The following is a 56,473-nucleotide window of genomic DNA, read 5'->3' as shown; positions in this document are numbered from 1 at the left end:
TCATCGTCACCAACATCGACGACATCATCGTGCTCTCGCTGTTCTTCGCCCGCGGCGCGGGCCAGCGGGGCACAACGGCCCGGATCTTAGCCGGCCAGTATCTCGGGTTCGGCGGCATCCTGGCCGCCGCCGTGCTCGTCACGCTGGGGGCGGATGCTTTCCTGCCCCCGCAAGCCATCCCGTACTTCGGGCTCGTCCCATTGTTCCTCGGCATCTGGGCTGCCTGGCAGGCGTGGCGCGGAGACAACGACGATGATGATGAGGCAAAGGTCAGTGGCAAGAACGTCGGCGTGTTGACCGTCGCCGCTGTCACCTTCGCCAACGGCGGGGACAACATCGGCGTGTATGTTCCGGTCTTCCTCAGCGTGGGGCCGGCCGCCGTCATCGCCTATTGCGTCGTGTTCCTCGCGCTCGTCGCGGTCCTCGTCGTGATGGCCAAGTTCGTTGCGACTCGCCGGCCGATTGCTGAGGTGCTCGAACGATGGGAGCACGTCCTGTTCCCGATCGTCTTGATCGGTCTCGGGGTGTTCATCCTCGTCGAGGGTGGCGCGTTCGGCTTCTAGACAGCGAAGGCGGCGCGTGGAGGCGACGCAAGCTGTTCCTGAGCTCTCTCATCGCCGTTTGGTGTTATCATCTCCGTATGGCGATTACTCGTTCGGCTGAAACCGTTTGGTTCGAGGACCGCAGTGCCTATGCGGCGCTGTTCCATGCGCTGGCCGAGCCGACGCGACTGGCACTGCTTGAGCACTTAGCCAGTGGCGAGCACCGGGTGCGTGATCTGGTCCACCACATGCATCTGGCGCAGTCGACAGTGAGCAAGCACCTGGCCTGTCTGCGTGACTGCGGGCTGGTGACGGTGCGCGCTGAGGGCCGGTCCTCGTGGTTCTCGCTGGCCGATCCGACCCGCCTGGAAGATCTCGTCGAGAGTGCAGGTGAGCTGCTGCGGGGGTCCGGGGTGTCGCTGTCGTTGCGTGACCACGACCATCACGCGCCGATCGTTGAGGAGGATGAGGGGTATGACAGAAGCTGACCGGGGTGGGCACGTGCACAGTCACGTCCCCGAGCAGGCGGATCGGGGGACGCGCCGTCGCTTGTTGATCGCGTTCTGCATCATCGCCGTCATTGTCGTGGCGCAAGCAGTGGGCAGCGTGATCACCGGCAGCCTGGCGCTGCTGACGGATACCGCCCATGCGCTGGCTGATGCATCGGGGCTGTTGGTGGCGGTCATCGCGGCGACGATGATGCTGCGCCCGCCGAGCAGTGAGCGGACGTGGGGTTTCGCCCGGATCGAGGTCATCGCCGCCCTGGGGCAGGCTGTTCTGCTGCTCGTGGTCGGCACCTATGCCGCCGTCGAGGGCATACGCAGATTGTTCGAGCCCACGGAGGTGCCCGGCACGGAGCTGCTGGTGTTCGGTGTGATCGGCTTGGTCGCCAACATCGCAGCGATCGCTGTGCTGGCATCCAGTCGCGATGCGAACTTCAATATGCGCGCGGCGTTTCTCGAAGTGCTCAACGACGCCCTGGGATCGCTGGGCGTGATCATCGCAGCGATCGTGATCACGACCACCGGGTTCCAGCGCGCCGACACCATCGCCGGATTGTTCATCGCGGCTTTGATCGTTCCGCGCGCGTTCCGACTGCTGCGGGAGACGGTGCGGGTGCTGATGGAGTTCACTCCCAAGGGCGTCGACCTCGAAGACGTCCGCGCCCACATCTTGGAGCTCGAGCATGTCCGTGATGTGCACGATCTGCACGCCTCGATGATCGGCACTGGCCTGCCGGTCATCTCCGCGCACGTCGTCGTCGACGACGACTGCTTCGAATCCGGTCACGCCCCGCAGATCCTGGAGGCGATCCTCGCCTGCGTCAAGGAGCATTTCCCCGTCGCCTTCGATCACGCCACGATCCAGGTGGAAACTGCCGCCCTGCGCGACCGGGAACTGCCCGCAGTCCAGCACGCCTGACGAACCGGGTGTTCGGCATCGCCTCCAGCCGGCGAACCCGACTGCGATGGGCCGCAGTCGATGCTGTCTGTCTGGTGTTAGGTCCGCGGTACCGCCGTGGTTGATGGCGGGGCGATCTGGTGCCGGAAGTGGTCATGATCGCCGGGGGATGGGACCGGCCGCTGCTCCCATGGGGGACGGGGCAGCGGCCGGTCGGTCTGTTCAGTTGAAGGAGACGTGGACGTGGTCCATGTGGTTGGCGGTGGCCGAGCCACGGTCCTCCATGGCCCGTCCCTCCCAGCCGGTGTAGGGAGCGTAGATCTTCTGCTTGTAGATCACGTATTTCACTCCGAGCTCGGACGCGTGCTTGATCGCGAACTCTGTGATCTGCTGACCCGTGGGATCGGTGATCATGATGTCGAGGGCCTGGCCGGTATGGTGGTCGGATCCCGGATCGTTGCGCGGTCCGCCGAAGGTTTTCACCTCGGGGAACTCGGCGCAGACCGCCCGGTAGCCCTTCTTAGCGTTCGCGGTGAGCTTGGGTTCAATCTCGTTGGACACCGAGCAGGGTTCGGTGGAGATGCTCGAGGATCCGCGGCTGTCGGAGCGCGAGGACTTCGAACCCCGGTCCGAGGATTCCCCGCCGGAGGTCTCCGACGACGCGCTCTCCTTCGGGGGCTCAGGGGCCGGCAGCGCGGCCTTCACCTCTGGCTTCTGGTTGTACTTCGGATCGTCTTCGAGGGACTTCCGATACTCCTCGGCGGCCGCCTCCCGCTCCTTCTCACGTTCCTCGGCATCCTTCGTGGGAACGTCTTGGGCGCCGGGATCCGCGCTGGCGGTGGCTGCCTGATCCTCGGCCGTGACGACGCTGGCGGTGTCCGTGGGTGCGAAGGCGAACGAGGAGGCCACGATCGCGGTCGTGGCAGCTGCCGGCAGTGCGATGGCGGCGACCATCGGGCGGCGCCTGACGGACTTGAGAACCCCGGTGGCGGTGCTCGGCTCCTGACCATGGCGACCAGCGTGCTTGCGGCCGCCCGCGGCGACGTTCCGGATCAGGGTGCGCGCGTTCGCGCTCCAGGACGGCTTCGGATCCGAGTGCTTACCCATTTCGACTAACCCTTAATACAGTGGTGACCATTTCGTTATCTTCGAGTGTACTGACGCACGAGGAGATGACAAAACGGTAACGAACGAGATAAGGGTGACGAGTGTCACGTGGTGTTGCGCGGGCGACATACCGCCACCGCGCCGGCTGGGTCGTCTCAGAGGGGGGAGGTGAAAGCGGGGAAGAACCGGAGGTAGACCGAGGCGGCTACCGCGATGTAGATGAGGGCCACCAGCGTCCATGCCCAGTCTGCGGTGAACCGGACCAGCACGGCCGGTGCGGGGATGATGCCGTGGACGAGGTTGCGGATCGTCAGGAGGAGGAAGAGGGGGATCATCGCGGCCCACACGACCATGCAGTACAGGCACAGGAGGTAGAGGCTGAAGAGGGCTTGGGACCACAGCCAGATGACGAAGACGGTGCCCAGGCTCACAGCGACCTGCAGACCGATCCAGTACCAGCGTCCCAGCTGTGCTCCGGCGAGGACGGCCATGGCGGTGGTGATGATCACGGCGAAGGCGACGATCCCGATCAGCGGATTGGGAAACCCGAACAGCTCGGATTGCCAGCTGCCCATGACCTTGCCGCAGGAGACCCACGGATTGATGTCGCAGCTCGTGACGTGCTCCGGGTCCCGGAAGAGCGCCAGCCGTTCAGCGACGAGTACTGCCGAAGCCACCCACCCGATGATGCCCGTGACCAGCAGCAGGACCGCGAAAGGGCGCGGTCGGGCGAACCGGGGACTACTGGCTTCAGCGGGGCGATGATCGAGCGTGGCGGTAGCGTCCGGCATGGCCTGTCACTCCGCAACGGCTGCGTCGAGCGCAGCGCGGAGCTCGTCGAGACTGCTCGGAGCGAGGAGTTGCCCGTCGAGGAAGAACGTCGGCGTTCCGCTCACGTTCAGGGCGATGCCGTCGGCCAAGTCGAGTTCGACCCGATCCTGGGTGGCCGGATCTTTGACTGCCGCGTCGTAGGCTTCCATGTCCAGGCCCAGGTCTTCGGCGAAGGAGCGAAAGACCGCGCTCTTGTCGTCGGCGGATTCGCCCCATTCGGGCTGGGTTTCGAACATCTGCTGGTACATCGGTTCGTAGGCGCCTTGCTGGGCGGCGGCCTCCACGGCCAGGGCTGCGTTCATCGCGTTGCGGTGGCCGGGCAGCGGGAAGTAGCGGTGGACGAAGGTGACGGAGTCGGCGTACTCCGTGCGCAGCTCCTCGACGAGGGGATAGGCGGCCCGGCAGCCCTCGCATTCAAAGTCGAGGAACTCCACCAGTACCGCTTTCTCGTTCGGTGCCTGCGACAGGACTCGGCTGTTCTCGCGGACGAGCTGCCCGGTCTCCGCCGGCGTCTCGGACCCAGCGGTGGTGTCAGGAGTGTTGCCGCGCACGATGACGACCACGACGATGGCGGCGATCACGGCGACGGCCATCAGGATCCAGACGAGAGCCTTGCTCTTCGAGAGGGTGCTTCGGCCTTTGGTGGGGTTCATGGTCCGTTCCTATCCGGTCAGTGAGAGTTAGCGGAGGAGGGTTGAGGGGCACGTACAGTGCTGGTGGAGGTGGGCCGGTGCAGGAGCAGCATGGTGAGCAGAACCGCGAGCGGGGCGACTCCGGCCAGCAGCACCGAGGTGCCGGCGCGTTGCTGATCGGCGGTGATGGACGGCCCCCAGGTGCGGGCGAGGTTGCCGAACCAGTCCACCTGGAGAACCAGGGTGGCTCCGGACGCCAGCACGGTGGCCCAGATCAGGAGTGCCCCGGCAAGCCCGGCCACGGCGATGACTCGGGCGGAACGGGGTGCAGTCCCGGGGCGGGTCAGCGACGTCATGAACCAGAATCCGATGAGCAGGAAGTACAGGTTCGTCACCTGGTGGACGATCCAGAAATCCAGGGCCAGCCGCAGCACCGGGGTGTAATAGAGCAGACCGAGTGAGACCGCGAGCACCGTGCCGCTGAGCACCGGGCTCCTCACGGCTGGGCCGACCGTCGAGGCTGCGGCGTGGAGCCATTCACGGGGTCCCCGGCTGCCGTCGGTGCGTCGCTTGACGGTCAGGGCCAACAGGTCCAGGGGAGATCCGAGCGCCAAGAGCAGCGGAATGATCACCGCGAGGGCGAGCAGCATGATGGTGTGCGCGCTGATGAGCACCATGCCGTAGATCGTCGGGGCCGCGCAGGTGACATAGCCGAGTAATCCCAGTCCGGTCAGCCAGCTTCCGGTCCGCTGCCACCCCCACCGGTGGCCGGCGGCGTGGGCCTTGCGCACACCGAGAAGATAGACGGCGGCTGCGGTGACGGCAAAGGCCACCCACAGCCAGTCCCACCGCCACTCGGTGAACCACCGGAACCAGGCCAGGGCCGGTGGCAAGGGGTAGCCGGTGAGGATTTCGGCCGGCGTGATCGCCGGCTCCGGCTCCCGGGGGACCGGGGGTGCGGTCCGGCCGAGGGCCCCGGTGACGCCGATGACTGCGGCCATGATGAGCACTTCGGCGATGACCAGCCGCCAGGCCGTCCGCCCCCCGGACTTCCGCCCGAGCTGGGCGATGGCCCAGCTGCGATGGGCCAGGCCGATGGCGCCCAGCAGCAGTGTTGCAGCGAGCTTGATGAGGATCAGCTGACCGTACCGGCTCAGCAGCCCCTCCCACCCGCCGAGGCGGAGCACGGAATTGAGCACGCCGGAGGCCAGCACGACGAAGAACGCCACCCCGGCCAGCGCCGAGAAGCGGGAGAGAATCGTCTTCGCCAAGGACGAATCATCGGTTCCCCGAGCGGTGGAGAGCATCGGCGCCACGACGGCCAGGGCTGCCACGCCGCCGACCCACACCAGCACTCCGAGCCAGTGCACGGCCAGCGCACCGACGCCGGCGAAGTGATCGTCGCTGCCGGCCGCGTGCCCGATCAGCGAGATCGGGACGATGGCGGCCAGGGCGAGCAGCGCCGTGAGGGCCAGGCCGGTGGTGGTGCGGGCGAGGAAGGTCAGGTTGCACACGAGGAAGGCGATCAGGGTGATCGCCGCCCACGCCTGCCCGACGAGCAGATCGGTGACGAAGTAGACCAGCTGGCTGGCGAACTCCGCACTGTCCGTCACCGGCTGGCCGGCGAGATTGGCATAGGTCAGCACCAGCACGATCACCGCTGACCCCACCCATACCAGGGACACGCCGGCTGCGGTGGCCCGGACCCGGGCAAATGCAGGATGCGGGCGGGACGGCCCGGGGGCCGACTCGCTGCCGGGAGGCAGGATCGCGGCCGCGAAGATCAAGCAGCCAACAACGACGGCCAGCGCCAGGTGATGCACGGTCAGGGCGACCGGCAGCGCCCAGCGCACAAAGCCTCCCGGGTCCATCGCCTCGCGTTCTGTCGCAGCTCCGGAGAAGGCCGCGCTTGCAACGACGGCGGCGATCGCGACGGTAAAGGCGGTAACAAGCCAGATGACGGATCGCCAGCGCCCGGGCGAGGCGGCCCGCTCTTCGCGGACGCCGGTCGGCGTTGCGCTATCCATCGGATCGTATTCGCTGTTCGAGATTGCAGGTCATGCGTCGTCGTTCTCTAACCGGCGGCGGGCCATCACGGCGACCACAACGATGACGAGCGCGGTGACGAGGATGGCCAGGATGATCACGAAACTCATCGGCAGTCCCTCGTCCGCTTCGCCGGTGGCAGGCTGCTGAGCTTCCTCCGTCTGCGGCTGCTCTGGCTCGGCCGGCCCGGCCTCGGTCTGCTCAGGGCTGGGGGTGGAGGCCGGGGACTCGGCAGACGCTGTTTCGGTCACCGTGAAGGCGAATGAGCCCTCGATGGGATGAGAGTCCGAGGACACGACCCGCCAGGTGACCGTGTACTCACCGGCGGGTGCTTCGGGGCTGATCGGTTGCACAGCCATGTTGTCGACGATCTCGACGTCGCCTGCGGCCCAGTCCTTCCCCTCAGCATTTGCGATGAGAACCTCGGAACCCATCGCCAACGGAGTGTTGGTGAACGAGATCTCGATGGCTTCGGGGACGGCATCGAGGGTCTGGCCGTCCTCGGGGTTCGTCCCGGTCACGGCATCATGGGCTGAAACCGAGGAGACCGGAACCAGCAGTGCCAGCAGCACGAGAACGGCAACACCAAGGGCGCGACCGACTGACATCACTCTATTTCGCGGAAACACGTTCTACCTTCTGTAGAGAACACTTCGAGGGTATAGGGGCATCGGCCGGCGGAGCAACCGTCAGATTCCGGAGTAGGAGTGCAAGCCGGAGAAGTAGACGTTGACGACGGCGAAATTGAAGATCACAGTTGCGAATCCGATCAGGTTCAGGGCCGCGACTCTGGTCGGTCCCCACCCGCGGGTGGCACGAGCATGCAGGTACGCCGCATAGACGACCCAGACGACGAAGGTCCAGATTTCCTTGGTGTCCCAGCCCCAGTAGCGGCCCCAGGCGACCTCTGCCCAGATGGCGCCGGCAATGAGTGTGAAGGTCCAGGTGATGAACCCGACCGCGGCGAGGTGATAGGACGTCTGCTCAATCTCGGAACTGGCGGGCAGCCGCTTCATGAAGGCCAGGAGCCGGCCGGGGGAGCGCTGCTCGGTGCGGGCCCTGATGATCTGGAACGCTGCCAGCAGCGCGGAGATCGCCAGCAGCGCGGTCGACAGGATGGCAATCGGGACGTGGATGACGATCCAGTACGAATCAAGTGCCGGGATCAGCTGGGCGGCGGGAGTGTAGAACACGGTGATCGCCAGGCCGAGTGCGACGAGCACGAAACCGGCGACGAAGGTGCCCAGATACCGCACGTCCCGCCACCGCAGCACCAGGAGGTACACGAGGGTGACCAGGGCGGAGGCGGTCAGGGCATATTCCATCATGTTGCCCCACGGCACCCGCATCACCGACAGGGTGCGGGTGAGGACCGCGGCGAGGTGGAGTGCGAGGGCCAGGACGCTGAGACCTGTCCCGATCCGCGCCATCCGCCGCCGAGCCGTGCCGCTGGGTATCTCGGTCGGGCCGGCTGGGGCAGCGGCCTCGTCTGCCGGGGGAGCGGGGGCGTCGAGCACAGCGGTCGAACCGCGCCGTGAGGTGCGCCTGGCCACAGGCGTCGCCCGCCGTGCCGGGCGGACGGTGGCAGTCTTGTGAGCGGTGTGGCGGGTCGCCAGGCGGCGGCCGCCGAACAGGTCGAAGCTGTAGATGATGAAGGCCAGGGCGTAGACCGCCATGGCCGAGTAGATCAGCAGGTTTGACCAGGCGGCAAGGTTTTCGTTGACGTCCATGCAGTCATCACTCCGTTTCCGAGTTGTTCAGGGCTGTGGCAAGTTCGTCTGCTGCGGGGCCCACCCGCGGGTCCTCGCCGCGGGCCAGGGCGGCGACTTCGACGGTGTCGTCGGTGGTTCTGACCCACATGCGACGGCGGGGTACGAACAGTGACAAACCGAGCCCGGCCATCAGGGCGAGGGAGATCACGAGCATCCACCCCTGGGTGGGGTCGTGGCGGATGTCGAAGGCGATGAACCGGTCGACGCGATCGAAGGTCACTGAGCCGAGACCGTCGGGCAGCTGCTGGGTCTGGCCCGGGCTGAGCTGGATCACCAGCGGGTCACCGGCGGCGTCGGTCAGCTCGGTCATGTTGTCGGCGTCGAGTTCGTACACCGATTGCGGGATCCCCTCGTCGAGGCCGAGGTTGCCGCGGTAGGCGCTCATCACCAGGTAGGGGTTGCGCAGGTCGGCGAAGGTGGAAACCAGCTCGCCGCTGTCGTTCTGCCCGACCGTCGGCAGCAGGATGCCGACGAAGCCGAGCTGGTCCGGGGTGGCATCGGGGATCTTCAGCACCCCGCGCGAGGTGTACACCCCGTCCTGGGGGAGGAACACGACGGGACCGGAATGGATCACGGTGCCGGTGGAATCGCGGACCGTGATCACCGGAGCATATCCATTGCCCAACAGGTAGACCCCTGCCCCACCGACCCGGATCGGCTCGTTGACCCGCAGCAGATGCTGGGACTCCTGCCCGCCGGAGAATTCGGTCACCTCGGCTTCGAAGGTGCGTGGCTGGCCGAACTGGTTGCCGGCCGCCTGATCGTCGAAGGTTGCCTCGAAGCTGTCCAGGCGCAACCGGAAATCCTGCATGCGATCCGGGTGGAAGAAGGGCCCGGGCTCGAACGAGTCGTAGGCCACCAGCGAGTTGGTGAAAGTATCGCCTTCGACGAGCACGCGTTGGCCGGAGTATCCGAACAATGATCCAACGCCCATCGTGATGACCACGCCGAGCAGAGCGATGTGGAACACCAGGTTCCCGGTCTCCCGGAGATAGCCCCGTTCGGCCGCGATGTGATCCGAGTGCCTCATGGTGCGATAGCCGTTCTTCTTCAACAGCTGCTCAGACTGGGTCAGCAGTTCTTCCGGCGAGGTGCTGACCGGTAGGGCAAAGCGTGCATATCCCGGCATCCGGGCAAGGCGGCGCGGCGCTTTGGGCGGGTCCTGGCGCATTGCCCTTAAGTGCTGCCGGGTGCGGGGCAGGACGCAGCCGACCAGTGAGACCATCAGCAGGATGTAGATGCTGGCGAACCACACCGAGGAGTGAACGTCGAACAGCTGGAAGGTGTCGAGGACTTCGCCCCATTGCCCGTTGTCCTCGATGAAGCTTGCCACCCGGGTCGGATCCTGGATGCGCTGGGGCAGCAGGGAGGCCGGGATGATCGCCAGCGCCAGCATGAGCAGCAGGATCAGCGCCGTCCGCATGGTGGTCAGCTGCCGCCATGCCCACCGCAACAGCCCCACGAATCCGATGCCTGCCGGTGCCGTCTGCTGTGTCGCCGCCTCCGGTGAGGAGGAGGGGTCTCTGGTGGGTTCGGGTATGTCCGGGCCGTGGGGGCGGGACTGCGTGGTCATGGGGTCCTTGGGTGGGAGGGAATGGGTCATCAGATGATGGTTTGGAAGCCGCCGATCATGCCTTGCAGGCTGTTGACCCACTGGGTCCACACCCCGGTGACCAGCAGCAGCCCGATGATGATGAGCATTCCGCCGCCGATCCGGCTGATCAGAATCTGGTGGTCTCTGGCCCATTGCAGCCTGCCGGTGCCCTTGACGATGAGTACGGCCACGATGATGAACGGCACCCCCAGCCCGAGGCAGTACATCAACGTCAGCGCCGCGCCGCGCCAGATGCCGTCGGTGCCGGTGGCGCCGAAGCTGGTCGACAGTGCCAGCACCGCCGCCAAGGTCGGTCCCATGCACGGGGCCCAGCTGAACGCGAAGGTGGCACCCAGGGCGGGGGCTCCCCACAGCCCGGCCTTCGGTCGCTTGCTGATCTGGGCGCTGCGCTGGAACATGCCGATGCCGCCCATGAAGACGATGCCGGCGATGATGACGACCACGCCCATCACCCGGTTGAGCGTGTCGGCCCACTGGCTGAGCAGCACACCGGCCACGCTGAACGCCAGGCCCATGGCGACGAAGACGACCGCGAAGCCGGTGATGAACAGCGTCACCCCGATGATGACCTTGCTGGTCTTCCGGTCGGTCAACGCACCGGCACCCAGCCCGGTGACGTAGCCGACGTAGCCGGGGACCAGCGGCAGAACGCAGGGGGACAGGAAGGACACCGCCCCGGCCAGGATGGCCACCGGAATCGCTAGCAGCATGGGCCCGGTCAGCACGGTCTGCGAGAACACCTCACCGATGGGGGCGGTCAGGGTCATGTCGACTCGTCCAGCACGTCAGCGATCAGCACCTTGAGCGTGGACTCATCGACCGCCCCGACCACGCGGGCGGCCGGCCGCCCCTGAGCATCCAGGACGACCGTGGAGGGCACTGCCTGCGGCGGCAGCACCGTGCTGAGTGCGGCCACGCCGACACCGTCCTGGTCGAGCATGGAGGGAAAGGTCAGGTCGAAGGTATCGGCGAACGCGTCGGCGGCCGGTGCCTGATCGCGAACGTTGATGCCCAGGAACTTGACCCCGTCGGCCTGGTAACGCTCGTAGTTGGCCTGCAGGGCGGGAGCCTCCTTGCGGCACGGGGGACACGCGGCGTACCAGAGGTTGAGCACCACCGGGGCACCGCGCCAGTCGGCGAGATCGAAGGCTGTGCCGTCGGTGTACTCGGCGGCCAACTCGATCGGCTCACCCCGGTCCTCAACGGCAAGCTGGGTGATGACGCCGGACCCGGCGACGTAACCCTGGTCGCTGCCCGCCTAACTGGCCAGCTCCTCCTCGGCACCACCGCACCCGGCCAGCCCGAGCGCGATGATGGCTGTGAGACCACCCGACCGGCGGATCAATGACCGGCGTGACACGTGAGATGACAACATTCCTCTTCTTCAAACTCCTGACGATGAACACGCGGACTCCAGACAAAACCCCCGCAGGGCCGGCCCGACCGCATGAAGCGCCACGGGTTTCGTGGAGGCTCGGTCATCTGGAACCGGCTCCGACGGGAACCTGTTCTTCACCGTAGCTGATGGGCTCGTGGGATGCCCAGTGGGCGGCTTCGAACTCGGCGGGAGGGAGGTGTTTGATCTCACCGTGCAGGCGACGGTAGTTGTACCAGTCGACGTATTCGGCGACCGCGATCTCGACGTCGCGGATCGACGCCCACCCGCCCTTGGGGCGCATCATCGGGTTGCGGATGCACTCGGCCTTGAACAACGAGTTCAGCGCCTCGGCCATCGCGTTGTCGTAGCTGTCACCGACCGTTCCGACGGACGCGACGGCGTCGGCATCGGCGAGGCGCTCGGTGTAGCGAATGGCTCGATACTGCACTCCGGCATCGCTGTGATGGATCAGCCCGGTGATGTCCTGCCCCGCTCTGCGGCGCTCCCAGAGGGCCATGTCGAGCGCGTCGAGGGCGAGATCGGTGCGCAGCGACGTGGACACCTGCCAGCCGACGATGCGGCGAGAGAACACGTCGAGGACGAACGCTGCGTAGGTCCACCCGGCGTGGGCACGGATGTAGGTCAGGTCCGCAACCCAGAGCTGGTTCGGTGCCGTCGCGGTGAACGCGCGCTTCACGAGGTCGGCGGGCCGGTCGGTCTCCGCACCGTCCCCAAAGGTGGTCTTGCGGGTCTTGTCTCGCCGGATGCCCTGGATCCCCGCGGCGCGCATCAGCCGCTCGACGGTGCAGCGGGCGACCTCAACGCCCTCCCTGTTCAGAGCCGCATGGATCTTCCGGGCGCCGTAGACACCGAGGTTTGCCGTGTGGACCACCCGGATGTCCTCGGTCAGCTCCGCGTCCCTGACAGCCCGGGCAGACGGCGGCCGGCCCTTTGCGGCGTAGTAGGTGCTCGGGGCGATCTGGACGTCCGCGTCACGCAAGACCTGGCAGATCGGCTCGACCCCGAACCGGTCACGGTGCTCGTCGACGTACTCGACCAGCACCGCGGTCGGCACCTCGGCTACTTCAGCTTGCGGTCGAGCTCCGCCGCGGCGAAAAACGCTGATGCCGTCTTCAGGATCTCGTTCGCCCGCCGCAACTCCCGCACCTCGGCCTCAAGCTCCTTGATCCGCTGCGCCTCCGCGGTCGTCACCCCGGGCGCCTGCCCGGCGTCGATCTCGGCCTGCTTCACCCAGCCTCGCAGCGTCTCCGGATTGATCCCGAGCTGCTCGCCGATGCGCTGGAGCGCACCGGCCTTCCGCGCGGGGTCCTGTCGTGCCTCGACCGCGAGCCGCGTCGCGCGCTCACGCAATTCGTCCGGGTACTTCTTCGGTGCTGCCATGACTCTCATCCTCCGTGAGTTGAGAGCCTCCACCGAACCCGGGGCGCTTCAGCAACCCGCACAGACCACACAGCACTGAGGCTCCGACAGGTCTTACTCAGGCCGCAAACGGTGTCCCGGGGACGACGACGCTCTTCCTGCCGGAGGGGCAGCAGGTTCCGCCGGCCCACCGCGCGCGTCACTCATCACCGCTACCCTGCAGGGGCTGCTGCTCGGTGCTGCGGACGTAGTTGCAGCACAAGCTGCCCGCCTCACCGGTGACAGCGAGCAGCGCTTCGGCCTGCGTGACAAGGTCGAGCACCTCGGGCCGGCTCAGCGAGTAGTGCACGCTGCGCCCCTGCGTCCGGCCGTTCACAAGACCGCAATCGCGCAGGCAGGCCATGTGCGCCGACACCGTCGATTGGGCCAGTTCCAGCTCGTCCACCAGATCCCGCACACGTGCCTCCGCCACAGCCACACGTTTGACGATGGCCACCCGCGTGGGGTCGCTGAGAGAATGGAACAGGGCCGCCACAGGAGCAAGCTCTCTGATCCGGTCCGACCGGGCCTCGCGGGTGATCGTCATGCGACGATGATATCCGGAATGTTGATCTCCTCGTCCCGGGCGCCGGCGGTGAGCGTGTAGGGAGTCGATATGTCAGTGTTGAGTGTATAGTCACTGTATGCTGACTATTGCTTCGCGTGTGGACGTGATGAACCGTCTGGGACGGGCGATGGCCGATTCCACGCGGTCTCGGATCCTGTTGTCCCTGCTTGAGCGCCCCGGATATCCGGCAGAGCTCGCCCGAGAGCTGGGGCTTTCCCGGACCAACGTGTCGAATCACCTGGCGTGCCTGCGGGACTGCGGGATCGTGGTCGCCGAGGCGGAGGGGCGCCGGACCCGCTACGAGATCGTCGACGCCCACCTGGCCCGCGCCTTGACCGCTCTGCTGGAGACCACGCTGGCCGTCGACGAGAGCGCGGTATGTCTGGACCCGCAGTGCCCGGGGCAGGGATGCTGCAATATGGAGGGGAAGGCATGATCCTGTCTTCGGCACTGCAGGCGATCGGCCTGTTCATGGCCACGAACATCGACGACATCATCGTGCTCTCGCTGTTCTTCGCCCGCGGCGCGGGCCAGCGCGGGACCACGGCCCGCATCCTGGCCGGCCAGTATCTGGGGTTCGCGGGCATCCTCGGCGCGGCCGTGCTCGTCACACTGGGCGCCGAAGCGTTCCTGCCCCCGGAAGTCATCCCATACTTCGGGTTCATCCCGCTGGCGCTGGGGCTGTGGGCCGCCTGGGAGGCCTGGCGCGGGGGAGGTGACGATGACGACGACGCCAAGGTCGCCGGCAAGAACGTCGCCGTGTGGACCGTCGCCGGGGTCACCTTCGCCAACGGCGGGGACAACATCGGCGTCTACGTCCCGGTCTTCCTCAGCGTGGGGCCGGCGGCCACGGTGGCCTACTGCATCGTCTTCCTCGTGCTCGTCGCGGTCCTCGTCCTGCTGGCCAAGTTCGTGGCCACCCGCCCACCGATCGCTGAAGTCCTCGAGCGGTGGGAGCACATCCTGTTCCCGATCGTCCTGATCGGTCTGGGTATCGCCATTCTGGTCGGGGGCGGAGCCTTCGGCCTCTAAGGCCATCCGGGACCTCGGCAAGCTTTCGAAGGAGCATCCGTGAACCGTTCGCACGCGCGCCCCATCTGCCGGAAAGGGCTGGCCGTCGCATTTGTGATCACCGTCGCCGTCCTGCTTGCCGAGGTCATCGGCGATGACGCCGCGGTGTTATTGCCGGCTGCGGCAGTCGAGGTCGACGCGATCACTGAGGTAGAGGGAGTGTCCTCGTGACCACACGCGAACCCGCGAAAACGATCGGGGCGGTTCGGGCTCGGGCTGTCGTGATCGGCCTTGCCATGTTGCTGGCCGCGGTGGACCTCGGTCTGAAGGTGTGGGTGAGTGGGGCGTTGGCAGGCGGTGAAACGATTGACCTGGGGCCCGTCCAGCTGCGCCTTGGCTTCAATTCTGGGGTGGCTTTCGGCCTCGGCGCCGACCTGCCCGCCGGTGTCGTGCTCAGCGTCACTGGCCTGATCATCGTGGCGCTGGCGGTCTTCGCCTGGCGGGTTACCCCAACCGCAACGCTGCCCGCGCGGCTGGCGCTGGCCGCGCTCCTGGCCGGTGCGGGGGCCAATCTGGTCGACCGGACCGCCGATGGGATGGTGATCGACTACCTGCGCACCGGCTGGTTCCCCACCTTCAACATGGCCGACGTCTTCATCACCATCGGCGCCGCGGCACTGGTCCTGGTCAGCCTCGGCAAGCGACAAGGCGAGGACCCGGCGTGACCAGGTCCGGCGTCGAGGGTAATGCCCCGTCGCGGGTCCACCGGACTCGTCACGCAGCCGCACCGGTTCGTCGGTGGCGAGCACGAGCTGCACCGCGGCATGGCGGAGCCTGTGCGCGATGCCCAACCGGCTGGCATCGATCAAGCGGCCGGACCGGGAAGCCGCTTTTCCCTGCCCCATCGTCAATTCCCGTGAGGGCGGTCGGCCCGCAGCCGTCCAATGCCGGGGAGGAAGCGGCCGACGCGCGAGGCATAGTCGCTGTATGAGTCGCCGTGGATACCTCGTAGATAGGGCTCTTCGATCAGCCGCACCTGGATCTCGATCCCAATGAGGATGACCGCCAAGCCGACGATCGCCAGAAGGTTGGGCACCATCAACGTCAAGCCCAGGAACGCACTGAAGGCGGCGGTGAAGACCGGGTTGCGCACCAGCCGGAAAGGGCCCGTGGTGACCAGCGCGGTGCGTTCGGTCTGGTCGATTCCAATCCGCCAGGAGGCTCCCAATGTCATCTGGGCGCCGAAGGTCGAGAGGATGCCGACTATCGCGAGCACCGCACCCAGACCGCGCGCAACCGGGTGGCCCACGCTGGCAGGCGGCGGCATCCCAGCCAGGGCGGCGACCGGCGCGCCGAGCCCGACCATCAGGTAACCGAGGTCGGCTACGGCAAGCCCCCACCACTCCAGCGAGCCACGCGCCGCCCAGGTGCGACGATTGCCGGTGTCGCCGGTGCGACGGCGCTGGATCAGCGTGCGCACTCCGCCAGCGAGCAGCATGAAGAAGACGAACAGGGCCAGCGCGGCGACGGCCATCACCCGTCACTCCTTGCCGGCACCGGTTTTGCGGCCACGCCGAGTAGGTAGTCGCCGCGAATCCGAGTGACCGAGCCGAGGGCCATGAGCCCGTGGTGGGCCAGTTCGTCGAGGAACTGCTCGGCAGTGAACCGGTCCTCCGTGGGGTGGTCGAACAGCCGCTTGTAAATGGGGCGGGCCAGCGCGTGAGCGGTGACCTCCTCGAAGTAGAACCGCCCGCCCGGTGTCAGGACCCGAGCGACCTCGGCGAGGGCCGCACGCCAGTCGGGGATGTGGTGGACAATCCCGAAGTCGAACACCGCCTCATAACTGTGGTCATCAGCGTCCAGCGCCGCGCGCAGGTCGGTCGCGCTGCCCTGCGCGAGCCTGACGCGATCTTCATAGCCCGTGAGGCGCCGACCAGCGCGCTCGATCATTACCGGGTCCAGGTCCACGGCGTCCACGCTGGCGGCGCCGAACTGCTCCAGCACCAACTGCGCCCCGTACCCGGAGCCGCACCCGATCTCCAGGGCCCGCGCACCAGGCAACAGCCGACCGCCGAGCCGCAATAGCACCTGGGTCTCGTAGAAGCGCTGCAGCCAGCGCCGGGGTGGGGAGTTCACCAGCGCCGTCTCGACCTTGTTCATCAACATCGCTCCAGCTTCGAATTCCCTCTCCTACGCTAAGGTCAGTGCTCAGTGTATAGTCACTGTATGCTGACTATTGCTTCGCGTGTGGACGTGATGAACCGTCTGGGACGGGCGATGGCCGATCCCACGCGGTCTCGGATCCTGTTGTCCCTGCTTGACGCTCCCGGGTATCCGGCAGGCCTCGCCCGTGAGTTGGGGCTCTCCCGGACCAACGTGTCGAACCACCTGGCGTGCCTGCGGGACTGCGGGACTGCGGGATCGTGGTCGCCGAGGCGGAGGGGCGCCGGACCCGCTACGAGATCGTCGACGCCCACCTGGCCCGCGCCCTGAACGCTCTGCTGGAGACCACGCTGGCCGTCGACGAGAGCGCGGCATGCCTGGATCCGCAGTGCCCGGTCGCAGGTTGCTGCGACACCGAGGAGACACGCGCGTGACCGCGTCCGCCTGCGGCTGCGAAGCGCCAGAACCGGCCGCCGCACACGAGGAGCACACACCCTGGTGGCGCAACCGCGCCATCCTCATCCCGGCAACATCCGGCCTGACACTGGGCCTCGGCCTGATCCTCGAATGGTCCACTCCCGGGGCAGAGATCGTCGCGCTGGTGCTGTTCTGGGCGTCCCTGCTGCTGGGCGCCTCCCAGTTCGCCCCCGGTGCGCTGAGGAACCTGTTCACCCGGGGCAAGCTGGGCATCGGTTTGCTGATGACGATCAGCGCCACCGGTGCCGTCATCCTCGGCTTCATCGAGGAGGCGGCCGCCCTGGCCTTCCTGTACTCCATCGTGGAGGCGCTGGAGGATCTGGCCATGGACAAGGCCCGCTCGGGCCTGCGCTCCCTGCTGGCTCTGATCCCGTCGAGCGCCACCGTCCTCACATCCGGCGGCACGACCCGCACCGTCCCGGTCGAGCGTCTCGTCTCCGGTGACTTGCTCCGGCTGGTCGCCGGGGAGCGCCTGGCCACCGACGGTATCGTCCGCTCTGGGCACAGCAGCCTGGACGTCTCGGCGATCACCGGCGAATCCATTCCCGTCGAGGTCGGCCCCGGGGACACGGTGCTGGCCGGGTCGATCAACACTTCCGGTGTCCTCGAGATCGAGGCCACCGCCTCCGGAACCGACAACTCCCTGACCACGGTGGTCGAACTGGTCGAACAGGCCCAGTCCGAGAAGGGTGACCGCGCGCGGATCGCCGACCGGATCGCCCGCCCGCTGGTGCCCGGGGTGCTCATTCTGGCGGCACTGGTCGCCCTGATCGGCGCGCTCCTCGGTGATCCCGGCCTGTGGATCGAACGGGCCCTAGTCGTGCTCGTCGCGGCCTCGCCGTGCGCCCTGGCGATCTCGGTGCCGATCACCGTCGTCGCAGCGATCGGCGCGGCCACGAAGTTCGGAGTGATCGTCAAGTCCGGGGCCACCTTCGAACGCCTCGGCGGCATCCGCCACCTGGCACTGGACAAGACCGGCACCCTGACCCGCAACACGCCCACCGTCGCCCGCGTCCTCACCGCTGACGGAGTCACGGACAGCGACGTGCTCGGCTGGGCGGCCGCCCTCGAAGCCCACAGCACCCACCCGCTTGCCGCGGCGATCACCGCCGCAACCCCCGAGACCCCGGACGCCCAGAAGGTCACCGAGACCGCCGGACAGGGGATCACCGGGCTCATCGACGGAGCCCGCATCGCCGTCGGCAGCCCCCGCTGGCTCGACCCCGGCCCGTTCGCGGAGCAGGTCGCCGACCTGGAAAGCGAAGGCATGACCGTAGTCATCGTCCACCGCGACGACCAGCCGGCCGGCGCCATCGGGGTGCGCGACGAGCTGCGCCCCGAGACCGCCGAGGTCATCACCGCACTCCACCGCCGCCGGTTGGGGGTGACGATGCTGACTGGAGACAACACCCGCACCGCCGAGGCCCTGGCCGCGGGGGCCGGGATCACGGACGTGCGTTCCCAGCTGCGCCCCGAGGACAAGGCATACGCCGTGGCCGAACTGCGCGACCGCGGAGCCGGGCCGGTGGCGATGATCGGTGACGGCATCAACGACGCTCCCGCCCTGGCCTCCGCGGACATCGGCATCGCGATGGGAGCCACGGGCTCGGACGCGGCGGTCGAATCAGCGGACGTGGCCTTCACCGGCGACGACCTGCGCCTGATTCCCCGCAGCGTGGACCATGCGCGGCGGGGGCGGCGCATCATCAACCAGAACATCGTCCTGTCGCTGGCCATCATCATCGTCCTGCTGCCGCTGGCGATCACCGGAGTCCTCGGCTTGGCTGCCGTCGTCCTCGTCCACGAGATCGCCGAAGTCATCGTCATCCTCAACGGACTGCGCGCCGCCCGCACTCCCCAACTCGACCGCCCCGCCGAGGCAGCGATCGAGACATCCCTAAGCGACAGAACTGAAAGCACTGCAAGAACCGGGAGCTAGGCATTACCTGACCTCGCCCGCAGGGCACAAGATGGTGTCCGGACAGGCTATCGGTCCGGGCACTGTGACTGTGGGTGCTGCCGTCGCATATGGAGCGCCCAATGAAGCGGATGGCCCCAAAAGGAGGATTAGCGGATGGATATGGCATGTGCGGATTGTGGATGTGTGGTCAACCGAGGCGTGGTCGTACGCGCCTGTGACCGGTATCCCGATTGCTGCTGCCGAGACTTGTCTCTCGCGGAGAACAGCAGCGCTCCGCGAGACGAGTAGTACCGATTCACGGGACTGGGCACGCCGCAGGAGCCTCCGAGGTCGGTGGAGCAGACTCCGGTCTTGGGCAGTTCGAGGTAGACCGCGTCGGTGGCCGGCGATGGGCGGACCTGTTCGTAGCCGGTAGCCACGAAGCCGGCGCTTCACGCCTGCTACGGCACCACCATCACCGACCGCCATTCGGAGCCAACCGCCACGCCCGGGGCATGCACCAGAGGCGTGTCAAATCAGGTATAGGCGGCCGGACCCTCGGACAGCGGGAGCCGGTGCGTGATGACGACCTCGGGATCGAGGCGGCCCGCCCGGGTGAGCTCGAGGAGCGTGGGCAGCTCGAACTGGACCGAGCACAGGCCGATGGCGAACTCGAGCTCCTTCACCTGGGCCCGCTCCATGTGGAAGGAGTACCGCTTGTTCTGATTGACGCCGACGACGCTCACCCGACCCGTGCGCCGCACGAGGCGCTGGGCCATTTCGATCGTCGCGTCGGCGCCGACCGCCTCGATCGCGGCGTGGGCACCCTGCCCGCCGGTCCACTCCCGGACCTGGGCGACCGGGTCCTCGGCGTCGACGACCCGAGCCCCCTGGACGGCGGCCATCCGGCGGCGCTCGGGAACGGGGTCGATGCCGAACACCTCCGCCGCACCCATGAGGCGCGCGTGCTGGACGGCCATCTGGCCGATCGGGCCGAGGCCGATGACCGCCACCGATTCGCCGGGGGCGATGCGGGCGCGTCGCGCTCCGTACCAGGCGGTGGCGGTGGCATCGGTCATGACGACTGCGGCGTCGTCGGAGATCCCCTCGGGGATGATCACGGTGTTGCGGTCGGCGTCGGGGACGGCGACGAGCTCCGCCTGCGACCCCTGGAGGGCAGTGCTCAGGCCGTAGCACTTCTCGGTCGCACCGCTGCGCGAGGTGCACTGGCTGGTCCGGCCCTCATCGCACGCCTGGCAGCGCGGACATCCCATGGACGCGGGAATGAGGACGCGGTCGCCCACCGAACGGCGGTCGACAGCGGCGCCGACCTCGGTGATGACCCCGACGGCCTCGTGACCGACGCAGAAACCGAGGTCGTCGCTGAAGCCCTCGTCGTGGTAGATGTGCAGGTCGCTGCCGCAGATGCTCGCACGCGTAACCCGGACGACGGCCGCCCGTTCGTCGATGAGCTGCGGGTCGGGCACCTCGGAGTACCGGATGTCGCGCGGGCCGTGGAAGGTCAGAGCTTTCATGGGTGCGGGTTCTCCTCGGTGCGGCTGCTGTCGGGGTCCGGGGCACGCGGCGCGGGTGCTGGACCCGATGCGCCGGTGCTGAAAATGTTTCGAACGATTGTTTGGGACGTTGACAGGGGGACGTCTCCGGGGCAAGGGAGCGCCGCAGTGCATCTCGGCCGGCCGGAGGCCCCGCGGCTTGATCCGCCCCCAGGGCCGAGTGCCGCGCGGAGCGCCGTAGCACGCGGCAGGCCCGTGTGCGACAATTCACGCGAACCGAACGCTTGATCGTCAGACTTGAGGGCAGTGCGACCGACGGTGCCCTGCCGTCCCGTCGGCCCAGGTCTGCCCGTGACGAACAGGACACCTGCCATGCCCTCCAACCCGCTCGATCGCTTCCGGCTCGACGACAGGGTCGTCGTCATCACCGGAGCCAGCTCCGGCCTCGGCGTCGGCTTCGCCCGTGCCACGGCTGCCGTCGGTGCGACGCTCGTCCTCGCCGCGCGTCGCGAGGACCGCCTCGAGGCCCACGCCGAAGAGCTGCGTGTTGCGGGGACGTCCGTGCTCACCCGGCGCACGGACGTGTCGGTGCAGTCCGAGTGCGAGGCGCTGGCCGCCGCGGCCGTCGAGGAGTTCGGCCGGATCGACGTGCTCATCAACAATGCGGGGATGGGTCCGGCCGGTGTCGCCCTCCATGAGGACCCCGAGGTCTTCCGGAACGTCGTCGACGTCAATCTCAACGGAACCTACTGGATGGCCCGGGCGTGTGCGCCGCACATGCCACGGGGGTCCGCGATCGTCAACCTGTCGAGCGTCCACGGGCACGCCTCCTCGCGCTATCCCCAGGCGCACTACGCGGCGAGCAAAGCCGGCGTCCTCGGGCTCACCCGCGATCTCGCGCAGCAGTGGTCGGGGCGCAAGGGTATCCGGGTCAATGCGCTGTGCCCGGGGTACTTCGCGAGCGAGATGACCGAGGCCGAGGGCGGCGACCTGCTCCAGGAGATGGTCGCCGACAATGCGATCCTCGGGCGGTTCGGCGAACAGGAGGAGCTCGACTCCGCGCTCCTCTTCCTCGCGAGCCCGGCCTCGTCCTATATGACCGGCGGCTCGCTCATCGTCGACGGCGGACTGAGCGCGACGGTGTAGGCGGGGCGGTGATGCGCCCGAGGCCGGTAGGGAAGGGGCGGGTCGCTCCGTCGCGCTCGATGTCCGTGCAGCCGGGTCGCGTATGCCTCCGTGGTAATATTTCCTAAGTTGAACGAACGATCACTAGGAGTCAATGATGACGATCCGTGGTGCGGCGCTCATCGCGGGTGCCTACGAGCACCCGCTGCGCAAGATCCCCGACAAGTCGGTGGCGCAGGTCCACGCCGAGGTGGCCGCCGGTGCGCTCGCGGACGCCGGCCTGACCTTCGGCGACGTCGACGGGTACTTCTGCGCCGGCGACGCACCCGGCTTCGGTGCGCTGTCGATGGCGGACTACATGGGACTGAGCCTGAGCTACCTCGATTCGACCGAGACCGGCGGCTCGTCCTATCTGGCGCACGTCGGGCACGCCGCGGCCGCGATCGCCGCCGGCAAGTGCGAGATCGCGCTCGTGACGATGGCGGGCCTGCCCGTGTCCGCCCCGAGCCCGGGCGCCGTGACCCCGAGCGCTCCGGAGTACGCGTTCGAGAACGTGTTCGGCACGTCCACCCCGTCGATGTACGCGCTGGCCGCTCGCCGCCACATGCACGAGTTCGGGACGACGAGCGAGCAGCTCGCCGAGGTCAAGGTCGCCGCCTCGCTCCATGCCCAGCACAACCCGAACGCGCTCCTGCAGAAGGTCGTCACCGTCGAGGACGTCGTCAACTCCCCGCTCATCGCGGATCCGCTCCATCGCCTCGACTGCTGCGTCGTCACCGATGGCGGCGGGGCCGTCGTCGTCGTCAGCCCCGAGGTCGCCAAGCGCCTCGATCGCCATTCGGTGGCGGTACTCGGCCACGGCGAGGCGCCCAAGACCGCGAACCGCGGACGCATCGACCTCACGCACACCGGTGCGGTGTGGTCGGGGCCGCGCGCCTTCGCCGAGGCCGGGGTGACGCACGCCGACATCGATTACGCCTCGATCTACGACTCCTTCACGATCACCGTGGTGGAGACCATCGAGGACCTCGGCTTCTGCCCCAAGGGGCAGGGCGGCGCCTTCGTCGCCTCGGGCGCGCTGCGAGCACCGGACGGCGGGCTGCCGTTCAACACCGACGGCGGCGGACTGTGCAACAACCACCCCGCCAACCGCGGCGGAATGACGAAGATCCTCGAGGCCGTGCGCCAGCTGCGCGGCGAGGCGCACCCGGCCGTGCAGGTGCCCGACTGCGAGATCGCGCTCGCCCACGGTACCGGAGGATCGCTGGGGACCCGGATGGGCAGCGCGACGCTCATCCTCGGACGGGAGGCATGATGGACTACACATCGACCGACAACAGCACCCCTGCGCGCATCGGGAGCGATCTCCCGGCGCCCACCCCGCCGATCTCCGCGGAGACCCGGGGCTTCTGGGAGGCGACGACGCGCAGCGAGCTCCAGGTGACCCGGTGCCGCTCCTGTGAGGAGTACACGTGGTACCCGCGCGGCTTCTGCCCGCACTGCGGCGGGCTCGAGGTCGAATGGGTGCAGGTGAGCGGGCAGGGCGAGGTCTACAGCTGGACCGTCGTGCGCCGCGGCGGCCTGGGGGAGTACCGCGGTGCGGAGCCGTACGTGCTCGCCTACGTCGAGCTCGACGAGGGCGTGCGGATGATGACGAACATCGTCGACGTCGACGAGGGTGAGCTGGCCGTCGGCCTGCGGGTGACGGTGGTCTTCCACCCGACCGAGGGCGAGGCGGCGCTGCCCCGGTTCACCCCCGCGCGGGGGTGAGGAAGAACCTGAAGAACGGGCGGGGAGTGGAATCCACTCCCCGCCCGTTCGGGTTCACGGTCGGTGCTCCTTCTGCGGATCAGCTCGGCCGGTGGTCGATCATGACGTCCTCGAAGAACCGCTCGGAGAACGATGTGAAGTCGTGCTCCTCAGCCGAGGACCACTCATCCATGTCTTCGAGTCCTCCCCCGTCCTCGTCATCGAGTTCCTCGACCACCTGGGGCGGCGTATCCGGGGTCGACAGATCCGCACCCGCACCTACAATGAATTCAACCGAACGAATGTTCGCTGGATGAAAACTGCAACATAGGAGTTGCCGTGGATCTCGAATTCGAACTGTCCCGTACCCATCTGCCGACGGCGTCTCTGTTCCGTCACGCTCATGAGATCCCCGACCGGATCGCACTGCTCGACGGCGAGGAGACCGTGACATACGGGGACCTGCTGACCCGTGTGCGGACCGCAGCCGCGCGACTGCGCGACGCCGGGGTCTCCGAAGGCGATCGGGTCGCGCTCGTGGCCGGGAACTCCACGCTGTTCCCCATCGTCGTGTTCGCCGTCAACTATCTCGGTGCGATCATCGTGCCGGTGAACTTCCGACTTGCAGAGGATGAGATCGCCTACATCCTGAGCAGCTGTGAGCCGAAGGCGGCTGTCGCCGATGCGGAGCGGGCCGAGGTCACGCGGGCGGCAACGGGCGGCTCCGACACGAGGTTCCTCGATCTCGCGGAAGTTGCGTCACCGGTGGCTGTGGACCGCGCACCCGATCCGGTCGTCCGTGCTCTCAGCGACGACCAGGCGATCATGTACACCTCGGACACCACCGGCCGCCCCAAGGGCGCTGTGCTTCCGTACTCGGGGATCCTCTCGGCCGCGATGCGCGGCTCGGCGTCGTCACCGTTCCGCATCGGCGAGGAGGTCATGCTCATCGGCTCGCCGATGTTCCACATCGCGGCGTTCATCGCGATCGATACCTGCCTGGCGAATGCGGCCAAGGCGGTGATCACGCCGTCGGCCGGATTCGACGCGTCCCTGCTGCTCGACCGCCTCGAAGAGCACCGGGTCACGCGGACGTATCTCGTTCCGGCGCAGTGGCAGCTCGTCCTCGACGAGCAGCGGAGGAGGCCGCGGGACCTGAGTCTCGGGTTCTACGGTTGGGGTGCGTCGCCGGCCACCGAGGCGCTGCTCACCGCGTTGCGTGAGACCTTCCCCGGGGCCGGGTCGCAGGCGACGTTCGGACAGACCGAGACCTCCGGGGCCGGGGTGTCGCTGCGCCACGAGGATTCGCTGCGCAAGCTCGGCTCGGTGGGTCTGCCGGATCGCAACTTCTCGATCCGGGTGGTGGATACGGAGGTGAATGACGTGCCGCGCGGGGAGGTCGGCGAGATCGTCTACCGGGGTCCGGGCGTGATGAGCCGGTACTGGAACAACGAGGCGGCCACGGCCGAGGCGTTCGCCGGCGGCTGGTTCCATTCCGGGGATCTCGTGCGGCAGGACGAGGAGGGGTTCCTCTATGTCGTCGACCGGGTCAAGGACATGATCATCTCCGGCGGGGAGAACATCTACTGTGCGGAGCTCGAGAACGTCATCGCCTGGCATCCGAAGGTCGCCGAGGTCGCGGTCGTCGGGCGGGCCGACGAGAAGTGGGGCGAGGTGCCGGTGGCGATGATCGTGCCGCGATCCGATGACGATGCGCCGACGCTCGAGGAGATCCGGGAGTTCTGCGACGGGAAGCTCGCCCGCTACAAGCTGCCCAAGGACATCGTCGTCAAAGACGCCTTCCCCCGCTCCGGCATGGGCAAGATCCAGAAGACCGTCCTTCGGCAACAAGTCTGAAGTCGCCCGAGCGAGACGCCCTCAGAGACTTTGCTCCACGCCTCTTGACCGGGCCCGGCGTCGTGCCTAAAGTACTCATACAAACGATCGCTCGTTTTAGTTTTATCTCTGGAGCCTCCTCTCCGAGACACCAGAGAAGGTACCTGCAATGATGCCGGTACCTCCACCGCCACGCCTCTCGGGCGCCGCCTCGGGAACCGCCGATGAGCTTCGATCGGGCCACCATCCCGCTCCTCATCGTCAGCTGCATCGGCAGCCGGTTCCTGTGTACGCGGAATCCCGCCCATGCGGTCGTCGGCGATCAGAGAGCCGCCCAACGCGCGGCCGGAAGGATGAGCAATGGATTTCCGACTTCCAGAGAAGCTCCAGAATCTCCTCACCGACCTCGATGCCTTCGTCGAGAAGGAGATCCGTCCCCTCGAGAACGAGAACGACAACATCCGGTTCTTCGACCATCGCCGTGAGCACTCGCGCACCGACTGGGACAACGGCGGGGTGCCCACGCAGGAGTGGGAGGATCTCCTCGGCGAGGCCAAGCGCAGGGCCGACAAGGCCGGCTACTACCGCGCGCAGCTGCCCGAGAGCCTCGGCGGCATGGGCCTGACGAACCTCGACATGGCGGTCATCCGCGACCACTTCGCATCGCAGGGCCTCGGGCTCCACTGCGACCTGCAGAACGAGCACTGCATCGTCGGCAACAACGTGGGCCTCATGCTGCTGACGAACTACGGCTCCGAGGCGCAGAACGCCGAGTGGAAGGAGAAGATCGGTGCCGGCGAGGCCCACTTCGCCTTCGGCATCACCGAACCGAACCACGGTTCCGACGCCACCCACATGGAGACCACCGCGAAGAAGACCGACTCCGGATGGGTGATCAACGGCGAGAAGATGTGGAACTCGGGCGTGCACAGCGCGGACCGCGACATCGTGTTCGCCCGCACCCACGGTGAGGCAGGGGATGCCGAGGGCATCACCGCGTTCCTCGTGCCCCTCGACGCACCGGGTGTCGAGATCGTCGAGTACGTGTGGACCTTCAACATGCCCACCGACCACGCCCACGTGCGCTTCACGGACGTCGAGGTCGACGAGGCGCAGATCTTCGGCGAGTTCGGCCGGGGCCTCCAGATCGTCCAGCACTTCTTCAACGAGAACCGCATCCGCCAGGCGGCATCGAGCCTGGGCGCCGCGCAGTACTGCATCGACGAGTCGGTGAAGTACGCCAAGGAGCGCAAGCCCTTCGGCAAGCCGCTCGCGACGAACCAGGCGATCCAGTTCCCGCTCGTCGACCTCCAGGCCCGCGCGTCGATGCTGCGCTCCTTCGTCCGCGAGACCGCATGGCTCATGGATCAGGACGGGGCGTTCTCCGTCTCCGACCGGGTCTCGATGGCGAACTACCAGGGCAACCGGCTCGCCTGCGACGCCGCCGATCAGGCGATGCAGACGCACGGCGGCATGGGTTACTCGCGCAAGAAGCCCTTCGAGCACATCTACCGGCACCATCGTCGATACCGCATCACCGAGGGTTCGGACGAGATCCAGATGCGCCGCGTGGCCGGCTATATGTTCGGCTTCATGTCCCAGCGGGCGCCGAAGGGCGTCAACACCGATCGCTACGCGACGCAGGGGAAGTGACGACGATGAGGATTCCCAGGACACGCCTGCTCGCGGTCGGAGCTGCTGCCGCCGCGACCTCGTTGGCCCTCTCCGCGTGCGCGGGGAGTGCGGGCAGCGGCGGCGGATCGAACGGGGGAGGGGGAGACGGCTTCGACTACGGAGCATCGCAGGATGAGATCGATTCCGCGATCGAAGGACTGGAGCCGGTGGAACTCGTCTTCCAGGCTTCCGCGACGTCCCCGAACTCGGATACTGCCATCTCCAACGTCGCATTCGCGGAGGAGGTCGAGAAGCGATCGAACGGTCAGATCACCGTCGAGGTCCTCTACGGCCACCCGGTCGCCGGTTATGCGGAGATCTACGATGCGCTCGTCGACGGCCGTGTCGACATCTCCTACACGAACCCCGCCTACAACCCCGACATGTTCGACGGTTTCGATGCACTCGTCTCCCTGACGAGCTCGCTGCCCGAATCCCCGATGGCGGGCGAACTCGTCGCGATAGCGGCTCTGACCGAGATCGCGTGGAACTCCGAGGAGATCCAGGAGGACTTCGCGGCAGAGGGGCTGGTCCCGCTCGTGCCGGTGAATCCGCCCGGCGCGTACTTCTCGCTGTGCAACGAACCGGGCAACTCGCTCGACGATTGGCAGGGACGTCAGGTGAGGATCGGCAGCACGACCCACTCCGACCTCGTCACCTCCATGGGGGCCACCCCGGTATCCCTCGAGTACGTCGAGACCTACGAAGCACTCCAGCGCAAGACGATCGACTGCACCATGATCGTGATGAGCGCCGCGCGCGAGGCGGGATACTTCGAGATCGCCCCGAACATGCAGTACACCGGCGGTATGGCGATGCCGCGCATCTTCGGGTCGATGCTCGCCGGCAGCAAGTACGATCAGATGCCCACCGCCTACAAGCAGATCGTCTTCGATTCGTGGCAGACGGCGCACAACGAGACGATGGGCCTCGTCGCGCTCGACAACATGCGGGCAGTGGAGTACGCGACCGAGAACGGCGGCGAGATCGAAACCTTCAGCGACGACGTGCTCGACCTCATCGACGAGAATCGTCAGGCCTCCATGGACAAGGCGATGGAGAACGGCCTTCTCGGTGAGGACATCGAGACCGAGATGGCCGAGACGGTCGAGAAGTGGGAAGGGATCGTGTCCGAACTCGGATACGAGGACGGGGGATCCTTCCCTGAGATGCCGGAATGGTACGACCCCGAGGAGTTCGACGCGGAGCCGTACGTCGACCGCCTCTACGAGGAAGTCGTCTCCCAGCATCGCCCGAGCTGATCCCGTGGAGCCGCGCCCGGGACCCGGGCGCGGCTCCCGCACCATCGAGGAGGAACCATGACAGTCGAGCTGCAGGATCGGGTCGAGTCCCGGATGCGCGACCTCGGGATCACCGGCGCGGAGGTCACGTCGCTCACCGCGCTCACCGGCGGCGCGAGCCGCCAGATGTGGAAGGTCACGACGCGCGCGCCGGGGGAATGGGGGATGGTCATCCTCCGGATGGACCATCCGAGCGATCCCGACCCCGACTCCAATGCGCAGGAGGCGCAGGTGCTCGGCGCGGCACATGCCGCCGGAGTCCCGAGCCCCGCCGTGCTCGATCACTCGTCCGACCCGGATGTGCTCGGCACCCCGTACGTCATCCTGTCGTTCGTCGACGGCGAGACGATCGCGCGGAAGATCCTCCGCGACGACCGGTTCGCCACCGCGCGCACCCGGCTCGGCGCGGACCTCGGTCGCGCTGCCGGACTCATCACCCGGGTCGACGTCGAGGGACTCGATCTGCCGGTCGTCGACGACGCGATCGCCAAGCTCATGGAGAACTACCGCGACTCCGGCATCCACCGGCCGGCTCTCCTCCTCGGCCTCACCGAGCTCGCTCGCAGACGGCCGGACCCCGCTCCGCGCCGGACGCTCGTGCACGGCGACATGCGGATGGGCAATCTCATGGTCGACGAGGACGGGCTCGCCGCCGTCCTCGACTGGGAGATCACCCACCTCGGCGACCCGTATGAGGACCTCGGCTACGTGTGCATGCGGGCCTGGCGGTTCGGCGGACCCGGCCGGGTGGCCGGTGCCGGCGACGTCGAGGAGTTCCTCGCCGCCTATGAGGAGGTCACCGGTTTCCGCCCCACGGAGGAGCAGCTCACCTGGTGGGAGGCGCGGGCCACCGCATGGTGGGGGATCGGATGCCTGCGCCAGATGCAGCGCTCGGTCCCCGGCCACCCCAACGAGCTCGAGCTGCTCGCCATCGGCAGGCGCACGGCCGAGCAGGAGTACGACCTCCTCGAACTCCTCTACCCGGACGTCGAGCCCGCGGAGTTCGTTCCCACCGGCCATCCGCAGTCCCCGGCGTCCGGGGCGACGCTGTTCACCGACCCGACCGCGGCCACCCTCGTCGCGGGCCTCGAGAGCTACCTCGACGTCGATCTCGTCCGCGGAACCGGAGAGCCCAACCGCTTCAAGGCCCGCATCGCGAAGAACGTCGTGAGCCTCATCGGACGCGAGATCGACCAGGGCCCCGCCGCTGACGCGTGGTACGCCGGGCGCCTGAGCGAGCTCGGCGTCGAGGACGAGGACGGCCTGGCCGGGCTCGTCGCCGGGCTGTCCGACACCTCCCCGAACGCACCCGAGACGCGCTCCCTCGTCGCCGTGCTCAAGACTGCGGCGCGACTGCGTCTGGCCGTTTCCAACCCGCGCTACGTGCTCGCGCCGGTGCCCCGGAGCACCGCCGGAGCCGCCGTCGCACAGTGAGGATCGATCATGCTCCTGGGACACGTCATCGAGAACACCGCGCTCCGCCACCCCGAGCGCGATGCGATCGTCTTCGGCGACTCGCGCACGACCTTCGGTGAGCTCGCCGACCGCGTCGGTCGGCTCGCCGCAGGACTGCGCGCGCTCGCGCCACCGGGCTCGCGCATCGCCGTGCTGTCGCAGAACCGCCCCGAGGTCATCGAGCTCCAGCATGCGATCCCGATGGCCGGAATGGGCTGCGTGTTCGTCAACCACCGGCTCAGTCCGAGGGAGATTGCCTATATCCTCCAGAACTCCGGAGCTGCGGCGATCGCAGTGTCCAGCAACTTCGAGGAGACGATCGCGGGGATCCGCGGTGAGCTCCCGGATCTGGAGTTGGTGATCGCGTTCGACGCCCCGGTCGGTCCCGATGAGGCCACGGGCGGAACGGCCGGGCGAGTTCCCTACGCCGATCTGCTCGCCTCGGACCCGCACGACTACCGTGAGGTGGATGTCAGCCCCCACGATCTCGCGTGGCTCGTCTACACCTCGGGAACGACCGGCCGGCCGAAGGGTGCGATGCTCAGCCACGCGAACATCCTCGCCGCGGTTGCGAACTCGCTCAGCGGTGCGCCCTCCGAACCGTTCGGGCGCTACATCAATCCGTTCCCCCTCTGCCACATCGCCGCCTACGCCGTGCCCACGCAGTTCGCGAACAAGTCGACCGTGGTGCTGCACCGGGCGTTCGAGGCCGAGGACTACCTGCATACGGTGCAGGAGAAGGAGATCACCGGCTCGTCGATCGCGCCGGCCATGCTCGGGCTCATCCTCAATCGACCCGAGCTCGAGGACTACGACGTCAGCAGTCTGAGCTACATCGCCTACGGTGCTTCGAGCATCTCCCCGGCCCTGCTCCGGCGTTCGATGCAGCGATTCTCGAACGCCCGGTTCGTCCAGGCCTTCGGGCAGACGGAGCTCGCGGGCAACGTCGCGTGGCTGAGTCACGAGATGCACCTCCGGGGTCTCGACGAACCGGAGATCCTGTCCGCCGCCGGAGTGGCGGCGCCGTTCGCCGGCATCAGGATCTGCGATCCGTTGGGAGAGTCGGTGGCCAACGGCGAGGTCGGGGAGATCCTCGTCCGGGCCGACCAGGCGATGCTCGGGTACTGGCAGAACGAGGAGGCCACACGCGATGCTTTCGTGGGCGAATGGCTGCGGACCGGTGACCTGGGCCGGATGAGCGATGAGGGTCTGCTCTACGTCGTCGATCGCAAGAAGGACATGATCCTCACCGGTGGACTCAACGTCTACAGCCGGGAGGTCGAGGACGTGCTCGCCGAGCACCCGGAGATCGCCGACGTGGCCGTGATCGGGGTGCCCGAGGAGATCTGGGGCGAGTCCGTGTGCGCCGTCGTGGTGCGCACCCCCGGCAGCTCACTGTCCGCGCCCGATGTCATCGCCTACGTCAAGGGCAATCTGGCGTCGTTCAAGAAGCCCAAGTACGTGGAGTTCGTCGACGAGCTCCCGCGCAATCCCACCGGCAAGGTGCTCAAGCGCTCGCTGCGCGACGCCTACGAGAACGTCAGCGGCACCCGTGGAGAGGAGAAGGCATGACCGGCGTCGAGCTCGAGAGGACCGGGGCGGGAGTCGCTGTCATCCGGTTCCTGCGACCGGAGAAGCGGAACGCCCTGCGATTCGTCGACCTCGACGCGTTCGAGGCGTCGATGGTCGAAGCCGCTGCGGACGGCGACATCCGTGCGCTCGTCATCACCGGCAGCGGCGGGTCGTTCTGCGCCGGGATCGATCTGTCCGACCTGGCAGGTCGGAGTCCGGAGGAGCGCGGCAGGCCGGAGAGCCGCGCGGAGTCTCTCGATCGATGGAAGCTCATCTCGTTCCCCAAGCCGGTGGTCGTCGCGGTCGACGGCCCTGCCGTGGGCATGGGAGTGGAGATCACCTGCCAGGCCGACATCCGCATCGGCTCGCCCGATGCGGTCTTCGCGTGGAACTTCGGTGCGCGCGGCCTCGTGCCGGACATGGGAGTGAGTCCGGTGGTGCTGCCGGCGATCGTCGGGCTCCCCACCGCACTCGATCTCCTGTTCTCCGGCCGCAGACTTCCGGCCGACGAAGCTCTCCGCTGCGGCTACCTCTCCGAGATCGCGGACGATCCGGTCGTGCGCGCGGTCGAGCTGGCGGGCCGGCTCTCCCAGCTGTCCCCGTTCGCGCTCAAGCACACCAAGGACCTCGTCTACCGGGCGCTGCTCGGATCCGACGACCACTTCGGTCGGCACGATGCCGCGCTGCAGGCGTGCTTCGACTCGGACGACCACCACGAGGGCGTGGCATCGTTCCTCGAGAAGCGGGCGCCGCAGTTCGCCCCTGCCGCGTTCCCGACGCAGAAGAAGGAGGGGATCTGATGTACACCGACATCGTCTACGAGGAGTCCGACCACATCGGGGTCGTCACCATCAACAGGCCCGAGAAGCACAATGCGCTGCGCTTCACGACCTATGACGAGATCGAGGAGGTCGTGAGCACCACCCGGGCGAGAGCGCTGATCATCACCGGGGAGGGACGATCGTTCTGTTCGGGGGACGACCTCCAGGAGGTCATGCTCGGCGGAGACGCCCGGCCGCGGAAGTACGACGGGATCACCCCGCTGGGCGCCGCGCTGCTGGAGACCGACGTGCCGACGATCGCCGCTGTCAACGGTGCCGCTGTGGGCTGGGGCATGGAGCTCTGCCTCCTGTGCGACCTCCGCATCGCCTCCGACCGCGCGAAGTTCGGGGAGATCTTCGTCAAGCGCGGTCTCGTCCCCGATGCCGGCGGGATGACGCGGCTCGAGAGCATCGTCGGTCGGCAGGAGGCGCTGCGGCTGCTCCTCACCGGCGACATCATCGACGCGCAGGAGGCGCTCCGGCTCGGTCTCGTGCTCGATGTCGTCGAGGGCGGCAGCCTCCTCGATCGCGCGCGGGAGCTCGCGGGGGCGATCGCGGCCAACCCGCCGCTCGCCGTGCGCCGGACGAAGGAGGGTCTGCGTCTCGCCGCCGAACGCCGGGAGTACGAGAAGTTCGGGACCTGGTTTTCCCAGGCGATCGCGGATCTCAAGACCACGAGCGACCACAAGGAGTCGGTAGCCGCGTTCCTCGAGAAGCGCACCCCCCGCTACACAGGGGAGTAGGGCCCGGCGCCCAAGGGGACCGGGTCCCGCGCCTCACCCCTCCTGCCCTGCAACGCCCTTCTGCAGCTCGGCGCCCATCGCCGCGATCACGGCCTGGAGTCCCTTGAGCGGGCGGACCATGACGGTGAAGTCGGTGATCCGACCGTCGCCGTCCCATTCGATGATGTCCACCCCGCTGACGTCGAAGCCGTCGACCTGCGCGGAGAACTGGAGGACCGCCGAGGACTCGTCGTACCACTCGTGGACGTACTCGAGGGTGGGTCGGAGCACCTGCGTGGCAGCCCAGAGATAGGCGAAGGTGATCTCCGGGCCCTCCTGCGGGGTGTGCACGGCGGGGGACCGGAAGGTCACCTCGGGAGCGAGGAGCGCGCGCAGCTTCTCCGGTTCGGGCGAGCGGACGAGATCGTGCCAGGCGGTGATCGTTGCGGGTGCTGCGGCGGTCATCGGGTTCTCCTCGGTGTTCGTCGACTCTGACGCTGTGTACGAGTGTATTGGCTCTCCGCGATACTCGGGGAGACGCGGCGAGACTTTCGCCTAGGCTGATCGCAGGAGGACACGCCATGACCGCACCGCTCCGCCCGCACTTCGGCCAGCGTCCTCATCCTCGGCGGAGGTCGGCGACGTGACAGCGGACCGGGCGGCGGTCGGTCCGGTCAGGGCACCGCGACTGCACGTCATGACCTTCAACATCCGAAGGCGGATGCCTCACCTGCTGCGGCGCAGTCCGGATGCGTGGTCGCGGCGCAGGTCGCTGGTCCGCCGGCTGGTCGCAGCGGAGAGACCCACCGTGCTGTGCCTGCAGGAGGCGCTGTCCGACCAGACCGCGTGGGCGCTCGCGAGCCTCGGGGCCGACTATCGCGGCGTCGGCAGCGGGCGGGGCGCGGACGGCGGCGGCGAAGGCACCCCGATCGTTTACGACGAGCGGCGGCTCCGGCTCCTCACCTGGACGCAGCAGGCCCTCTCGGACACTCCGGAGGTGCCCGGTTCCCGCAGCTGGGGCAACGTGTTCCCGCGCATCGTCGTCAGCGCGGGATTCGCCGACCGCGAGACAGGGCGGCGATTCACCGTCCTCAACACCCACCTCGATCCCCTGTCGCCGCGCTCACGGCTGATGGCGGCCCGCGTCCTCCGGAGGGCGGTCGAATCGCGTGGCGAGCCCGTCGTGCTCACCGCCGATGCCAACGCGCACGTCGGTTCTCCTCCCTACCGGGAGCTCACCCGCGGAGGTCTGCTGCGCGACGCGTGGACCACAGCGGACCGGCGCCTCACCGAGAACTGGGGCACGTATTCGAACTACCGATCGCCGAGGAGGGGCGGCCGCCGCATCGATTGGCTGCTCGTCAGCGGAGGGATCACCGTGGAGGCCGCAGCGGTCAACGCCGCACGCTTCGGGGGAGCAGCGGCCTCCGACCACGAACCGGTGCAGGCCGTCATCCGCCTCGGCGCCGGCAGCGAATGACCGCAGCGACCTCGGGGCCCTGGGCGTGGCCTCAGCCCGCCTCGGGCTCCGCCGGCCGCCGGGCCGGGTCGTCGTCGAAGAAGCGGGCGAGGGTCGCCTCCGACGCCGGCTTCGTCATGAACGAGACGATGACGAGGATCGGGACGTTGACCGCGAGTCCCCAGATGCCCGCGTGCACACCGAGCGGGTGGACGAACACGAAGGAGAAGAGCACGGTGACGAGGAACCCGGCGACGAGTCCCGCGATCGCGCCGGCGGCGGTGGCGCGCGGCCAGAAGAAGATCCCCATGAGCGTGGGGAACAGCTGGCTGATGAACCCGTAGCCGATGAGCAGGATGTAGACGAGGCTCGCCGGTTCCATGATCGAGATCGGCGCGATGACGAGGGCCATGATCGGGAAGATCAGCCACCGGGAGATCCTCCCCGTCCGCGTGTCCGAGAGCTTGAACAGCGGCTGCAGCACGTCCTTGCTGTAGGTCAGCGCGGTGGCATGGATGTTCGGTTCGCTCGAGGACATCGACGCCGCGAGCGTTCCCGCGCCGAGCAGGCCGGCGACGACGATCGGCATGTTGTCGACGGCCAGCTGGATGGCCACCTGATCCGACTTCGCGATGTCCGGGTACTCGAAGATGCCGATGAAGCCCACGATGATCATCGGGATGAGGACCAGGTAGTAGAGCGGCAGGTAGGTCGTGGCCTGGCGCAGACCGCGCGCCGAGCTGGCCCCCATCCACGAGATCCAGTGCGCCTGCCAGATCGAGAAGAACGAGATGAGGATCGAGCTCGTCCAGAACGCGTAACCCATGTCGCCGAGCGCACCGGGGAGGGTGAGGAACTCCGGTGCCTCGGTCTGGAGGCGCTCGAAGATCGGGCGGGCGTCGAATCCGCCGGTGAACCAGTTGACCGCCCACAGCCCGACGAGCCAGGCCACGACGAACATCAGCGCGCCCTGGAAGGCGTTCGTCAGGCCGATGGCGCGCAGTCCGCTGCGGAACAGGTAGATCGAGATCACCGCGAGGGTGACGATGACGCCGAGCCAGATCGGGACGAGGCCGAAGCTCATGACATTGAGGATGTAGGCCGATCCGATCGTCTGGAGGACCGCGTACGCGATTCCGCCGATCGAGCCGATGATCGCGGTCAGCCCGCCGAGGAGCTTGCTCTCGTAGCGATCCGCGATCGCCGAGGACTGCGTCGTGTGACCGTGCCTGCGGCCGAGCTCCCAGACGCGCGGACCGAAGTACCACGCGATCATCGACATGTACGCGAGGTAGACGACGACGTAGAGCGCCGGGACGCCCTTGTCGTGCGCCCAGCCGGGCGATCCCATGAAGGTGTAGGCGCTCACGCCGCCGGCGGCGACGAGGAGGTAGACGACGATCGGCCCCATGCTGCGGCTGCCGACGCCCCAGCCCTCGGTGGTGTTCATGTCGTGGCCGCGCCCGGCGCGGAAGCCGATGACGACGGCGATGACGAGATACGCGGCGGTGATGGCGAACGGGATGTACTGCGTCATGACCGATCACCGAGGAGGAGATTGACGGCGACCATCGCGGCGGTCGTGAGGAACAGGATGACGATCGACCAGAACAGCAGGACCGGGACCCCGAGGATCAGGGCCGGGCTGTTGAAGAGGGCGATGATCGGCCAGATGCCGACGATCACCACTGCGATGACGATGGCGAGGCTGAGCCAGCCGCGGCCGCTCCTGGGCCACCGGACTCTCATGTTCATGGTCGTGCTCCTTCTCGACGTCGGTGCTGGGTGGTCACTGGTGATTCAGGGGGCGAGCCGTGCGGGTTCACGGGTGAGCGCGGCGAGCTGTGCGGCGGCACGCTCCGCGACGGCCGCGGCATCCGGGCCGGCTGCGATGAGGACGATGGCCGAGGTGGTACCGGCGGCTTCCCGGGCGGCGTGCGGGCGGACCTCGACGCGTCCGCCGGCGAGCTGGACCGCGTATCGGATCCCGTCCGCGGCGAGCACCGTGCCCTTGGCGCGCACGAGGTCCCCGGACAGCACCGCGAGGTGGGCGGCGAGGCGCTCCGGGTCGACCGGCTCCCGGTACTCGACGGTGGTCGAGGAGTGCAGGCCCGCGTGGTCGGCCGCTGCGGCGGGGCCTCCGGGGGCCTGCGGCGCAGGCGCGATGTCGGGCACTTCTGCGGCGAAGATCTCCCGCAGGGTCGTCGACGGGTCGGCGGCGTCGCCGAGGTGGATCGGGGTCGACGGTGCTGTCTCCAGGCAGGCAGCGACCGCATCTGCGACCTCCGCCTCGGTGGCGAGGTCGACCTTGGTCGCGAGGAGGACCTCGGCGGCGGCGACCTGGGCGCGCACGACGTCGCCGACGTACTCGTCGTGGAGGAGGCGGCGCGCGGACGTCCCGTCGACGCAGACGACGAGGGGACCGGCCGTGAGACCGGGGAAGCTGCGCCACCGGGCCATCCGCCCCGGGTCGCCGACGCCGCTGACCTCGCAGACGATGTGCTCGAGGTCGCCGCGAGCGGCCAGCGCGGTGAGCGTGTCGACCATCTCGGTGCTGATCTGACAGCAGATGCAGCCGTTCGTCAGGCTGATGGTGTCGCCGTCGGCGGAGGCGATGAGGTCGGCGTCGATGTTCACCGCTCCGAAGTCGTTGACGACGACTGCGGTCCGCCCGGGCAGCGCGCCGCGTAGCAGGGCGTTGATCAGGGTCGTCTTCCCGGCCCCGAGGTAGCCTCCGATGATGCTCAGCGACGCGGTCACGACACCGGGGGTTCCTGGGTGATCGCGCTCGCGTAGTGCCGTCCGCCGACCACCGTGCCGTACACGTGGATCCGCTCGAACTCCTCGGGAGCGAGGTCGAACGGGTCGTCGGACAGCACCGCGAGGTCGGCGTACTTGCCGGGCTCGATCGAGCCGACCTCGTGGTCCATCTTGAGCATGTAGGCCGCGCCGATGGTGATCGCCTCGAGAGCGGCGGCCGCGCTGATCCGCTCGTGCTCGCCCATGACGCGTCCCGACTGGGTGAGGCGCGTGATCGCGTGCTTCGCAGTGCGGAGCGGACCCAGCGGGGTGACCGGGGTGTCGGAGTGGATGCTCAGCGGCACGCCGAGGCGCGCGGCCGTCGCGGCGGCGTTGTTGCGGCGGGCCTTGTCGGGACCCATGGTGATGTCGAGGTGCTGGTCGCCCCAGGCCCAGATGTGGTTGGCGAAGATGTTGGCGCACGCGCCGAGGGCCGCTAGCCGCCGGTACTGGGCCGGCCGGGTCATCTGCGAATGGGTGCAGGTGTGCCGGTGGTCCCGTCGCGGGTGGGCATCGAGGACGGTCTGCAGGGTGTCGATGAAGAGCTGCACCGCCTGGTCGCCGTTGCAGTGGACGTGGATGAGCAGCCCGGCGGCGTGGAACGCCTCGAATGCAGCCCGGTACTCCTCCGGGGTGACGTTCCACATGCCGTTGGGCTGGTCCCCGTAGTAGCCGGGTTCGAGCACGCGGGCGGTGAATCCCTGGAGGGTGCCATCGAGCATGAGCTTGACGTTGCCGAACCGGAGGCGGTCCGTCGAGGTCTCCCTGAGCCGGACGATCCGCTCGACCGCCTCGGGCAGGGACTTCGACACCGGGCCGGCGCCGGCGCCGAAGTGGAAGACGTTGAGCCGGACCGGGCTGTCGGCGGGGACGCTGCTGCGGTACAGCTCGACGCCCTCGTCGTCCATGAGGATCATCGACCCGAGGTCGGTGAGAGTCGTGGTGCCGGTGTTGACCCCGTCCTGGGCGTACCGGCCGATGGAGTTCTCGTCGATCTGCAGGATGCTGCCGCCCTGCACGAGGTGGGCAACCAGGCCCATCGCCGCGAACTCGTGGAGCTCGCCGGTGGGTCGCCCGTCCGCATCCTTGACGACGCCCTCGACCTCCGTGGTCTCGTCGATCCCGCTCGCGCGCATGGCGGCGGAATTCACCGCGCACGCGTGCCCGCTCGTATGGGTGATGTAGATCGGGCGGGTGTCGGTCGCGCGGTCGAGCTCGGCGGCGGTGAGGGTCTCGCCGGGGAAGTAGATGGGGTCGAGGCCCCAGGCCATGAGGGTGCGGTCCGGGTCGGTGAGCTCGGCGGCGCCCTCGCGCAGGCGCTCGACGACGTCCTCGATCGACCGGCAGCCGGGCCAGAAGCGGCCGTCGGGATCGGTCCGGTCGACGTACCCGACATAGGTCCCCTCCCACACGGACCCGGTCCCGGCATGGCCGTGGGCCTCGACGAATCCGGGAAGCAGCACGCGGTCCGCGTAGCGGTCGTCGAGGGTGGCGTTCGGGTAGGCCATGAGCTCCTCGACCGTGCCGACGGCGCGGAACCGGTCGCCGCGGACGGCGACGGCCTCGGCAGTGGGGCAGGCTGGGTCCATCGTGCGGACCATGCGGGCGGGGAAGACGATCGTCGGTTCCATGTGTCACCTCGAGGAGAGCAGTCATCATTGCGGTCGGCCAGGGCTGTTGGGGTCCGTGATGCCGTTCACACTAGGCAGGGCCGTTGTGGGTTTCAAGGGTTGTCCGCATGACGGTGACGTGTCCGTGCCTCAGTGCATACTGGAATCAGGTGTTGCGCAATGCGAACTTTCAACGATGACTGAGGCAGGAACTCATGACCGTCGACTCCTTGGATAAGCCCGCCGAACTCGCGTCGGAGCAGAGGTATTTCGATGACGCTATGCGTCGCTATTCCGAGGTCCAACGCCAGAGTTCTCGTTCACTCCAGTCAGTGAGCGGCAACGCCGCAGACGTCAGAGCGGCGCGGAAGGCACTCAAGTCCGGGGATAAGCTGGGCGCTGAGGATGCAGTTGCGATCGGGCGTGTCGACTTTGAATCAGGGCCTCAGTTCTATGTCGGCAAGTCGGCTATTCGATCCGAGACGGGCGACATGCTCGTCGCGAGCTGGAAGTCCAAGATCGGTGGGCAGTTCTACTCCGCGACCCCTGAGGACCCGAGAGCGCTGAGTCGAAAGCGCACGTTTCGGACCCGGCGGAACGTCATCGAGGACTTCTCCGATCTCGTGTTCGCTCAGCTCGCCGAAGAGATCGCGGCTCTAGACAGCGGTGCGATCCGGATCGATGACGAACTCCTCAACAGTCTCGAAGCAGGTCGAACGGACACGATGAACGACATCGTGCGGACGATCCAGGCAGCGCAGTATGACGTCATCGCTCAGGAGCCGAGATCTCTCCTCGTGATCCAGGGCGGTCCCGGCACCGGAAAGACCGCTGTCGCTCTGCACCGTGTCTCGTGGTTGCTGTACAACCAGCCGGGTCTGCGACCGGAGGACGTGCTGGTCGTCGGGCCGAACCTCACCTTGATGAAATACATCGAGCAGGTCGTGCCGTCATTGGGCGACGAAGGAGTGCGCCATGCGGCTCTCGAACACCTGGTTCGTGATCTCGTCGTTCCTCGCAATGTCGAGCTGCCGCATGTTGCTCAGCTCAAGGGAGATGCTCGAATGCAGCACGTGCTGGCCGAAGGCCTCCGGTCTCGCATACGTGTAGCGGGCACTGCGCTGCGGGTAAAGCGGGCTGCCTCAACCGGCTATGTCGAGATCTCATCCGAGATGGTTCATGACCTGATCAAGCCCCTCTCGTACTTGCCATACGGGGAAGGGCGAGAACGATTCATCGAGGGACTCCGAGGTGAATGCCTCAGGGCTTCATCAGTCGTCAGTGGGGCGAGTTTCGAGCGGGAGTTCGACGCGGTCTCCTTCAATCAGCAAGTTGATCGAGTATGGCCGAGACTCTCGCCCCATCAGTTCCTCCGTGAACTGTTCGGTTCTCGAAATCGTCTCGCAGCCGCCGGTGGCCATGAGCTGAGCGAGGAAGAACTCGGCCTCTTGTACCGGCCGTCACGCCAGTACATCTCCGACGAGCCGTGGTCGATGGAAGACGCCTTTCTCCTGCATGAGGCGGAGGCGATGCTGTCCCCTGGCGAGCAACCGCAGTTCTCTCACATCGTGGTCGATGAAGCGCAGGATCTCAGCGGGATGCAGCTGAAGGCGTTGGCTCGGCGCTCTCGTGGAGGAGCGATGACGCTCGCCGGTGATATCGCGCAATCCACTGGGCCGTTCGCACGCAACTCATGGGCTGAGATCATGACCATCCTTGAGAAGGAGGGAGTCCCTGCATCGCGCCAGACACTGAGGCACGTCTATAGGGTACCCAGCGAAATCCTCCGCATTGCGGTGGCGCTTCAGAACGAGATCGCCCCGCAGCTGGATCCTGCAGAATCAGTGCGGTCGACTGGACGGGAACCTCGAGCGCTGAGCACATCGAGCAAAAACGTCTCGCGCATCGTCCTGGAGTGTGCTCGTGAGCATTCTGCAGACGGCTTGATGGTCGGGGTGATTGCAGCGGAGTCGATGTTCGATGCCATCGCCGACCATATGGACAGCCAAGACGTGCGTTACTCGATCGCGGAGAACGGTGCGCTGGGGGCGAGCATCAATCTCGTCCGGCCGGAGGCCGCAAAGGGCTTGGAGTTCGATGCCGTGGTGATTGCGGATCCCGATGGAATACATCGGCTGAATGAGTCTGGCAGCCGTTTGCTGTACATCGCGCTGACCCGTGCAACTGCTCGTCTCGATCTGGTCCTGCCCGAATCGCGGATTCCAGACCTTCTTCTACCGGTGATTCCCGAGATCGAACTGATCACGAGCCCCGGTGAGGGGGACGGAGATGAGGATTGGGAGCAACTCGGGGACGGAACCAGAGAACAGGACTTGGAAGCCGCCACGGTTGTGGATGCCCCCGCAGACAGCGCCGCGGGTGTGACTGAGATGATCGACGAGGAATCTGCGGCGAATGCAGTGAATGTCGATGGTGACAATTCGGTGGGGCTCAGCTCTGCGATCGGGATGGAGTCTGCAAAGGCCGACACAGCTATCGGATCGGTGCCCTTGTCCCTAACCGACCGGATGGTTGACGCAATTGCCGAGGTCATCGTGGGTGAACTGCACGGCATCGTAGCCCCGACCGAGGTCCTTCGAGTGGCGCAGCGGGTTGTCGCCAAGCTCGACCAGGACAGCCGAGGAGACTTCTCGTAGGGGAGCGGCGGAGGTGATCGGCCGATGCGAGCAGGTCCAGTCCGCGGTGAGGGCTGAATGTGGGGCGAACGGGCTCAGCACTCACCGGATCGAACGAGTCAGAGGCGCGTCAAGTACTGCGGTGCCCTGAAGAGGGTCGGCGGTGTTGAGGTCGATGGACTCGACGTTGATCGTCGCGCCCGAGCGGTCGATCTGATAGTGCAGTGGGGGCGCGCCGGTCCCGGCGTAAATCAGTGTTCCGACGTCGAGACCTGTAGCCGTGAGATAGGCGAGCATCTGGTAGATGTCATTCCGCTGGGCCGACCCGTCGTCTCCGCTCGACTTGTACTTGACGTCCCCAACGAACTGCCATTCACCGTGGCGGTAGACGCCGAGGTCGGGAATGAGTTGAACCTTGCGTCCGCTATCGAGCCAGAGCCGGCCCTTCCACGAGTCGGGGAACTCGGTGCTGCTCAGACGCCAGTGCTGCCGGAGTTTCGCCCGGACGTAATGCTCGACCACTGAGGGCATGTCGATGACGAATCCGGGGATGCTCGAGTTCCCTGATTCCGCTGAAAGTGACGATGCCGTGAGGACCAGCCGCGCGAGCTCGACAGCCTGTCGGTAGTGACAGTTCAAACGGGTCCAATCAATCCTCTCGGCTGTTTCGAGTGCATCGGGGCGCGGGGTGACATGCCGGAGACTGCGCCACGCTGCCGCGACCATCGATCGGGTGCTCGAAGAGAGCGTCGATGAGTGCTGCACACTGCGCAGAGCCGCTCTGAGAACTTGGTTCTCGGGAATGTCCTCGTCCCGCACTTGGATGGTCGACGGAATCGGCAGCGGAAGAGGCGAGCGAATGTACCGCGCTACATCGAGGCGACCCTTGACGTACGGCAGATTCCTATCGGCCGACCGATACGACTGGTGGATTCCGCGCTCCAAGGTTCGCAAGCATGAACGCGCAAAGAGAGCCGCGAGCGCATCGACGATAGAGGTGCTGCTCAGCCCGTGTGCGTCATTCTCCTGCCAACCAAGAGACCGGGTCGCGAACTCGATCATCTCCAGAACGCGCACGACCGGCAATTTGGGCGAGACGATGACATCCGTCGAAGGAAGGTGAAGGACTCCGATCCGGGATCCCGGCCTGATCCGTACCCGTCCGTCCTGAGCCGATTCGACGGTTGCGCCGAGTACCCGGGCCAGGACCTGCTGCTCCTCCCAGGGGAGGAGCACAGCTTCGCTGAGCTGGTGCTCAGTCAGCCTCAGCATCGCTCTCCGTGTCTGTCACGACCGCTTTGAGCGCGTCGAACGTCAGTGGTGCCAGACGGTCGGGTTCGCCGTAGAAATGCTCTTTCAGCGTCGGCATCACCGTGAACTCCCATGCCTGTCGCGCAGACTCCTCACTGAGGTTCGAGTGCAGGAAGTGGCTCGGACCGATCGCCTGGTCCGGGTCTGCGATCCTCGAGTTGGCGAGGTCCAGGAGCTCCGGGAGCCATTTCAGGTCGGGAGCATGCTGTTCGGTCCACGATATGAGCACCTCATCCATCGGCGGTTCCCCGGGTCGGAGATCGCGAATGGCGAATCGGCGACGCAGCGCCGAGTCGACGAGCGTGATGGAGCGATCCGCGGTGTTCATGGTTCCGATGAAGAAGAGGTTCTCGGGAATCGAGAATGAATCGCCGTAAGTCATCGTGACGCTCCGGTTGCGATACTCGAGGAGGAAGTACAGCTCGCCGAACACCGCGGGGATGTTCGCTCGGTTGAACTCATCGATGACCAAGGCGTACGAGTGCGCAGGATCGCTGGCCGCGCGCTTGGCAAGTCTGAGTAGAGGCCCATCGGTGAGCGCGAAGCTCGTCGGCTCATCGGGGATCGGCCTCAGCCCCTGCACGAAATCCTCGTACGACGTGCCGGGATGGAACTGGACGAGTGTCACGCGTTCGGCGCTGCCGGTGAGGAACTCTGCGATCTCCTGCGCCATATACGTCTTGCCGGTGCCCGGTGGGCCCTGAAGGATCATCTGCCGCTTGCTTTGGAGCAGGTCCCTGGTGAGCTCCAGCCACGCGTGCCCGGCCTCGGAAGCAATGTGGAGAGCTTCAGCCAGTTCCGTAAGAGTCCGAGGTCGGTCGGGTGGGCTGGAGGGTGGCCCTGGAGGGCGGTTCTGGTCATCTGCATTCTCAGTCGGGGATTCGTAGTCGTTGTTCGGCGGGTGCACGATCATCCGACCGGATCGCCAGTCGACGAACCGAGTGCGTGTTTCGGCACTCCAGTCGGTTTCCACCGGGTCGAGTTCGATGAGCCGATGCGCCAGGAGTGCGGTGGTACCGCGATCGAGGTCCGAACCGCCGGTGTGCTGTATCGCCGCACGCATGACATCGACCTGCTGGCAATAGAGGTTGTAGATCTCTCCGAGAGTGGCCGATTCGGCAGGAGAGGTGTGGCCGATGAGCGCATCGACGGCGCGGGTGCTCGACTCGAATCGCACCGGCAGCTCGGGGTTGAGTCCTGATAGGACGAGCGAGACTTCTTCGAGGAACTGGTCCTTCTTGGCGGCGGGAGGTTCGATAGCTTGCTCGAGACGATCGATCCAGCGTGCCGGACCGTCGGTCCGGGCTTCTGCGAACACCGCGCGGGCCTCGTCCGGGTGCGAGTCGACCCAGTCGGTCAGGAGCGGACTGGACTGGCCGGTCTCCTCGAAGGTGCGGGCGAGGAGGTCGGGCAACGTCTCGTCCGATTTCGACTGATCGAACAGTTTCGCCGTCCAACTGAGATGCGCGACATCCTGACTCGAAATGAACCCTGGAGTCTCCGCACAGAGGAACGCCCACGAACCCCAGGCTTCCTGTGCAGCGTTCAGATCGCGCCAGAGGTAGCGGTATGGGTATCGGTAGAGGTTGATCTCATACCGGTCGCCGTACCGGACATTCGGTTCGAGGCTGCTCAGGGCGTTCTCGCCGGTGTCGTCATCGGCTACATCAAAGCTCTTCGCGATCTGTTCGCGATCATCGCGACTCGAGCTCGCCAGGGCATGGTGCGGGAAGAACATGTGCTCGAGCAGGAATCGGAGCGACCATGCCGTCGTGTCATCGATGGTCCCGAGCACCGTTTGAAAGGTGCGCCAATCGTTGAGAGCTCCACGGCGCTGGGTCTCCGGCAGAGCGCTGATCGCCTCGACGAATCTGATCAGGTAGCGGAACATCACCCACCTGTAGGTGTGGTACCCGGTACCCACTCGTGCGATTCCGGACTCCAGGGCGGACTGGAGCGCATCTGGGACGCTCACTGCGTCCTGCCGCCAGCTGCTGATCTCGTCCACCGCGGTTCGCTTGGTCCTCGACTTGATCGACGAGGTGTGTACCGGGAGGAAATAGATGAACAGGAGCTCGGCCGCGAGCTGGACGCTGCTAGTCGGTTGATCTGCGACCTGGGAGGCCAGTTTTCCGAGGAAGGTCCCCGGACCGATGTCGGGCTGCTCAATGAATCCGCGAACGAGTCCTCGCACTGCCTCCGTGTAATCCAGAGGTGCGTCGGTGAAAAGAGAAGTCCCCTCAGTGAGTGCGCGCTTCCATCGATCGGCGGCCGCGTAAACCGGTTGGGCAGATGGTGCCGACAGGCGGAAGGATCCGGTCGGTTCGACTTCGGGTTCCGGCGCCGGGGGCTGAGGGAGCGAGTAGCGGGCATAGTACGGGTCGCTCAGGAACAGATCGATGTCCTGTGCCTCGTCGTCGAAGATGAAGTGTTCGAGTTCGCGCGCGTATCGCCTATCCGTGCGCAGCTTCCACACGCTCGATTGGTGGGTGTAGAAGTACCAGTCCCGCGGAGCGAAATCCCGGTCCCAATCGACGACCGCATGCTCTGCACGAGTTTCGCGAATCAACCCTCGTGCTTTGATGCGCATGACCGAGACGGGTATCCCATGGTTCTCGAACGGTAAGCCGTTCGACTGCGTGAAGCTCGCCTTGATGGCGATCCTGTCGCCGGAGCGCATGTCGGCCGCCGCCCCGGTGAGGCCGTTGTGGAGCGACCACGTTCCGGCCTCGATGAAATCCGCAGTGCGGTCCTCGCCATTGATCGTTGCACCCACGACCCAGGTCCTACCTGCCGACGGGTCGGGCACGGGGTGTGGATCCGTCACGAATCCGATGTGCCCCTGGGCAAGCTTCTCGAAATACGGTACCTCCTGATGGATCTCAGACAGAGTCCCAATCGATCTAATCGCATTCCGGACTCCCGGAGGAAGTTGCCTGCGGGGGATGTCCACCTGCATCCATCGAACGGGCCGGCGGTGCTGATGGTCGGTCGCGTGTGAATCGAAGTAGTAGTCACCCTTGATCTCACCGATCCGTAGAATCGGCCGCGAGCCGCTGGGAGCGACGACATAGTCGCCTACCTTGACCTCATGGGCGAATCGATCGAGAGTCGAAGCCCAAGCCGAGATGGTTCGGGGGCGTGCGTCAGGGTACAGCTGGTCAAGCCGTTCCGATATCGATTGCCGTTCCAGATCGCGGAGATCGGGCGTTCCGGCCCAGCCGACCGATACGAATCCTTCGTCGACGAGTTCCTCATCGAAGTGATCGTTGCGCAGGAGCCAGAAGCGTTCCATTGAGACCCTCTCGAAATCGGATGCGTCTACGCCATCCTAAGCGGCTGAGGTGCGTCGCCGGGTGAGCTCACCCCACCCCTCACCCCGCCTGCAGGACGAAGAAGATGTACGAGTAGTACTCGCCGAACCGGTCGTACATCGCCGCCTCGTCGAGGCCCGAGTCGAGGAAGGCGTCGACTTCCGGATCCCGCCCGTACTCCGTGCTGAACGCCTCGGTGCGTTCCCGAATCGGGGTGTAGTATCCCTCCGTCCATCCCTCGGGCGGGAGGACGAAGTGCTCGATGCAGGTGTAGCCGGCCTGATCGATCGCGGCGAGCTTCTCCTCCACGGTGCCGATCCCGGGGTATCCCTCGGTCCAGTAGTCCTCGATCTCCTCCGGCCGTTCGTCGGTGAGCCAGCACAGCTCGGACACGACGAGGGTCCCTTCCGGTGCGAGGAACTGCTTCCAGTACTGCAGACCGTTCTCGAACCCGACGGTGTACGCGCTGTCCTCCGACCACAGGAGGTCGTAATGCTCCCGAGGCAGATCGAGATCGATCATCGACGCCTCGAGCGTGGCGATCCGGCCGGCGATCCCGAGCTCCCGCGCCCGCGACTCCAGCTCCTCGAGGAACTCCGGCAGGATGTCCACGGCGGTCACCCGCGCTCCGGTCTCCTGAGCGAGGACGAGCGACTGCGCCCCGGTCCCGCACCCGAGGTCGAGGATGCGCCGGACCTCGGTGCTCCCGGGCACCGCCGCGAGGGCGCGCCGGGTGCTGGCATCGGTGCCCGGCCCCTGACGCCGAGCCCGCCGGTGGAACTCGATCATGTAGTCGGGGATGCTCATGGCGTCCATGCTTGCACGCACCGCGGACGCGGCGGTGCCGGCGTGCACCGAAATCGACACATTCGCGTACCGGGATCGGCACTGCGCCTCGGGAGCCGCCGCCGGCGCTCCCCGACCTGCTGACACCGCTCCTGCAGCGCCGGCTGCGATCAGTTGCCGATGGGCGGGGGCGCGACGTCGCGACGCCCTCGGGGGCGTCCTTCGCCCCCTCGGCGGTATCGACCTTCTTCTGCGAGGGCACGGTGAGGATGATCGAGGCGAGGGCGATCACCACCATCGCCACGTTGAACAGCAGTCCGATCGCACCCCGAACCGCAGCGCGATGTTGTCCTGGCGGCCGATGAACAGACCCCACGACTGCACGAACTCCGGGCTCACCGTCTGGCCGGCGACGTAGAGCGCGGCGGACACGGCGACACCGATCGCACTGCCGACCGACGAGGCCATCTTGTAGATGCCGGCGGCGGCGCCGACCTGCGCTTCGGGAACGTTCGACAGGGCGGCGTCGGTCGACGGCGTCGCATAGAAGCCCAGCCCGATGCCGAACAGGGTGAACCCGATGACGGCGAGGACGATGTACTGCTCGATGAGGAGGAACGTCGCCGAGCACAGGAGGACGCCGGAGCCGGTGATCATCGCGCCCCACATCATCGGCTTCTTGGGGCCGAACCGCTGGAGCAGCTTCTCGCCCACGCGGATCGTCGCGAGGATCGCGATGAGGTAGCCCAGGGTGAGCAGACCGGATTGCAGCGCGTTCATGCCTGCGGCCACCTGGACGAGGCCGAGCGACACGATGAGCGTGCCGGCTGCGCCGTTGAGCAGGAAGTTCGACAGCGTGGCCCCGGTGAAGGTGCCGTTGCGGAAGAGGCTGAGATCGATGAAGGCGCTCATCCGGTGGGTCTCGATCTGGAGGAATCACAGGCCGCAGACGATCGTCACGACGATGAGCCCAAGACCGAGAGGGCTCATCCAGCCGATGTTCGGTCCCTGCGAGATGTAGATGTTGAGCGCGAGGATCGTGACGATGAAGGTGATGAGGCCGAGCCAGTCGAAGCCCCCCGCATTCGCCGAGGCCGGCGCCTTGGACACCGGGGTGTCGCGGACGAGGAACAGGGCGAGGACCGACAGGGCGATCGAGATCCAGAAGATCGAGCGCCAGCCCAGGGGCGAGGTCGCCATGAGACCGCCGAACAGGGCGCAGAAGCCGGAACCGCCCCAGGAGCCGATCGACCAGAAGGACAGCGCCCGCTGGCGCTTCTAGCCGTCGTAGAACGATTTCACGAGCGCCATCGAGGACGGCATGATGCATGCGGCGGACAGCCCCTGGACGATGCGCCCGGCGAGCAGCATGCCCGCGGTGAGACCGCCCATGCCCTCGGGCGTGAGTGCGATGAGCAGGGACCCGACGATGCTCAGGCCGATGCCGATCATGAGGATCCGGCCGCGGCCCACCCGGTCGGCGAGCCCGCCTGCGACGACGATGAAGATGCCGGAGAACAGGGAGGTGATCGAGACGGCGAGGTTGGCGATCGTCGGCGCGATGCCGAGCTCGCCCTGGATGCCGGGGATGACGTTGAGCAGGGTCTGGGCGAACAGGCAGAAGGTGATGACCGAGAGGAGAATTCCCGCCAGCCACCGGTCAGTGGGCTTCCAGGCGGTCGCTGCAGACGCGGGTGCGGAGGTGGTCATGAGCGCTTCCTCTCACTTCCGGAGGTAGGCGAGGGCGGCCACGGCGTGGGCGCGGATGCCGGTCTCGAGGGTGGGGTCGATCGCCGGAGCGAAGAACGGCGAGTGGTTGGCGGGGATGTCCGCGGCGACGGTGCCCTTCTCGACTGCGGCGCGGTACTTCTCCGACGGCACGGACCCGACGGTCCAGTACGTGTACGGGATGCCGAACGCGTCGGGGATCCGGCTGAAGTCCTCCGAAGCCGTGTAGGGGTCCGTCTCGTAGACCCGGTCCTCGCCGAACTCGTCGACGAACGCCCGGGTGACCTTCTCATTGACCTCGGCGTCGTTGTCGGTGAGCGGGAACTGGTCGTAGTACTCGAACTCGGGTTCGCGCGGCGACCCCGCGGCCTCGCACTCGCCGCGGACGATCCGCTCGATCGTGGCCATGATGCGCTCGCGGAGCTCGGTGTCGTAGGTGCGGAGATTGAGGAGCAGCTCCGCGCGGTCGGGGATGATGTTCGACTTGAAGCCGGCATTGAGCGCACCGACCGTCACGACGGCGAACTGCCCCGGCCGCGCCTCCCGCGACACGATCGTCTGCAGCCGGAGGACGATCGAGGACGCGAGGACGACCGGGTCGATAGAATTGTGCGGCATCGACCCGTGCGCGCCGCGTCCGTGCACGGTGACCTTGAGGGAGTCGCCCGCGGACAGGACGGGGCCGGCGGTGGTGCCGATCGTGCCGACCTCGGTGGGCATGACGTGCTGGGCGAGAGCGACATCGGGGACCGGGATCACCGCGGAGAGGCCCGCGTCGAGCATCGCCTTCGCACCGGCGGCCGTCTCCTCCGCGGGCTGGAAGAGGGCGATGTAGGTGCCCGACCACGCATCCCGCGCCTGCGCGAGCTGCTCCGCGGCGCCGAGGAGGCAGACGATGTGCATGTCGTGGCCGCACGCGTGCATGACGCCCGGGACCTCAGACGCGTACTCGAGGCCGGTGTCCTCGGCGACCGGCAGGGCGTCGATGTCGGCGCGGGCGAGCACCGTGGGACCGGTGCCGTTCTCGATCACCCCGACGACGCCGGTGTCGCCGACCCGGTGCACTGTGCAACCGATGCGCTCGAGCTCCTCGGCGATGCGTCCGGCCGTCGCGTGCTCCTCGGAGCTGAGTTCGGGATGTCGATGGAGCTCGGTGTAGAGCTCCCGCAGGTGCGCGAGGCCCTAGGACAGGGTGTCGAACGCGAACGATAATGACATCGGGCCTCCTCCGTGCCGGCGCCGGGACCGCCGACGCAGCGTGGCCGCTCCGGCGCGCCTCATCACCGACGATAGGCGCTCGCATCGGGTTCGGACAGAGCCGATGGCATGGGATCTCGACAGCCGGGACCGGGCTCGTCGGAATGCGGGAGATACCGCTGGTGCGCCGCCGTCCGGGGAGGGGCCGCTGACCGGGGAGGGGCCGAGGCGGAGGACGGTCCTGTCCCCACGCCCCGCTGCCGGGTGAGCCGGGTGCTGGCCCCTAGTCCGCGCTGAGGAACTCCGCCTCCGCGACGCTCGGTCCGGGCGGTCCGAAGGTCTCGATGAGGACGTCGGCGTCGCGGTAGGAGGCGTGGCGCACCCACCCCGCCTGTGCGGCTAGCGCGGCGTGGATCGCCTCGGCCTCGCGGTAGGCGCCGGGGATCGGGTGGCGCCAGTGGGCGGCGACGAGCACGCCGTCGTCCGCGAGCGAGCGGGCCGCCCGGTCGCTCGCTGTCGCGAACTCCTCGTCCCCGAGGTAGTAGGCGAGCTCGCTGAGCACGATGAGGTCGAACTCGCCCTCGGGCCAGTCGCCGATCCCGCCGACCCGGAACTCGACCGCCGGATGCTCGACCCGGGCACGGGCGGTCTCGATCGCCTGCGGGATGATGTCGGCGGCGATGAGCTCCTCGCAGCGCGGGGCGAGCTGTGCGGTGAGGACGCCGATCGAGCATCCCGGCTCGTACCCGCGGCGGAACCGGCGCTTGGGCAGCAGAGCGAGCGTGAGGGCGTACTTCCGCTCCTCGTACCACCGGTCGGCCAGATTCCACGGATCCTCACCCGAGCGGTAGAGCGCCGCGAAGGCGCCGGCCGGATGCGGGAACACGACTTGCCGGCGGCGCAGCATGCGCGCGCGGACGCGGGGCGGCAGCACGACCGAGGTCTCCGGGTCCTCTCCGGACCGGTCGACGGGCACCCCGTGGTCGAGGCTGATCTGGGACCGGAACCGGCTCATCGCGCGGTACCGCGCCTCGATCAGCTCCTCGTCGACGTCGATCGCCCGGGCTGCGTCCCACTCCACCTCCGGATGCTCGCCCGGTGTCGAGTGCTGCCACAGCCAGACCGGGAAGTCGACGGTGCGCACGCTCGGGTAGCGGGCGGCGGCGCGGTGGGCCGCCCGTCCGCTCGCATCATGATCCGGGTGGCCGTCCACCCGCACCGGCGCGGCGACCCAGGTGCCGGGGGGAGCGACGTCGAGCACCGCAGCGATGCCGTCCGCCGCCCGGTCCTCCGCTCCGGTCACTCCGCCGTCGGGCAGCCCGAGGCGAATGCGCCGGATGGGCTGCCCCGCGGCTCCGGCGGGTGCCAGGGTCGCGAGATCGGCCAGCGCCTCCTCGGATTCGCGGGTGCGGATCCGGGCGAGCTCGTCGGGCGGGATCGCGGCAGCCGGATGGGACCCGTCCCCGTCGGTCACCGCGACGACGGTGACGGGGATCCCGGCGCGCACGGCTGCGCCGATGAGCGCACCGGCGCCGACGATCTCGTCGTCGGGATGCGGTGCGACGACGACGAGCGCAGGCATGTCCACCGGTGCCCAGCGCCCCCGGTCGTCCGGTGCGCTGGCCCAGTCCGGGACGCCCGCCTCGTACGCGGCGAGGGCATCGTCCGAGGTGAGCGGCGCGTCATCACCTGAGAACGCCGCGGCGGCGTCGTGCTCAGCCATCGGTGCCCTCCTCAGTTCTCGGCACTGAGCAGCGGAGCCGAATCGAGACCGATGAGTGCATCCCAGTGTGCGACCGCATCGACCGGAGCGACGGAGCCGCCGGATCCGCTCTCTCCTGCCGGCGCCGACCCCTCGTCGCGACCGGCGGTCCGGTAGGCGTGGCCGCGCACCTCGGCGGCGACGGTCGCCTCGTCGGCCTCGGCATGGGTCTGGCGGATGTAGACGCTCAGGTCGGCCACGCGCTGGGCGTGTGCGCCGTCCGAGCACAGCGGGCCGGCGCCGAGAGCGCGCCCCACCCGGTCGATGACGGCGGCGGCCATGCGGTCGATGCGGGTGCGGACCATGAGGGCGCGGCCCATGAGCAGTCCGCGGTCGTCGTGCGGGTCGGCGTCGAACACCGCGGCCGTGTGCTCGAGGAGACTCCATCCAGCGGCGAGCTCGGCGGCCGCCGCGCCGGCGTGGGCCTGGACGAGCGGGGATGCGTTCGGTCGCAGCGCCCGATCGAACAGCGTCTGCGCGACGGCCCGCGCACCGCCGAACCAGCAGGCGGCCACACCGACCCCGCCGTGCCAGAAACCCGGCCGATCGAGGTAGTCCGCGTGGCTGCCGAGCCGCCGGGCCGGGACCGACTCGAACTCGACCCAGCCGGAGTCGCTCGCCGCCATCCCCACGGCCGGCCACGTGTCCGGCACCGCCCGGACCCCGGACTGCCGGAGGTCGACGGCGAAGAGCGCGATCTGAGCCGGGGAGTTGGGGGAACCGGGGTTCGTGGTGGCGGTGACGAGGGCGTGGGTGCACATCGAGGCGCCCGAGCACCACGGCTTGGTGCCGTCGAGCACCCACCCGGCAGAGCCTTCGGACGCGGTGAGGAGGGGCTGGGGCGGCTGCGCGGCCCACACCCCCCAATGGGATCCCGGCTCGACGAGCTCGGGCGCGCCGAGGTCGGTGGTGATCGCAGCGGCGTCGAGGTGCGCTTCGACCAGCCTGCCGGTGACGATGTCCTCCCTGGTGAGCCGGGCGAGGCCCGCCCACCGCGCGAGGGTGTCACCGCGGCCCGGGAGCGGGAGGTCGACCGTGCGGATCCGGGAGGCGAGCGCGCCCCGCGGCTCCGGCTCGCGCGGGGGGCCCGCAGTGATCGTGGTCGTGGGTTCGGCGCTCGCAGGGCCGGGGGTGCGGGTGGTCATGGAACCATCGCCTTCAGGTCGTCGGAGAAGCCGCCGGGGGAGCGGCCGTGGGTGCGGCGGGACGTGGTGACCGGGATGTCGAGCGCCCAGACCACCGACAGGTCGGAGGCGGTCGCGCGGCGCACGAGGTCGACGTCCTCGTGGAGCGGGAGCGCCCGGAATCCGCCCAGGGCGCGGTAGGCGCCGGCAGTGAAACCGAGGTTGGCGCCGTGGATGTGGTGATGGCGCTCGGCCTCGATCTTGAGGGCGTACTCGCTCGCCCACCGCTCGTGGACGGGGTCGACGGGCGGCCCGGGCTCGAGGACCACGGTTCCGACGACGAGGTCCGCCCCGGAATCGCGATACGCGAGATGGCGGGAGAACCAGGTGAGCGGAACGGTGCTGTCGGCGTCGGTCGTCGCCAGCCACAGCGCGTCATCGGCGGGGGCCGTGCCGGTGCCGGGAGCGCTCGCGCGGTCGAGGATGTGCTCGAATCCGGCCCGCCGCGCCGCGCCGACGCTGCGGGCGGCGGTCTCGACGACCTCGGCTCCGAGACGGGCGGAGATCGCGGCGGTGGCATCCGTGCACGCATCGGCGACGACGATGATTCGGGGACGGATACCCGCAGCTGCCGCGGCCTCGTGGAGCGACTCGAGGGTCCCGGCGACGAGGTCCTCCTCGTCGTGGGCCGGTACGACGACGCAGCAGTCGAACCCTGCAGTGGTCACCGGCGGACCCCTCTCCTGGGAGGCATGCCGTGGCGCATGCGATCCGGGAACAAGGAACCTTGCCCCGGGTCCATCGTAGCCGGAGGACACCCCGATTGCCCCGTGCGAGGCGGCGCCGTGACCGTCGTCGAAGTCACCCGCCCAGCAGGTCGCGCACGTCGTCGGCGGTGAGCGCTTCGCTGAAGGCGGAGCCGTCGTCCATGAGCGCGGTGAACAGCTCGGCCTTCTTCCGCTGGAGGGCGAGGACCTTCTCCTCGATGGTGTCACGCGCGACGAGCCGGTAGACCATGACGTTCTTCGTCTGCCCGATCCGATGCGTCCGGTCGATCGCCTGCGCCTCCGCCGCCGGGTTCCACCAGGGGTCGAGGAGGAACACGTAGTCGGCCTCGGTGAGGGTGAGCCCGAATCCGCCGGCCTTGAGGCTGATGAGGAAGACGGGCGCCGCTCCGTCCTTGAACCCGGTGATGACGGAGTCCCGGTTCCGGGTGGACCCGTCGAGGTAGGAATGGTCGATCCCCGCCTCCTCGAGGCGCTCTGCGACCCGGGTGAGGAATGAGGTGAACTGGCTGAAGACGATGACCCGGTGCCCCTCCGCCACGACTTCCGCGAGGCTCTCGAGCAGACCGTCGAGCTTGCTCGAGGGGATCCCCGCATAGGCGTCCTCGTCGACGATCGCGGGGTCGAGCGCGAGCATCCGGAGCAGGGTGAGCGAGCGGAACACGATGAATCGGTTCCGATCCATGTCCTTGATGAGTCCGAGCAGCTTCTTGCGCTCGCGCTGGAGCACCGCGTCGTACGCCTTGCGGTGCTTGGCGGTGAGCTCGACGAACGTCGTGTGCTCCTGCTTCTCCGGCAGGTCCGCGGCAACGAGCTCCTTGGTGCGCCGCAGCATGAACGGCTTGATCCGCTTCCGCAGGGCGACCATCCGTTCGGGCGCCTTGCCGGATTCGATGGGCTTGATCACCTCGGCGTTGAAGCGTGCGGCGGACGGGAACAGCCCGGGCGAGGTGATCGACAGCAGCGCCCACAGATCCGCGAGCGAGTTCTCCATCGGAGTGCCGGTGATCGCCAGTCGGAACTGCGCCGGGACGTTCTTCGCCGCCTGGTGCACCCGCGAGGTGCGGTTCTTGACGAACTGCGCCTCGTCGAGGATGAGGCCGGCCCACGACTGCCCGGCGAACTCCGCGGCATCGATCCGGAGGATCGCGTACGAGGTGATGACGACGTCCGCACCCTCGACCTCCTTGGCCAGGGGCGTCCTCCGCTTCTTCGTCGTGGCGCCGAGGACGCGGACGTCGAGGTCCGGGACGAACCGCGCGGCTTCCGCCTTCCACGTCGAGACCACCGAGGTGGGGGCGACGACGAGGAACGGCGGGTCGCCGAGGACCTCCCCGGTGAGCACGGACGGTTCGATCCCGCTCGAGGACCGGTGTCCGGGCCCGGCCGGCGCGTCGAGCTGCTCGCCTCCCAACGCGGTCGCCGCGACCCCGGAGGCGGGCTCTGATGCGTCCACGTTCCCGGTGCCGGGCTCGGATCCGTCCGCGGTCCCGGTGGCGATCACGGCCTCGCCCGAGGTCATCGCGGCACCCGAGGAGGCCCGCGCCGCGGCCGTTCCCGGGGGCAGCGCCGGCATGCTCCGGGTGCTCTCGAACCCCCGCGCATGAGCGATGAAGGCGAGGGTCTGCAACGTCTTTCCCAGGCCCATGTCATCGGCGAGGATCCCGCCCAGTCGATGGCTGTGGAGGAACGCGAGCCAGCGAAACCCGGCCACCTGGTACGGGCGGAGCTGCGCGTCCACCGCGTCCGGCACGGGGACGTCGGGGACGGAATCCGCATCGGTGAGCCCCCGGACGGCCTCCCGCCAGGCGATCGCGGCGTCGACCTCGTCCGCGATGTCCTCGAGCGCCGCATAGAGCGGGGCCTGATAGCGGGTGATCCGGGGATTCTGCGGGTCCCATTCGGGTAGCCCGTCGGCTTCGGCGAGCACCTCGCGGAGCCGGTCGAACTCGGGCCGGTCGAGGGAGAAGAAGCGGCCGTCGGGCAGGAGGATGTTCTTCGCCCCGCCTGCGAGCGCCTCGAAGAGCCGGACGAAGGGGATCGGCTCGCCGTCGATGGTGATGAGGATGCCGAGATCGAACCAGTCCGTACGGGTGGACTCCGCAGTGGTGATCCGCACGTGCGGAGTCCCGGTGAGTTCGGTGTAGTCCGGCCGTTCGCCGGCGATCTCGACGCGCACCGAGTCCAGTCGCTCGAAGCGGGGCAGGATCCGTTCGCTGAACTCCGCGGTCTCGATCCCGCGAAGTTCGATGCCCGGGCGGGCCGCCGCCGGCCAGATCTTCCGCACGGCTCGCAGGGTCGCGGCCTCGAACTCCCGGTCCCGTCGCTGCGCGCGACCGGTGCGGCCGGTGAACGGCCCCAGATCGATGAGGTCGAGGGTGCGGTCGGGATCGTGGTACTCCCAGTCCCAGTGGAGCTCGACCCGGTCGCCCTTCTCGAACCGCGCGAGGAGGTGGAGCTGCGGATCCGCGTACTGCGGCAGCTCGAGGGAGTCGTCACCGCTGCGCACCGGCACGACGGACCGGACGGCGGGCAGGGTCGTGGCATAGAAGTCGTCGATGTCCTCCGCCGGCACCGTGAGCGGCTCCGACCGGCCGAACAGGTCGAGGACGAGCGGATCGAGGGGCCTGTCGGTCGGTGCGAGCGCGATGTCGACCGCGGGCGTGCCCACGGTGCCGTCTGTCGAGGTCAGTGCGAAGCCGATGTCGCCGACGGACAGCGGGGGGTGCCGGTCGGTCACGGCCGCGGTCCGCCCGTCGATGTCGACGGCGGGCACCACGCGCAGGCCCGCGTCATCGGGGGAGAGGCCGAGCGAAACCGCAGCGCGCGCGGCGAGGGTGACCTCGCCGACGATCCCCTGCCCGACGAATGCGACCCCGAGCTCCCGTGCGCGCGCCAGGAGGTGCCAGAGGAAGGAGCTCGAGAAGCGCCGGAGCTGGATGTCGGGACCGCCGGAATCGAAGTGGATGCTCCGCGCGGCATAGAGCGTGTGGAACTGGGCGAGGAGCTCCGCCTGCTGGCGGTCGAACTCCTGCTGGACCTGCGGCTGGCCGAGCGTGCGCCACTGCAGCCCGCCCTTGATCCAGGTGCCGCGCTTGCCGGTGGTGAGCGGACGAATGACGAGGAGCAGCGGTTCTCCCGCGCGGTAGTCCTCCCACGCCGCTTGTCGCAGGTCGCGTGGGGCGTACCACGACCGCGGCTCGTCGACGAGGAGATCGAATCCGATGCCGAGGGGGAGCGCGGGGGCACCGCCGGCGCTCACGGTGCCGAACCGATCGAGCACGCGCTTCCATTCCGGCACGGGCGGCGCCGGGGGCGCGAGCGGGATCGT

Annotated in this window: 48 protein-coding genes, 3 pseudogenes and 1 other annotated feature (2 of these 52 only partly in view); of the genes and pseudogenes, 21 read left to right on the top strand and 30 right to left on the bottom strand. The window is 67.7% G+C overall.

Features of this window, described 5'->3' with window-relative positions:
- The 3 genes from C1A17_RS09690 to C1A17_RS09680 form a co-directional block, all read left to right on the top strand.
- On the top strand, nt 1–563 hold the 3' portion of the coding sequence (locus C1A17_RS09690; protein WP_101652797.1) for a cadmium resistance transporter. 37 nt of this gene lie to the left of the window's left edge; only the last 563 of its 600 coding nucleotides appear in the window; the start codon falls outside the window, past its left edge; the stop codon is at nt 561–563.
- Between the two features lie 77 nt (nt 564–640).
- Nucleotides 641–1,030 (top strand): ArsR/SmtB family transcription factor, encoded by a 390-nt coding sequence (locus C1A17_RS09685; protein ID WP_101652796.1) that lies wholly within the window; start codon nt 641–643, stop codon nt 1,028–1,030.
- Nucleotides 1,017–1,964, top strand: a complete 948-nt coding sequence (locus tag C1A17_RS09680) for a cation diffusion facilitator family transporter (RefSeq protein ID WP_245873651.1) — start codon at nt 1,017–1,019, stop codon at nt 1,962–1,964. Before C1A17_RS09685 ends, C1A17_RS09680 begins: the two co-directional genes overlap by 14 nt.
- A 201-nt stretch (nt 1,965–2,165) precedes the next feature.
- Here C1A17_RS09680 and C1A17_RS09675 read toward each other — a convergent pair whose 3' ends face one another.
- The 11 genes from C1A17_RS09675 to C1A17_RS09625 form a co-directional block, all read right to left on the bottom strand.
- Nucleotides 2,166–3,050 (bottom strand): VldE C-terminal domain-containing protein, encoded by an 885-nt coding sequence (locus tag C1A17_RS09675; RefSeq protein ID WP_101652794.1) that lies wholly within the window; start codon nt 3,048–3,050, stop codon nt 2,166–2,168.
- A 155-nt stretch (nt 3,051–3,205) separates the two neighbouring features.
- The gene (locus C1A17_RS09670; RefSeq protein WP_101652793.1) at nt 3,206–3,841 is read right to left on the bottom strand and encodes a vitamin K epoxide reductase family protein; all 636 of its coding nucleotides are present in this window, start codon (nt 3,839–3,841) and stop codon (nt 3,206–3,208) included.
- A 6-nt stretch (nt 3,842–3,847) separates the two neighbouring features.
- A complete protein-coding gene (locus tag C1A17_RS09665) occupies nt 3,848–4,534 on the bottom strand; it encodes a DsbA family protein (protein WP_101652792.1) in 687 nt (228 codons plus the stop codon).
- 17 nt (nt 4,535–4,551) lie between these two features.
- Complete coding sequence (locus tag C1A17_RS09660; RefSeq protein WP_245873650.1) at nt 4,552–6,540, bottom strand: bifunctional copper resistance protein CopD/cytochrome c oxidase assembly protein; 1,989 nt, start codon at nt 6,538–6,540, stop codon at nt 4,552–4,554.
- A gap of 30 nt (nt 6,541–6,570) precedes the next feature.
- Nucleotides 6,571–7,167: a copper resistance CopC family protein gene (locus C1A17_RS09655; RefSeq protein ID WP_245873648.1), complete on the bottom strand. Its 597-nt coding sequence runs from the start codon at nt 7,165–7,167 to the stop codon at nt 6,571–6,573.
- A gap of 81 nt (nt 7,168–7,248) precedes the next feature.
- Nucleotides 7,249–8,289, bottom strand: coding sequence for a c-type cytochrome biogenesis protein CcsB (gene ccsB, locus C1A17_RS09650; RefSeq protein ID WP_101652790.1), 1,041 nt, complete (start codon nt 8,287–8,289; stop codon nt 7,249–7,251).
- A gap of 7 nt (nt 8,290–8,296) precedes the next feature.
- Entirely contained in the window at nt 8,297–9,904 is a 1,608-nt protein-coding gene (gene resB, locus C1A17_RS09645) for a cytochrome c biogenesis protein ResB (protein WP_101652789.1), read from the bottom strand.
- A gap of 29 nt (nt 9,905–9,933) precedes the next feature.
- Complete coding sequence (locus C1A17_RS09640) at nt 9,934–10,713, bottom strand: cytochrome c biogenesis CcdA family protein (RefSeq protein WP_101652788.1); 780 nt, start codon at nt 10,711–10,713, stop codon at nt 9,934–9,936.
- Nucleotides 10,710–11,123 carry a TlpA family protein disulfide reductase gene (locus tag C1A17_RS09635; RefSeq protein ID WP_342750310.1) on the bottom strand — a complete coding sequence of 138 codons (414 nt, stop codon included), beginning with the start codon at nt 11,121–11,123 and terminating at the stop codon, nt 10,710–10,712. The genes C1A17_RS09640 and C1A17_RS09635 overlap by 4 nt, the downstream gene beginning before the upstream one ends.
- Before the next feature lie 301 nt (nt 11,124–11,424).
- Nucleotides 11,425–12,725, bottom strand: a protein-coding gene (locus tag C1A17_RS09630; protein WP_245873646.1) for an IS3 family transposase whose coding sequence is annotated in 2 segments (ribosomal slippage) — nt 11,425–12,434 and nt 12,434–12,725 — 1,302 coding nt in all. Because the reading frame shifts where the segments join, the coding sequence is not laid out codon by codon here.
- Nucleotides 12,295–12,447 (bottom strand) — a sequence feature (AL1L pseudoknot). It overlaps the preceding gene by 153 nt.
- Before the next feature lie 178 nt (nt 12,726–12,903).
- Nucleotides 12,904–13,290 carry an ArsR/SmtB family transcription factor gene (locus C1A17_RS09625; RefSeq protein ID WP_101652786.1) on the bottom strand — a complete coding sequence of 129 codons (387 nt, stop codon included), beginning with the start codon at nt 13,288–13,290 and terminating at the stop codon, nt 12,904–12,906.
- Nucleotides 13,291–13,387: 97 nt separating this feature from the next.
- On the opposite strand from C1A17_RS09625, the gene cmtR (C1A17_RS09620) reads away from it, so the two are divergent.
- The 4 genes from cmtR (C1A17_RS09620) to lspA are packed head-to-tail and all read left to right on the top strand — an operon-like array spanning nt 13,388 to nt 15,047.
- Nucleotides 13,388–13,747, top strand: a complete 360-nt coding sequence (cmtR, locus tag C1A17_RS09620) for a Cd(II)/Pb(II)-sensing metalloregulatory transcriptional regulator CmtR (RefSeq protein ID WP_101652785.1) — start codon at nt 13,388–13,390, stop codon at nt 13,745–13,747.
- A complete protein-coding gene (locus tag C1A17_RS09615) occupies nt 13,744–14,343 on the top strand; it encodes a cadmium resistance transporter (RefSeq protein ID WP_101652784.1) in 600 nt (199 codons plus the stop codon). Before cmtR (C1A17_RS09620) ends, C1A17_RS09615 begins: the two co-directional genes overlap by 4 nt.
- Before the next feature lie 39 nt (nt 14,344–14,382).
- Nucleotides 14,383–14,553, top strand: a complete 171-nt coding sequence (locus tag C1A17_RS14200) for a hypothetical protein (protein ID WP_180953276.1) — start codon at nt 14,383–14,385, stop codon at nt 14,551–14,553.
- Nucleotides 14,550–15,047: a signal peptidase II gene (gene lspA / locus C1A17_RS09610; protein ID WP_245873644.1), complete on the top strand. Its 498-nt coding sequence runs from the start codon at nt 14,550–14,552 to the stop codon at nt 15,045–15,047. The genes C1A17_RS14200 and lspA overlap by 4 nt, the downstream gene beginning before the upstream one ends.
- Nucleotides 15,048–15,229: 182 nt before the next feature.
- On the opposite strand, the gene C1A17_RS09605 is transcribed toward lspA, so the two are convergent.
- Nucleotides 15,230–15,856 carry a methyltransferase family protein gene (locus C1A17_RS09605; RefSeq protein ID WP_101653628.1) on the bottom strand — a complete coding sequence of 209 codons (627 nt, stop codon included), beginning with the start codon at nt 15,854–15,856 and terminating at the stop codon, nt 15,230–15,232.
- The gene (locus tag C1A17_RS09600; RefSeq protein WP_101653627.1) at nt 15,856–16,482 is read right to left on the bottom strand and encodes a class I SAM-dependent methyltransferase; all 627 of its coding nucleotides are present in this window, start codon (nt 16,480–16,482) and stop codon (nt 15,856–15,858) included. The genes C1A17_RS09605 and C1A17_RS09600 overlap by 1 nt, the downstream gene beginning before the upstream one ends.
- Nucleotides 16,483–16,548: 66 nt before the next feature.
- Here C1A17_RS09600 and cmtR (C1A17_RS09595) point away from each other — a divergent pair.
- Nucleotides 16,549–16,919 (top strand): annotated as a pseudogene (gene cmtR, locus C1A17_RS09595) (Cd(II)/Pb(II)-sensing metalloregulatory transcriptional regulator CmtR).
- Nucleotides 16,859–18,901: a heavy metal translocating P-type ATPase gene (locus tag C1A17_RS09590; RefSeq protein ID WP_101652783.1), complete on the top strand. Its 2,043-nt coding sequence runs from the start codon at nt 16,859–16,861 to the stop codon at nt 18,899–18,901. Before cmtR (C1A17_RS09595) ends, C1A17_RS09590 begins: the two are co-directional and overlap by 61 nt.
- 128 nt (nt 18,902–19,029) lie before the next feature.
- Here C1A17_RS09590 and C1A17_RS14825 read toward each other — a convergent pair.
- A pseudogene (locus tag C1A17_RS14825) lies at nt 19,030–19,302 on the bottom strand (hypothetical protein); the annotation flags it as partial.
- A gap of 96 nt (nt 19,303–19,398) precedes the next feature.
- Nucleotides 19,399–20,397: a zinc-binding dehydrogenase gene (locus tag C1A17_RS09580; protein WP_101652781.1), complete on the bottom strand. Its 999-nt coding sequence runs from the start codon at nt 20,395–20,397 to the stop codon at nt 19,399–19,401.
- Nucleotides 20,398–20,748: 351 nt separating this feature from the next.
- Here C1A17_RS09580 and C1A17_RS09575 point away from each other — a divergent pair, with 351 nt between their 5' ends.
- The 10 genes from C1A17_RS09575 to C1A17_RS09530 all read left to right on the top strand — a co-directional run bounded on the left by C1A17_RS09575 (nt 20,749) and on the right by C1A17_RS09530 (nt 32,652).
- Nucleotides 20,749–21,522, top strand: coding sequence for an SDR family NAD(P)-dependent oxidoreductase (locus tag C1A17_RS09575; protein WP_101652780.1), 774 nt, complete (start codon nt 20,749–20,751; stop codon nt 21,520–21,522).
- 133 nt (nt 21,523–21,655) lie between these two features.
- Nucleotides 21,656–22,816, top strand: a complete 1,161-nt coding sequence (locus C1A17_RS09570) for a thiolase domain-containing protein (RefSeq protein ID WP_245873642.1) — start codon at nt 21,656–21,658, stop codon at nt 22,814–22,816.
- The gene (locus tag C1A17_RS09565; RefSeq protein WP_101652778.1) at nt 22,813–23,271 is read left to right on the top strand and encodes a Zn-ribbon domain-containing OB-fold protein; all 459 of its coding nucleotides are present in this window, start codon (nt 22,813–22,815) and stop codon (nt 23,269–23,271) included. The genes C1A17_RS09570 and C1A17_RS09565 overlap by 4 nt, the downstream gene beginning before the upstream one ends.
- Nucleotides 23,272–23,589: 318 nt before the next feature.
- Complete coding sequence (locus C1A17_RS09560; RefSeq protein ID WP_219618270.1) at nt 23,590–25,107, top strand: AMP-binding protein; 1,518 nt, start codon at nt 23,590–23,592, stop codon at nt 25,105–25,107.
- Between the two features lie 339 nt (nt 25,108–25,446).
- Nucleotides 25,447–26,739: an acyl-CoA dehydrogenase family protein gene (locus C1A17_RS09555; RefSeq protein ID WP_101652776.1), complete on the top strand. Its 1,293-nt coding sequence runs from the start codon at nt 25,447–25,449 to the stop codon at nt 26,737–26,739.
- Between the two features lie 188 nt (nt 26,740–26,927).
- Complete coding sequence (gene dctP / locus C1A17_RS09550) at nt 26,928–28,022, top strand: TRAP transporter substrate-binding protein DctP (protein ID WP_180953275.1); 1,095 nt, start codon at nt 26,928–26,930, stop codon at nt 28,020–28,022.
- Nucleotides 28,023–28,079: 57 nt separating this feature from the next.
- Nucleotides 28,080–29,495: a phosphotransferase family protein gene (locus C1A17_RS09545; protein WP_101652774.1), complete on the top strand. Its 1,416-nt coding sequence runs from the start codon at nt 28,080–28,082 to the stop codon at nt 29,493–29,495.
- A gap of 9 nt (nt 29,496–29,504) precedes the next feature.
- Nucleotides 29,505–31,088 (top strand): AMP-binding protein, encoded by a 1,584-nt coding sequence (locus C1A17_RS09540; protein WP_101652773.1) that lies wholly within the window; start codon nt 29,505–29,507, stop codon nt 31,086–31,088.
- On the top strand, nt 31,085–31,888 hold the full coding sequence (locus C1A17_RS09535; RefSeq protein ID WP_101652772.1) for an enoyl-CoA hydratase/isomerase family protein: 804 nt from the start codon (nt 31,085–31,087) through the stop codon (nt 31,886–31,888). The genes C1A17_RS09540 and C1A17_RS09535 overlap by 4 nt, the downstream gene beginning before the upstream one ends.
- Nucleotides 31,888–32,652 carry an enoyl-CoA hydratase/isomerase family protein gene (locus C1A17_RS09530; RefSeq protein ID WP_101652771.1) on the top strand — a complete coding sequence of 255 codons (765 nt, stop codon included), beginning with the start codon at nt 31,888–31,890 and terminating at the stop codon, nt 32,650–32,652. The genes C1A17_RS09535 and C1A17_RS09530 overlap by 1 nt, the downstream gene beginning before the upstream one ends.
- 33 nt (nt 32,653–32,685) lie before the next feature.
- On the opposite strand, the gene C1A17_RS09525 is transcribed toward C1A17_RS09530, so the two are convergent.
- Nucleotides 32,686–33,096, bottom strand: a complete 411-nt coding sequence (locus C1A17_RS09525; RefSeq protein WP_101652770.1) for a nuclear transport factor 2 family protein — start codon at nt 33,094–33,096, stop codon at nt 32,686–32,688.
- A gap of 232 nt (nt 33,097–33,328) precedes the next feature.
- Between C1A17_RS09525 and C1A17_RS09520 the strand changes: the two genes are divergently transcribed.
- Nucleotides 33,329–34,111 (top strand): endonuclease/exonuclease/phosphatase family protein, encoded by a 783-nt coding sequence (locus tag C1A17_RS09520; protein ID WP_101653626.1) that lies wholly within the window; start codon nt 33,329–33,331, stop codon nt 34,109–34,111.
- Nucleotides 34,112–34,142: 31 nt separating this feature from the next.
- Here C1A17_RS09520 and C1A17_RS09515 read toward each other — a convergent pair whose 3' ends face one another.
- Genes C1A17_RS09515 through C1A17_RS09500 form a run of 4 tightly spaced genes read right to left on the bottom strand, consistent with a single transcriptional unit; the run spans nt 34,143 to nt 38,520 of the window.
- The gene (locus tag C1A17_RS09515; RefSeq protein ID WP_101652769.1) at nt 34,143–35,627 is read right to left on the bottom strand and encodes a sodium:solute symporter family protein; all 1,485 of its coding nucleotides are present in this window, start codon (nt 35,625–35,627) and stop codon (nt 34,143–34,145) included.
- Complete coding sequence (locus C1A17_RS09510) at nt 35,624–35,845, bottom strand: hypothetical protein (protein WP_101652768.1); 222 nt, start codon at nt 35,843–35,845, stop codon at nt 35,624–35,626. The genes C1A17_RS09515 and C1A17_RS09510 overlap by 4 nt, the downstream gene beginning before the upstream one ends.
- 45 nt (nt 35,846–35,890) lie before the next feature.
- The gene (locus C1A17_RS09505; protein ID WP_101652767.1) at nt 35,891–36,850 is read right to left on the bottom strand and encodes a CobW family GTP-binding protein; all 960 of its coding nucleotides are present in this window, start codon (nt 36,848–36,850) and stop codon (nt 35,891–35,893) included.
- On the bottom strand, nt 36,847–38,520 hold the full coding sequence (locus C1A17_RS09500) for an amidohydrolase (RefSeq protein WP_101652766.1): 1,674 nt from the start codon (nt 38,518–38,520) through the stop codon (nt 36,847–36,849). The genes C1A17_RS09505 and C1A17_RS09500 overlap by 4 nt, the downstream gene beginning before the upstream one ends.
- A 194-nt stretch (nt 38,521–38,714) precedes the next feature.
- Between C1A17_RS09500 and C1A17_RS09495 the strand changes: the two genes are divergently transcribed.
- The gene (locus C1A17_RS09495) at nt 38,715–41,156 is read left to right on the top strand and encodes an ATP-binding domain-containing protein (RefSeq protein WP_101652765.1); all 2,442 of its coding nucleotides are present in this window, start codon (nt 38,715–38,717) and stop codon (nt 41,154–41,156) included.
- 81 nt (nt 41,157–41,237) lie between these two features.
- Here the strand turns inward: C1A17_RS09495 and C1A17_RS09490 are convergent, their stop codons facing one another.
- From C1A17_RS09490 to C1A17_RS09450, 10 genes and pseudogenes are all read right to left on the bottom strand, one after another.
- Nucleotides 41,238–42,407, bottom strand: coding sequence for an McrC family protein (locus tag C1A17_RS09490; RefSeq protein WP_101653625.1), 1,170 nt, complete (start codon nt 42,405–42,407; stop codon nt 41,238–41,240).
- Nucleotides 42,391–45,741, bottom strand: coding sequence for an AAA family ATPase (locus C1A17_RS09485; RefSeq protein ID WP_101652764.1), 3,351 nt, complete (start codon nt 45,739–45,741; stop codon nt 42,391–42,393). Before C1A17_RS09485 ends, C1A17_RS09490 begins: the two co-directional genes overlap by 17 nt.
- A 79-nt stretch (nt 45,742–45,820) precedes the next feature.
- Nucleotides 45,821–46,567: an SAM-dependent methyltransferase gene (locus C1A17_RS09480; RefSeq protein WP_180953274.1), complete on the bottom strand. Its 747-nt coding sequence runs from the start codon at nt 46,565–46,567 to the stop codon at nt 45,821–45,823.
- A 267-nt stretch (nt 46,568–46,834) separates the two neighbouring features.
- On the bottom strand, nt 46,835–47,458 hold the full coding sequence (locus C1A17_RS14580; protein WP_245873633.1) for an MFS transporter: 624 nt from the start codon (nt 47,456–47,458) through the stop codon (nt 46,835–46,837).
- A 24-nt stretch (nt 47,459–47,482) separates the two neighbouring features.
- Nucleotides 47,483–48,256: pseudogene (locus tag C1A17_RS14765) on the bottom strand (MFS transporter).
- A gap of 12 nt (nt 48,257–48,268) precedes the next feature.
- Nucleotides 48,269–49,444: an amidohydrolase gene (locus C1A17_RS09470; protein ID WP_101652762.1), complete on the bottom strand. Its 1,176-nt coding sequence runs from the start codon at nt 49,442–49,444 to the stop codon at nt 48,269–48,271.
- A gap of 310 nt (nt 49,445–49,754) precedes the next feature.
- Nucleotides 49,755–51,194 (bottom strand): bifunctional PIG-L family deacetylase/class I SAM-dependent methyltransferase, encoded by a 1,440-nt coding sequence (locus C1A17_RS09465; RefSeq protein WP_101652761.1) that lies wholly within the window; start codon nt 51,192–51,194, stop codon nt 49,755–49,757.
- 11 nt (nt 51,195–51,205) lie between these two features.
- On the bottom strand, nt 51,206–52,378 hold the full coding sequence (locus C1A17_RS09460) for an acyl-CoA dehydrogenase family protein (RefSeq protein ID WP_101652760.1): 1,173 nt from the start codon (nt 52,376–52,378) through the stop codon (nt 51,206–51,208).
- On the bottom strand, nt 52,375–53,085 hold the full coding sequence (locus tag C1A17_RS09455) for a glycosyltransferase family 2 protein (RefSeq protein ID WP_101652759.1): 711 nt from the start codon (nt 53,083–53,085) through the stop codon (nt 52,375–52,377). Before C1A17_RS09455 ends, C1A17_RS09460 begins: the two co-directional genes overlap by 4 nt.
- Before the next feature lie 133 nt (nt 53,086–53,218).
- On the bottom strand, nt 53,219–56,473 hold the 3' portion of the coding sequence (locus tag C1A17_RS09450) for a DEAD/DEAH box helicase (protein WP_245873629.1). The gene runs 345 nt beyond the window's last position; 3,255 of the gene's 3,600 nt are visible here — the last part of the coding sequence; its start codon lies beyond the right edge, outside the window — the gene reads right to left on this strand; the stop codon is at nt 53,219–53,221.

Source organism: Brevibacterium ihuae (genome assembly GCF_900184225.1).
Classification (GTDB): Bacteria; Actinomycetota; Actinomycetes; order Actinomycetales; family Brevibacteriaceae; genus Brevibacterium; species Brevibacterium ihuae.
Note: the sequence above shows the minus strand (reverse complement) of the source record. Positions and strands in the feature narration are given on the sequence as shown.

Bases quoted from the DNA above. Each gene is read 5' to 3' on its own strand.
- C1A17_RS09685 (WP_101652796.1), top strand. From the start codon at position 641: ATGGCGATTACTCGTTCGGCTGAAACCGTTTGGTTCGAGGACCGCAGT.
- C1A17_RS09680 (WP_245873651.1), top strand. From the start codon at position 1,017: ATGACAGAAGCTGACCGGGGTGGGCACGTGCACAGTCACGTCCCCGAG.
- C1A17_RS09675 (WP_101652794.1), bottom strand. From the start codon at position 3,050: ATGGGTAAGCACTCGGATCCGAAGCCGTCCTGGAGCGCGAACGCGCGC.
- C1A17_RS09670 (WP_101652793.1), bottom strand. From the start codon at position 3,841: ATGCCGGACGCTACCGCCACGCTCGATCATCGCCCCGCTGAAGCCAGT.
- C1A17_RS09665 (WP_101652792.1), bottom strand. From the start codon at position 4,534: ATGAACCCCACCAAAGGCCGAAGCACCCTCTCGAAGAGCAAGGCTCTC.
- C1A17_RS09660 (WP_245873650.1), bottom strand. From the start codon at position 6,540: ATGGATAGCGCAACGCCGACCGGCGTCCGCGAAGAGCGGGCCGCCTCG.
- C1A17_RS09655 (WP_245873648.1), bottom strand. From the start codon at position 7,167: ATGTCAGTCGGTCGCGCCCTTGGTGTTGCCGTTCTCGTGCTGCTGGCA.
- ccsB (WP_101652790.1), bottom strand. From the start codon at position 8,289: ATGGACGTCAACGAAAACCTTGCCGCCTGGTCAAACCTGCTGATCTAC.
- resB (WP_101652789.1), bottom strand. From the start codon at position 9,904: ATGACCACGCAGTCCCGCCCCCACGGCCCGGACATACCCGAACCCACC.
- C1A17_RS09640 (WP_101652788.1), bottom strand. From the start codon at position 10,713: ATGACCCTGACCGCCCCCATCGGTGAGGTGTTCTCGCAGACCGTGCTG.
- C1A17_RS09625 (WP_101652786.1), bottom strand. From the start codon at position 13,290: ATGACGATCACCCGCGAGGCCCGGTCGGACCGGATCAGAGAGCTTGCT.
- cmtR (WP_101652785.1), top strand. From the start codon at position 13,388: ATGCTGACTATTGCTTCGCGTGTGGACGTGATGAACCGTCTGGGACGG.
- C1A17_RS09615 (WP_101652784.1), top strand. From the start codon at position 13,744: ATGATCCTGTCTTCGGCACTGCAGGCGATCGGCCTGTTCATGGCCACG.
- C1A17_RS09605 (WP_101653628.1), bottom strand. From the start codon at position 15,856: ATGGCCGTCGCCGCGCTGGCCCTGTTCGTCTTCTTCATGCTGCTCGCT.
- C1A17_RS09600 (WP_101653627.1), bottom strand. From the start codon at position 16,482: ATGAACAAGGTCGAGACGGCGCTGGTGAACTCCCCACCCCGGCGCTGG.
- C1A17_RS09590 (WP_101652783.1), top strand. From the start codon at position 16,859: ATGCCTGGATCCGCAGTGCCCGGTCGCAGGTTGCTGCGACACCGAGGA.
- C1A17_RS09580 (WP_101652781.1), bottom strand. From the start codon at position 20,397: ATGAAAGCTCTGACCTTCCACGGCCCGCGCGACATCCGGTACTCCGAG.
- C1A17_RS09575 (WP_101652780.1), top strand. From the start codon at position 20,749: ATGCCCTCCAACCCGCTCGATCGCTTCCGGCTCGACGACAGGGTCGTC.
- C1A17_RS09570 (WP_245873642.1), top strand. From the start codon at position 21,656: ATGATGACGATCCGTGGTGCGGCGCTCATCGCGGGTGCCTACGAGCAC.
- C1A17_RS09565 (WP_101652778.1), top strand. From the start codon at position 22,813: ATGATGGACTACACATCGACCGACAACAGCACCCCTGCGCGCATCGGG.
- C1A17_RS09555 (WP_101652776.1), top strand. From the start codon at position 25,447: ATGGATTTCCGACTTCCAGAGAAGCTCCAGAATCTCCTCACCGACCTC.
- C1A17_RS09545 (WP_101652774.1), top strand. From the start codon at position 28,080: ATGACAGTCGAGCTGCAGGATCGGGTCGAGTCCCGGATGCGCGACCTC.
- C1A17_RS09540 (WP_101652773.1), top strand. From the start codon at position 29,505: ATGCTCCTGGGACACGTCATCGAGAACACCGCGCTCCGCCACCCCGAG.
- C1A17_RS09535 (WP_101652772.1), top strand. From the start codon at position 31,085: ATGACCGGCGTCGAGCTCGAGAGGACCGGGGCGGGAGTCGCTGTCATC.
- C1A17_RS09530 (WP_101652771.1), top strand. From the start codon at position 31,888: ATGTACACCGACATCGTCTACGAGGAGTCCGACCACATCGGGGTCGTC.
- C1A17_RS09525 (WP_101652770.1), bottom strand. From the start codon at position 33,096: ATGACCGCCGCAGCACCCGCAACGATCACCGCCTGGCACGATCTCGTC.
- C1A17_RS09520 (WP_101653626.1), top strand. From the start codon at position 33,329: ATGACCTTCAACATCCGAAGGCGGATGCCTCACCTGCTGCGGCGCAGT.
- C1A17_RS09515 (WP_101652769.1), bottom strand. From the start codon at position 35,627: ATGACGCAGTACATCCCGTTCGCCATCACCGCCGCGTATCTCGTCATC.
- C1A17_RS09510 (WP_101652768.1), bottom strand. From the start codon at position 35,845: ATGAACATGAGAGTCCGGTGGCCCAGGAGCGGCCGCGGCTGGCTCAGC.
- C1A17_RS09500 (WP_101652766.1), bottom strand. From the start codon at position 38,520: ATGGAACCGACGATCGTCTTCCCCGCCCGCATGGTCCGCACGATGGAC.
- C1A17_RS09495 (WP_101652765.1), top strand. From the start codon at position 38,715: ATGACCGTCGACTCCTTGGATAAGCCCGCCGAACTCGCGTCGGAGCAG.
- C1A17_RS09490 (WP_101653625.1), bottom strand. From the start codon at position 42,407: ATGCTGAGGCTGACTGAGCACCAGCTCAGCGAAGCTGTGCTCCTCCCC.
- C1A17_RS09485 (WP_101652764.1), bottom strand. From the start codon at position 45,741: ATGGAACGCTTCTGGCTCCTGCGCAACGATCACTTCGATGAGGAACTC.
- C1A17_RS09480 (WP_180953274.1), bottom strand. From the start codon at position 46,567: ATGAGCATCCCCGACTACATGATCGAGTTCCACCGGCGGGCTCGGCGT.
- C1A17_RS14580 (WP_245873633.1), bottom strand. From the start codon at position 47,458: ATGAGCGCCTTCATCGATCTCAGCCTCTTCCGCAACGGCACCTTCACC.
- C1A17_RS09465 (WP_101652761.1), bottom strand. From the start codon at position 51,194: ATGGCTGAGCACGACGCCGCCGCGGCGTTCTCAGGTGATGACGCGCCG.
- C1A17_RS09460 (WP_101652760.1), bottom strand. From the start codon at position 52,378: ATGACCACCCGCACCCCCGGCCCTGCGAGCGCCGAACCCACGACCACG.